Here is a 53,070-nt window from a genome sequence, read left to right on the forward strand (position 1 = left end):
ATCAACTTCATCACCACCATCTTCAACATGCGCGCGCCGGGCATGACCCTGCACAAGATGCCGCTGTTCGTGTGGTCGATGCTTGTCACCGCGTTCCTGCTGCTGCTCTCGCTGCCGGTTCTGGCCGCCGCGATCACGATGCTGCTCACCGACCGCAACTTCGGCACCACGTTCTTCAACCCGGCCGGCGGCGGTGACCCGATCCTCTATCAGCACCTGTTCTGGTTCTTCGGCCACCCCGAAGTGTACATCATGATCCTGCCGGGCTTCGGCATCATCAGCCAGATCATCTCGACCTTCTCGAAGAAGCCGGTGTTCGGTTATCTCGGCATGGCCTACGCCATGGTCGCGATCGGCGCGGTTGGTTTCATCGTGTGGGCGCACCACATGTACACCACCGGCCTCGACGTTAACACGAAGATGTACTTTACCGCCGCCACAATGGTCATCGCGGTGCCCACTGGCATCAAGATCTTCTCGTGGATCGCGACGATGTGGGGCGGCAGCCTCGAGTTCAAGTCGCCGCTCGTCTGGGCGATCGGCTTCATCTTCCTCTTTACCGTCGGTGGCGTGACCGGTGTCGTGCTGGCCAACGGCGGCATCGATGACAACCTCCAGGACACCTACTACGTCGTGGCGCACTTCCACTACGTTCTGTCGCTGGGCGCGGTCACCTCGCTCTTCGCCGGGTTCTACTACTGGTTCCCGAAGATGAGCGGCCGCATGCACAGCGAGTTCCTCAGCCACCTGCACTTCTGGGTGTTCTTCATCGGCGTGAACCTGATCTTCTTCCCGATGCACTTCCTCGGTGTTCAGGGCATGCCGCGCCGGTATCCGGATTACGCCCCGGCGTTCGAATACTGGAACACGATCGCGACCAATGGCTATATGGTCATGGCTGCCTCGATGGTGATCTTCTTCATCAACATCGCCTACTCGCTGGTCGCCGGCAAGAAGGCGGAAGGTAACTACTGGGGCGAAGGCGCGACCACGCTTGAATGGACGCTGTCGAGCCCGCCGCCGTTCCACCAGTTCGAGACGCTCCCGGTGATCGAGGAAGCGCACGCGCACTGATCGGACCACGGTCTGCACCAACAGAGGGGCTCCGGAGCGATCCGGGGCCCTTTTGTTTTGCGAGCCAGCGCAGCTCCTTTGTCCTCCAACGACACATCGGATAGCCCCAAAGCCCGTTGCCGTTTAGCTTTCCCTGCGCGTCAAGCGCGCCTATAGGCCGCCCATCATGTCCACCGCGAACCCCCAAGCCCTCATCATGCCCGCCGATTGGCGCGACTTCTTCGCGCTGACCAAGCCGGGCGTGATGCGGCTCGTCATCTTCACCGCGGTCTGCGGTATGCTGGCGGCGCCCGGCACGATCCATCCGGTGCTCGCCTTCACCGCGATCCTGTGTATTGCGGTGGGGGCCGGCGGGGCTGCGGCGCTTAACCAGTGGTGGGAAGCCGATCTCGACGCGGTGATGAAGCGCACCGCAAAGCGCCCGATTCCCGACGGCCGCATGGAACGCAGCTCGGCGCGCGACTTCGGTTTCGCGCTTTCGGGCCTTTCAGTGATGACAATGGGCCTTGCCATCAGTTGGTTGGCCGCCGGCATCCTCGCCTTCTCGATCTTCTATTATGCCTACCTCTACACCGTGTGGCTCAAGCCGCGCACGCCGCAGAATATCGTCATCGGTGGCGGCGCGGGCGCGTTTCCGCCGCTGATCGGGTGGATCGCGGTGACGGGCCACATCACGTGGATGCCCGTGCTCCTGTTCCTCATCATCTTCATGTGGACGCCGCCGCACTTCTGGGCACTCGCCCTGTTCGTGCAGATCGACTATTCGAAGGCAGGTATCCCGATGATGCCGGTTGTGGCGGGCGAACGCTCCACCCGGCGGCAGATCTTGGCTTATGCCGCTGTGCTCCTTCCGCTTTCGATGACGCCCTGGTTCATCGGCGGCACCGGCATGATCTATGGCCTGTCCGCGCTCCTGCTCAGCGGGTTGTTCCTGTGGCTGTCGATCAAGGTGGGTTTGCGTACGTCGGCCACCGGCGATGGCATGAAGCCGGAGAAGCGCCTGTTCGCCTATTCGATCTTCTACCTGTTCATCCTCTTCGCGATGCTGGTCGCTGACCGCTTCGCGACAGTCTACGGCATCCAAGCATGACCCAACCGTCCGACATCCGTCCGCTCACCACCGCCGAGACCGATGCGCTGCGCGCCCGCCAGCGCGAGCGCAACAAGGTCATGGGGTTGATCCTGGGGGCGCTCGCGGTTCTGTTTTTCGCGATTTCGATCGTGAAGATCGCGGAAAAGCCTAAGCATGAGGCAGGCGAGGGCGTGGCTACCGCTCCGGTGCACTCCTGATGGCCCTCGCGCTCGACGCGGCCTCCAGGCGAAACCGCAAGGTGGCGCTGATAGCCGCTATCGGTGCCCTCGCCATGCTCGGGCTCGGCTTTGCGTCGGTTCCACTCTATCGCATGTTCTGCCAGGCCACCGGCTTCAACGGCACCACCCAGCGCTCCACCGCTGCGCAGGCGGCAGCGGTGAAGGCTACCGGCCGTCCGATCACGATCCGCTTCGACGGCAATGTGGTGAGGGGTATGCCCTGGCAGTTCCGCCCCGAGCAGGTGACGCAGGACGGGCACATCGGCGAGCGCAAGATCGCGTTCTTCATCGCGAAGAACACCTCGAGCCGCCCCATCGTCGGCCGCGCCATCTTCAACGTGACGCCCGAGCAGACCGGCGCCTACTTCCACAAGATCCAGTGCTTCTGCTTTAACGAGCAGCGCCTTGAACCGGGCGAGGAAGTGCGCATGCCGGTGATTTACTATGTCGATCCGGAGATCCTGAACGATCCCAACGCGAAGGACGTGTCCGAGATCACCCTGTCCTACACCTTCATGGAGGCGGCGGACAGCGTGCAGGCGGCTCCCAAAAACTAGGTGGAAAGCCACTGGACCGCGCCGCAAGGCCTCGATAAAGGCGTTTGCAAACAAGCTGAATCGTGCCTCCAGCGGCACGCTTTATCAAGTCCCAAGCTGACGGGGGTGTAAAAGACGATCATGGCCGGCACCAAGAACCACGACTACCACATTCTGCCGCCTGATATCTGGCCGATCGTCGGCGCGTTTTCGGCGCTGACGATGACCACCGGCGGCGTGCTTTCGATGCACAAGATGGCCGGCGGCTTCCCGGTGCTGATGCTCGGAGTGTTCGGCGTCGCGCTCACCATGTTCTCGTGGTGGGGCAACGTGATCAAGGAAGCGCATGCGGGCGATCACACGCCGGTCGTGCAGCTCCACCAGCGCTACGGCATGATCCTGTTCATCGCCTCGGAAGTGATGTTCTTCGTCGGCTGGTTCTGGGCCTTCTTCGATTTCTCGCTGTTCCCCAACCAGCTGGTTGAGGTGATCGGTGGCAAGTGGCCGCCCAAGGGCATCGAAGCGGTGATGAACCCGTTCGACCTGCCGCTGCTCAACACCCTGATCCTGCTCTGCTCGGGTACGACGCTGACCTGGGCGCACCACGAACTGATCCACGGCAACCGTGAAGGCCTCAAGCAGGGCCTCTGGGCGACCATCGCGCTCGGCCTGCTGTTCAGCTCGATCCAGGCGTATGAGTACATGCACGCGCCGTTCCCCTTCGGCGAGAACACCTATGGCTCGGCGTTCTACATGGCGACCGGCTTCCACGGCTTCCACGTGATCGTCGGCACCATCTTCCTCGCCGTCTGCCAGGCGCGCGTCTACAAGGGCCACTTCACTCCGCGCCAGCACTTCGGCTTCGAAGCGGCTGCATGGTACTGGCACTTCGTCGACGTGGTCTGGTTGTTCCTCTTCGTCGCCATCTATGTGTGGGGCGGCTGGGGCGCGCCGATCGAGTGATCGGTCCCAGGTGACAGACAGCACCGAAACCGGGCAGAAAGGGCAGGGCGGGCTTACCCGCGCTGCCCTTTTCGGTTTGTGCCCCCGCTGCCGCGCGCGGTCGCTGTGGGATGCGCCTGCGGGGTTCGCGCCCGCTTGCCGGGGCTGCGGACTGGCCTTTGCCGATTATGAGCCGCGCGGGCGGGGGCTTTATTTCGTGCTGATCCCGCTGACCTTCCTGCTGATCGCCGGCGCTTCGAAGTTGGACGATCTGGTGCGACCGCCGCTCTGGCTCCTGCTGGGCGGGATCGTGCTGGTGGTTCCCGCCGTGATCATGGGCGCATTGCGGCTGGTGAAGGCGTGGTTGCTGATCGCGCGGCTGCGGGCAGCGGGAGTGGTGCCATGAAGCGTGTTCCGATTGTGCCGACGCTGATCGTGCTGCTGGCGGTGGCTTACATGATCCACCTCGGCTCGTGGCAGCTTGACCGGTTGAAGCAGAAGGAAGCAATGCTAGCGCGGTATCAGGCGGCGGGGTCTGCCACCGATGAAGTTGATTGGCCCCTGGAAGCGCGGAATGAAATCGACCCGCCACGACCAGAAGACTTGATGTATCGGCGTGCGAGACTTGATTGTCGCCGAGTGGTCGACATGACGACTGTGTCTGGGCAAAATAGTCGTGGGGAGCCGGGTATGGCGCACGTTGCGATATGTCGTCTCGCCGATGCTCATCCCGTGCGTGTGGTGCTGGGTTGGTCCCGCAATCCTGCCTCGCCGGTATGGAGCGGCGGAGTGGTGACTGGGCGGATTGCGCCAGGCCCGCGCCTTGTCGCCGATCCCCCGCTCGCTGGCCTCCAGCCCAACGCGAAGCCCGATCCGGCCGACATCCCCAACAACCACCTCGCCTATGCGGTGCAGTGGTTCCTCTTTGCCGGGGTGGCGCTGGTGATTTATGCGCTGGCGCTGCGCAAGCGGATGCGGGCGGATTGACACTACCGTTCGTCATCCCCGCGAAGGCGGGAATCCTGAGCGGACGCAGCGCTACGCGTCGCTGGACACCCGCCTTCGCGGGGATGACCTAGGTGAGGTGGCTCTGACGATGCCTAATTCGCAAGCGGACCGGCACAGGCCCCAAATCCTTGCGCGTCCGGCATCCGCCCGCTAACCGGCAGGCCCATGAAGTACGTCAGCACCCGGGGCCAGGCGCCCTCGCTCGATTTCGAGGGCGTGACCCTCGCCGGCCTCGCGTCCGATGGCGGACTCTATGTGCCCGAGCGCTGGCCGACCTTCTCGAAAGACGAAATCGCCGCGATGGCCGGCCTGCCTTACGCGGAGCTGGCGGCAAAGGTCATGCAGCCCTTCGTGGGCGACTGCATCGCGCCCGAGCGGCTGCTGGAGCTGACGGGCGAGGCCTATGGGCGCTTCGCCCACGCTGCCGTCACCCCGCTGGTGCAACTCGATGAGCGGCAGTGGCTGCTCGAACTGTTCCACGGCCCTACGCTGGCGTTCAAGGATGTCGCGCTGCAACTGCTCGGCCTGCTGTTCGAGGAATTCCTCGGCCGGCGCGACGATCATCTGACGATCTTCGGCGCAACCTCCGGCGATACCGGCTCTGCAGCGATTGACGCGGTGGCGGGCCGGGCCAAGGTCGATATCTTCATGCTCCACCCGCATGGCCGCGTCTCGGATGTGCAGCGCCGGCAGATGACCACGGTGCTCGCGCCCAACGTGCACAACATCGCGATCGACGGCAGCTTCGATGATGCGCAGGCCATGGTGAAGCGCATGTTCAATGACAAGGGCATGAACCAGCGCTTCGGCATCGCAGCGGTCAATTCGATCAACTGGGCGCGGCTCATGGCGCAAGTGGTCTATTACTTCGCCGCCGCGCTGCAGCTGGGCGCGCCCGAGCGCCGCGTGGCCTTTTCGGTGCCGACTGGCAATTTCGGCGATGTGTTTGCAGGCTATGTCGCCGCTCAGATGGGCCTCCCCATCGAGCGGCTGATCGTCGCGACCAACATCAACGACATCCTCCACCGCGCGCTGTCCACCGGCGATTATTCGGCCGGAACGGTGACGCCGACAGCCGCACCCTCGATGGATATCCAGGTTTCCTCGAACTTCGAGCGCCTGCTCTATGATGCGGGCGGGCGCGATGGCGCGGCGATGGCCGCCCAGATGCGCGAGTTCGAGAGCACCAAGGCGCTGCAGCTCACCAATGCACAGCGCGAGGCGGCGGCGAAGCTGTTTACCAGCACGCGCGCCGATGCCGCGGACATGGCCAAGGCCATGCGCTGGGCTTACGAGGCCTGCGGCGAAGTGCTCGATCCGCACACCGCGATCGGCCTCCATGCCGCGCGCGTCGCCGCGGGCCTGCCCGCCGACGTGCCGGTGGTGACGCTGGCCACCGCCCACCCCGCCAAGTTCGGCGATGCGGTTGAACGCGCGACCGGTGTGCGGCCGGCGCTGCCCGCGCGGGTGGGCGACCTGTTCGACCGCGAGGAAGCCTATACGCGCCTGCCGGGCGACTATGACACCGTCGCCGCGTGGATCGCCGAACGCGCCACGCCCAAGAGCGGTCCGAGCGCAGGCTAAGGTGGCCGCTCTCGATCTTCAGGCAAAGCTCATGATCGGGTCGGGCTGGGATCAGTTCGGCCTGATCGACAGCGGCGACGGGCGCAAGCTGGAGCGTTACGGGCCCTACCGCTTCATACGCCCCGAACCTCAGGCGATGTGGGCGCCGCGGGTGACCGTGTGGGACGCGCACGGTGAGTTTGTGCCCGGTTCGGACGAGGATGGCGGCGGGCGCTGGACCTATGCCAAGCCCGTCCCGCGCGAAGGCTGGCCGCTCGATTGGCGCGGGATCGGCTTTACCGCGCAGTGCACCCCCTTCCGCCACCTCGGCTTCTTTCCGGACATGGCGCCGGTGTGGGACTGGATGGGCGAGCAGCTGCAGGGGCGGCTGGATGCCTCCACGCTCAACATGTTCGGCTATACCGGCGTTGGCACCATGGCGCTCTCGCGCTTCGGGCCGGTGACGCACGTCGATGCCTCGAAGAAAGCGGTGGCGCAGGCGCGCGCCAATGCGGCGGTGGCGGGTCTGGAAGATCGGCCGGTGCGCTGGATCGTCGATGATGCGGCCAAGTTCGCCGCCCGCGAAGTGCGGCGGGGCAAGCGTTATGACGGGATCATCCTCGATCCGCCCAAGTTCGGGCGCGGGCCGGATGGCGAAGTCTGGCGGCTGGAAGAGAACCTCCCCGCCCTGATCGCCGATTGCGCGCGGCTGCTGGATGGCGAAAGCCGGTTCCTGTTCCTCACGGTCTATGCGGTGCGCATGTCCTCGCTCGCCATCGGCGGGCTGCTGGCCGAAGCGCTGGCGGGGCTGCCGGGCACGGTTGACCACGGCGATCTTGCGATCCGCGAGGACGGCGAGAATGGCCGCGTGCTCCCCACCGCAATCTTCGCGCGCTGGTCCAATACCGGATCATAAGAAAATCTGGGGCTGCACCACACTGGACATGGAGGCGGCGGAGTGCCAGAGGCGCGGCCCGTGAACGATAGCCTCCTCCTTGAAGTCGCCAACATCGAAACCGATGTGCTCACCGGGATCTATTCCGAGGAGACCGGCCGCCCGCAGCCATTGCGCATCTCGATCACGGCGGCTCTGAAGCCCCAGGATCAGTACACGCCCGATTGCCCGCTGACGGCGAGCAAGAACTACATGGACCTCAAGCACGCGGCGACCGAAGGCCTGCCCAAGGGTGTGCATTTCCAGCTGATCGAATCGGTGGCAGACCATATCTGCGAGACGCTGTTACTGCAGGACAGCCGGGTCACGGGGGTCACGGTGAAGATCGTCAAACTGGCGATCAGTGAGCGCGGCGAGGAAATCGGCATGACGCTTACCCGGTATCGGCGCGACTGAGCATGGCGGATGCGTTGCGCCCGCTTGCCCTGGTCACTGGCGGCTGGCGGCGCATCGGCGCGGCAATTGCCCGCACGCTCGCGCTGGCCGGTTACGACCTTGTGCTCCATGCGCACAGCGAATCGAAGTTCGCGCCTGAATTTGCGGTCGAACTGAACGGGTTCGGGGCCGCGGTTCATCCCCTTGCGGCGGACCTTGCCGACGCTCAAGCCGTCACGCGCCTGCCTGCCGAGGCAATGGCGCTCGCCGGCCGTGCGCCCACGCTACTGGTCAATTGCGCCGCGCTGTTCCGCGAGGATTCGGCGGCAACAGTGACCGCTGCGATGCTGGACGAACATCTGGCGGTGAACCTCACCGCGCCGGTCCTGCTCACCCGGGCGCTGGCTGAGCTCGCGGATGGCGATGCGGCGGTGATCCATATCCTTGACCAGCGCGTGCTCAATCCCGTGCCCGATCAGCTGAGCTACACGCTGTCCAAGCAAGCGCTCCATGCGGCGGTCCGCACGCTGGCGCGCAGCCTTTCGCCGCGCGTTCGGGTCAATGCCGTGGCGCCGGGGCTGACCCTGCCGACGCCGGACTATACCGAGGAGCAATGGCTGCGCCTCACTGCGCTGATGCCGCTCGAACGGCTGGCGAGCCCGGCAGACGTCGCCGAGGCCGTGCTGTTCCTCGCGCAGGCGCGCGCGATTACCGGCCAGACTATTTTTGTTGATGGGGGCGCGCACCTTGAATCTTTTGCGCGAGACTTCGTATACCTTGAGACATGAACAGCCCCGTCGCACCCCTGGTTGACCGCTTCGCGCGCCGCATCACCTATCTGCGGCTCTCGCTGACTGACCGCTGCGACTTGCGCTGTTCCTACTGCATGCCCGAGCGCATGACTTTCCTGCCGCGCGCCGAAGTGCTGACGCTGGAAGAGCTCTACGATGTGGCGCTCGCGTTCATCGCGCGAGGCGTGCGCAAGATCCGGCTGACCGGCGGCGAGCCGCTGGTGCGGCGCGACATGATGCAACTGGTGCGCGCGCTGGGCCGCAAGCTCGACGATGGCAGCCTCGACGAACTTACGCTCACCACCAACGGTACGCAGTTGGCCGAATATGCCGACGATCTGGCGGCGGCCGGCGTGAAGCGCATCAACGTCTCGCTCGACACGCGCGACCGGGCAAAGTTTGCCGAGCTCACCCGGCGCGACAGCTTGCCGCAAGTGCTGGAAGGGCTTGCCGCAGCCAAGGCGGCGGGCATCCGGATCAAGCTCAACACTGTGGCGCTCAAGGGCATCAACGAGAGCGAGTTGCCCGATCTCATCGCCTGGGCCCACAGCGAAGGCCATTCGGTCACGTTGATCGAGGTCATGCCGCTGGGCGAGGTTGAGGGTGACCGCTTCGATCACTATTTGCCGCTCGATGCCGTCCGCCGCGATCTGGAAGCACGCTGGACGCTGACCGCCAGCGATGCGCGCACCGGGGGGCCGGCGCGCTATGTCGATATTGCCGAAACCGGCGGACGGCTGGGTTTCATCACCCCGCTGACGGGTAACTTCTGCGAGGGCTGCAATCGCGTCCGCGTCACTGCCACCGGGCAGCTCTTCATGTGCCTCGGCTGCGAGGGCAAGGTGGATCTGCGCGCGGCGCTGCGCTCGGAAAATCCCGAAGCGGCGCTCGCCGATGCCTTCGCCCGCGCGATGGGAGAAAAGCCGGAGCGCCACGGTTTCGTGATCGATCGGCCCGGCGCAGCGCCTGCCCTCGCGCGCCACATGTCGATGACAGGCGGCTGAGATGACCGCGAGACTGGTGTTTCTGGGCCGGCTGGAAGACATCGCCGGCGCGGCCGAGCTTGCCGTCGCCCCCGGGCCGCTCGAGAAGGTGCTCGCTGCGCTCGATCCCGCGCTGGCGGTGGAGCTGCTGGGCGAACGGGTCCGCATGGCCCTGAACGGGGCGCTGCTGGGCGGCAACGAGGCGGTCGTTCTGGCACCAGGGGACGAGCTGGCTTTCCTGCCCCCGGTCAGCGGCGGCTGACATGGCTCCCATCACCAGTGATGTGCGGCTGCTGGGTGAAGGGTTCTCCCCCACCGACCAACTCGCCACCTTCAATGCAGCCCATCCGGAAGCGGGGGGGATTGTCAGCTTTTTGGGGCAAGTGCGCAGCGAGGGCGGCGCGCAGGCCGTCGAGGCGCTGGAACTCAGGCACTACGCGGCGATGACCCTGCCGGGGATGGAGGCGCTTGCAGCGGCCACCAAGGCGCGCTGGGTGCTTGATGGCCTGCTCATCATCCACCGCTACGGTGTGATGCATCCGGGCGATCCCATCGTGCTGGTCGCTGCAGCCGCGCGCCACCGCCGCGATGCTTTCGCCGCCGCCGATTTCGCGATGGATCATTTGAAGAGCCAGAGCTGGTTCTGGAAGCGCGAGAAGACGGCCGCAGGCTGGCGCTGGATCGAACCCCGGGCTGACGACCACCGCGATCTGGCGCGCTGGTAGGGGACTAGCCGCCCAGCCGGTCGCCGAGGTCGGCGATCGTGCGGTCTTCCTCGGCAAGCAGAGCGGCGATGGCGCTGTGCGCCGGGGCGACGACTTGAAGGTCGGTGTCGGAACCCACGGCGGCTGCTTCAGTCGCGGCAATCAGCAGCCGGTCGAGGTCAGACAGTGCGACCATCCCCTCGCCGCGCGCCGCGCTGAGGCCTGCAAGGGCAATCGCGGCGCGGCTCCAGGCTTCCGTCCCCGGGGCAGTGCTTCGTGCAGCATTGATCAAGGCGGTAGCGGCGGCCTTCTGCGCCACGAAGCGCGCATGGGCTGCGGTTGCCTTCTCGTTCAGGGTGGCAACGCGCGCCGGGAGATCGGCGGTTGCGGCCGCGCCGGATGGTGGCGCGGGCATGGCCCGCTGGCCGGTCTGGTAGGCCCGTTCAGCCGGGCGAATCGCAAGCGAAGGGAAGCGCGAGCGGTCCGCACTGCAGGCCGAGAGCGCAAGAAACGCGGCGAGCGGCGCGACGAGGCGGATGGACAGGCTGGCCATGCCCGGGCCATAGAGTCTTTTGCGGGAGCGGGGAAGCCGCGTCGGGCTGCATTTCGCCAGCCTGCGGCGTTGACACGGACGCCCCGTTCGATTAACCGCGCCACTCTTTCCGGGCCTCCGCATCCCAGCGGAGATTCGGCCATGCTGTTCGATGGTATCCGATTCGCGGGTCCACCGGGCGGCCAGACACTTGAAACGGATAGCAGAAACCATGTTCGCAATCGTGCGCACGGGCGGCAAGCAGTATCGGGTTGCCGCCGGAGACAAGATCGCGGTCGAGAAGCTGGCGGGTGAAGCCGGCGAAACGATCACGCTGACCGACGTCCTCCTCGCGGGGAACGAAGGCGTGCTCGCGGATGCCAAGGGCGTGACCGTTTCCGCCGAGATCATCGCGCAGGCGAAGTCCGAGAAGGTCGTCGTGTTCAAGAAGCGCCGTCGGCACAACTATCGCCGCAAGAACGGCCACCGTCAGCAGATGACCCTGCTGCGCATCCTCAGCGTCGCCTGATCGCGGCACCTGGCAAGATTCCGGAGTAATCTGACATGGCACACAAGAAAGCAGGCGGCTCCTCGCGCAATGGTCGCGATTCGGCTGGCCGCCGCCTCGGCGTCAAGAAGTTCGGCGATCAGCACGTGATCGGCGGCAACATCATCATTCGCCAGCGCGGCACGAAGGTCTACCCGGGCGCCAATGTCGGCATGGGCAAGGACCATACGCTGTTCGCGCTCGCCGAAGGCCGCGTGCGTTTCCACTCGGGCAAACTTGGTCGCAAGTACGTCTCGGTGGACATGATGGCCGAGGCTGCAGAGTAATCGGATGGTTTTGACGGGCCATCCCACGGGATGGCCCCGCCGACTCGATCAGTCGGCTTGACGAGGGAGAGGGGCCAGCCCGTCTCCCTTTTTTCGTGTCTCCCTCACCTTTGCCGCGGTCTGGCGCCTTATCCGCGCTTGACCCTACGGAACGCAATATGCCTGTCATTTCCTTTGGTTAGCAGCCAGGGGCAAATTGAGGGGCGGATGAGGAGACAAGGCATGTTCATTCGCAGCGAAAGGCTGTTCCTGCGCCCGGCCTGGCCCGAGGATTGGGCCGAACTGCATGGCGCGATCGATGATGCGGCTGTCGTGCGCAATCTGGCCCGTTCGCCTTGGCCCTATCGCGCCGACGATGCCCGCTGGTTCGTCAGCCGCGCGCAGGACGCGCGCCATCCCGACTTTCTGGTTACGCTGCCGGCCGCCGATGGCGCACGCATTATCGGCTGCGCGGGGATCGCCCCGGGTGAGCACGGAGCGGTGGAACTGGGCTACTGGATCGCGCGCGAGCAGTGGGGGCGCGGCTATGCCACCGAAGCGGCGAACGCGGTGCTGTCCATCGCGCGGGCGCTGGGCCATGACCGCATCGAGGCGAGCCACTTCCTCGACAATCCCGCCTCGGGCCGGGTCCTGCGCAAGCTCGGTTTCAAGCCGACCGGCGAACACCGGCCTCGCCATAGCGAAGGACGTGGAACCGTCGTGACCAGCGTGGTCTACGAGACCCGCCTCCGCGAGGCCGACAACGGTGATGGCGGCGGCGACGGACAGGAGCCGATGCGACACGCGGCCTGACCGTCCGGATCGGTTCCGCTTGCTCCCAACGCGCCGGAGTTCTAGGCGGGGGTGGGCCCGGCGCGGGGAAATGGGCGCGCCGCAAGGGGGAAAACCACCGGGAAATGACCGTTCGCAAGCGTCTCAGTCCAGAAGAAAGCCGCATTGCTGCCCTCGAAGCTGCACGGGGACTGCTGATCGAAGCAGGCCCGCAGGCCGTGACCTTGAAGGCCGTTGCGGGCCGCATCGGGCGCACCCATGCCAACCTGCTCCATCACTTCGGCTCGGCTTCGGGCCTGCAGAAGGAACTCGCGCGGCATCTGGCCGAGACGATCTGCGTCGGTATCCGCGAGGCCGTCATTGCCAGCCGGTCCGGCATCGGCAGCCCCCGCGACGTCGTCGATCTCACCTTCGATGCGTTCGACCGCGAAGGTGCCGGTGCGCTTGCCTCGTGGATGCTGCTGACGGGCAACGAGGATGCGCTCGATCCGATCGTCGACGTGATTCACGATCTGGTGATCGAGGTTGGCGATTTCCATTCCGACGCGATGCGGGGGACGACCCTCACGCTGGTGCTGATGGCGCTGGGCGACGCGCAGATGGGCGGGCCGCTCAGCCAGGCGCTCGAATTGCCGCGCCATGCCGCGCGCGATTACGCGGCGCGTATGCTGGAGGCCGCCATTCCCGAAGCCAGCGGGATCACGCAGGCGGGCTGAGGTCCATCCAGGCCGGCGCGAGGCTCGCCGGAATATCCTCGACGCGGCGATGATCGACGGCAAGGCCAAGCTCGGGATAGGCCACGCGCTGGCGGGCCGGGTCCGACTGGTCCAGTGGCACCACCACCAGCCGCCGGTTCACCTTCTGCCGCCAGTTCATCCGCGCGGTGTTTTCCTGCCCGACATAGCAACCCTTGGTAAAGCTGACGCCGCTCAGTTCTGCCGCGTTGGTTTCCAGCCACAGCGTCTGTTCGCTGCCCAGTTCGGCAAGGCCCTCGGGCACGCCATGGACGAGCCGATGGGCAAGCCAGGCAGCGTCGGCGGAGGTGTCATCGGGGCTGACCGGGGCAATCCAGCGATGGCCGAGCGCCGGGAGACGCGGGTCGGTAGGCGCCCCGTCCGCCTGCCAGTAGACACCGATCGCCGGGTCCTGCGCAATCGCGATGCGGCGGCGCAGGCGATAGAGCGAGAGGCGCTTGGCCAGCGCGGCGGCGGCGGTGCTTTCACAATCGAGCAGCAGGTCGCCCCCGGAGCTTTCGGGATCTGGCCAGACGATGAAGTCGAACAGCGCCTTGCCTTGCGGGCTGAGCAATCCGGCCCAGACGGGGAGGGCGCCCTTCATGTCACTGGTCACGAGGCCCTGCAGGAAGGCGGCAACGTCCTCGCTCTCGTCGAGAGGGGACAGGCGCACCACGGTGCGGGTCGTCAATCGGGGTGCGCTCATGCGTGACAGATAGGCACGCTCCGGCCTAAGGGGAAGGGCATGACTGAACCGCACTCGATCACCATCCGCCGCCCTGACGACTGGCATGTCCACTTGCGCGATGGCGCGCTGCTGGCAGGCGTCGCTCCGCACACCGCGCGCCAGTTCGCCCGGGCCATCGTCATGCCCAACCTTTCGCCGCCGATGACCGACGTGGCGGGGGTTTCGGCCTATCGGGACCGGATCATGGCCGCGCTTCCGGCTGGCACCGATTTCACCCCGCTGATGACGCTCTACCTCACCGATCACACCGATCCCGACGAAGTCGAGCACGGTCATGCGGCGGGCGTGTTCGTGGCGGCCAAGCTCTACCCTGCCCATGCGACGACGGGTTCGGCGCATGGCGTGACCGATGTGGCCAACATCATGCCCGTCCTCGCGCGGATGGAGAAGATCGGCATGCCGCTGCTGATCCACGGCGAAGTGACCGACCACCATGTCGACATCTTCGACCGCGAGGCGGTGTTCATCGAGCGCACGCTGGCACCGCTGGTGAAGGCGCTGCCTGCTTTGCGTGTCGTTTTCGAGCATGTGACCACGGCGGAGGCGGTGCAGTTCGTCGAAAGCGCAGGGGCAAACCTCGCCGCTACGATCACGCCGCAGCACCTCCATATCAACCGCAACGCCATGCTGGTCGGCGGCATTCGCCCGCATGCCTATTGCCTGCCGGTGGCAAAGCGCGAGCATCACCGGCTGGCGTTGCGGAGGGCGGCGACGTCGGGCAGCCCGCAGTTCTTTCTCGGCACCGACAGCGCCCCGCATGCCAAGCATCTCAAGGAAGCGGCCTGCGGCTGCGCGGGCATTTTCAACGCGCCGTTCGCGCTTGAAAGCTATATCCGCGTGTTCGAAGAGGAAGGCGCGCTCGACAAGTTCGAAGGCTTTGCCAGCGAGCACGGCCCGCGCTTCTACCGCCTGCCACTCAACGAAGGCACCGTGACGCTGGAACGCGTTCCTGTCACCGTGCCGGACGAGATCGATGTGGGCGAGACCATGGTGGTGCCCTTCCACGCCGGGGAAACGCTGGGCTGGCGCTTTCGCCCCTAGGCCGGCGCTTTCGTGTGCGCGTTGAGGCGCGCCTGGCGAAACATGTCCCAGCTGAACAGGGCAAGGGCCGTCCAGATCAGCACGAAGCAGCCGGTGCGTGAGGCATCGAGCGGCTCGCCCCACAGGAAATGGCCGAGCAGGAAGCCGATGCTGGGCGTGATGAATTGAGCAAAGCCCATCGCAGACAAGGTCAACCGGCGCGCGGCATAGCCGAACAGCAGGAGCGGGATTGCGGTGAACAGCCCGCCGATCATCAGCAGCACCGCAAGCTGCCAGCTGGCGGTCATGCTCGAGCCGCCGCCGACCCCATTGCCGGTCCATGCATACCAGCCCACGACGGCGAGCGCGGGAAACACGCTCACCCCGGTTTCGATGGTCACTGCTTCCAGCGCGCCGGCGGGGGTGATCTTGCGGACGAAACCGTAGAGCGCGTAGCTCACCCCCAGCGTGATGGCGACGAACAGCATGTCGAGCTCGCCGAACGCAAGGAAGCCGATGCCGGTGGCGGCGATCACCACCGCGGCCCATTGCACCCGGCTGAGCCGCTCGTGCAGGAACACCGTGCCGATCAGCACGTTGATCAGCGGCATGATATAGTAGCCGAGGCTGGTGGCCAGGACGTGGCCGGTGACGACGGCGATGAAGAAGATCAGCGAATTGGTGGCCGTGAGCAGCGCGCTGGTGGCAAGGCGCAGCACGACCGTGCGGTTACCGAACGAGGCCCTGAGCGATGCACCCTGCCGCTGCAGGGCGATGATCGCGAGGCAGATCGGCATGCTGCACACGATTCGCCATGCGAGCAGTTCAGGCGCGGGCACAGCGCCCAGCAGCTTGAAGTAGATCGGCATCACGCCCCAGAAGGTGTAGGTCGCGATGGCGGCGACGGCACCGTTGTGGCGGGAGGCGGCAGAGCTCATGGCGCGCGCCATGGCAGCATGGGCGCTGCGGTCCAAGCATCAAATTGGCATGGGGGCGATGCCCAGCCGTGCCCTCTGGTGACGCGGGGTTAACCACAGGCAGTGCATGGGGGAGCCTGATGCGGTCCCGTTATGCCTTGATTGCGGCTCTTTTCGCCCTGCTCGCCGCCTGTTCGGCCGAGACGCCGCGCACGCGCGGAGCGGAGGAAGGCCCGGCGCATGATCCGGTGATGACCGCGGCGCTTGAAGGGCAGCTGATGGTCGATCCCGACCTCAGCCAGGCCAACAACCGCAATCTGGCAGTGGTACCTGCCGGGCCTGCCGATCCTGCGCTGCCGCTGCCCGATCCGAAGAACTAGGCGTCAGGTATCCCTGAGGCCCACACCGATGGTGGCGCGGGGCTGTTCCATTTCCGCCGAGGACACCGGATAGGCGCAGGAATCGGCCATGTAATAGCCACCCGGGCGGTTGTTGCCGGAAAGGCCGCTGCCGCCGAAGGGCGCGGCGGGCGATTCGCCGATGGTCGGGCGGTTCCAGTTGACCACGCCGGCGCGGACATTGGCCCAGAAGCGGTTGTATTCCTGCGGCGAGCCGCCGATCAGCGCGGCGGTGAGGCCGAAGCGGGTGTTGTTCGCCTCGGCAATCGCGGCATCGAGATCGTCGACCGCGACGACCTGGAGCAGCGGGCCGAACAGTTCGACATCCGGACGGTCCTCGATCCGCGTCACGTCGATGATCGCCGGGCTGACGAAGGGCAGGTCGTCGCGCAGGCGGGTCATGTGCTTGATCGCGCGGCCGCCATTGGAAAGAAGGTAGACGAAACTTTCGGTGAGGCCGTCGGCAGCCGCATTGTCGATGACCGGGCCCATAAAGGGCGAAGGCGTATCGAACGGCGCGCCGACGATCAGCCGTTCGGTCAGGCGGCGCACTTCGGTGATGACGGCGTCGTACATCGTCGATTTCACGATCAGCCGCCGCGCCGACGAGCAGCGCTGGCCGCCGCCGGTGAACGCCGATTGCACAACGAGCGCTGCGGCATCGACGATCTTGGGCGTGTCCCACACCACCACCGGGTTGTTGCCGCCAAGTTCGAGCGCGACGAGCTTGCCCGGGTTGGAGGCGAGCTTGCGGTTTATCGAAACGCCGGCGTGGGCCGATCCGGTGAACAGCACGCCGTCCACGCCATCGTGCACGGCCAGCGCCTGGCCTTGTTCCGGTCCGCCGAACAGGATCTGCACCACTGCCGCCGAAATGCCGGCACGGTGGAAGCAGCGCGTGAGCAGATCGCCGGTGGCGGGGGTCTTTTCGGAAGGCTTGAACACCACGACATTGCCCGCAATCAGTGCCGGCACGATCTGCGCAGCGGGCAGCAGCGCGGGCATGTTGTAGGGACTGATCACCGCGACCACGCCATGCGGCTTGTGGCGCACGGCTGCGGTGCCGTTGAGCGCGCTGTCGAGCTTGCGCTGCGATGTGCGCTCGGCATAGGCGCGCACCGAAACCTCGACCTTGTCGACCACGCTGTCGACCTCGGTGCGGGCTTCCCATAGCGGCTTGCCGGTTTCGCGGGCGATCAGGTCGGCGAGCTTCTCGGCTTCCTTGCGCACTTCGTTGGCAAAGCGGCGCATGAGTTCGATGCGGGTGGAGAGCGGCTGGGCGGCCCAGAGCGGCCAGGCGCGGCGCGCACGGGCGATCACATCCTCCGCGTCGCCGATCCGGCCACGCCACAGTTCCGATCCCGTAGCGGGTTCGAATGAGACGAGTTCGCCGGTGGACACGGGTGAGCGGGGCCTTCCTCTGCCTTGCCTTTCAAGCAGCCGGAAGCCGCTGGAGTGTGCGGGCTATGGCATGGCAGTGGTAACCAAACAAGAAACCCTGCCGCGCAAATCTATGCCTTTCCGACATGCCCTGCCGGCGGCGGCGGCGCGCCATGCGCCTCGCCCATGCGGCGCAGTGCTGCGATTTTCGCCTCGAGCAAGGACCAGTCGTCATTTTCGGCAATGGGGGCCCAGATCGCCTCGACCTCGTCGATCAGCAGCGACTGCGGGGCGCTATCGTCCCAGTAGGCATGCGTGTCGGGGAGCGGCTCATACGCTGCGAGCGCCTCGCCCAGCGTGCCGCCGGCCTGGTCCCGTCCGCCGCGGTGGCGGAAGAAAAAGGCATCCGGCGCTTCGCCACTGTCCGTCATGGCCTTTTCGCTCAAGCCGATCAGCGCGGTGTCTTCCTCCAGCCCGCGCGGCTGCACGCCAAGCCGCCAGCACCAGCGGCGGGCCATGGCGGCGCGGTAATGATCCTCGAAGCGGTTGAGGGCGGCGATCAGTGGCGGCGCTTCCTCCAGCGTGCGCAGCGCGACCGCGAGTTGGCCGCAGTTCCAATGGATCGCCTGGACCTGCCGGCCAAAGGCATAGAGCCCGCTGCTGTCGAAATAGGCGGCGGTAAAGGCTGGGTCCCAGCGCGGCAGCCAGCGCCACGGGCCATAGTCGAAGCTCTCGCCGGACACGTTCATGTTGTCGGTGTTGAGCACCCCGTGGACGAAGCCCGCCACGATGTAGCCTGCCGCCATGTCGGCCATGCGCTCCACGACTTGGTCGAGCAGGCGGGTGGCGGGACTGGCGCATTCATCCTGCACGGGGCCGGGAAAGTTGCCGAGGCAGTAGCCGACCAGCGCTGCCATGTTCTCGGCCTCGCCCAGCGCGGCAAGGCGCTGGAAGGTGCCTATGCGGATATGCCCGTGGCTGAGCCGCACCATGACCGCCGAGCGGGTGGGGGAGGGCTCGTCGCCGCGCCACAGCGCCTCGCCGGTCTCGATTACCGACAAGGTGCGGCTGGTGTTGACGCCGAGCGCGCCCAGCATCTCGGTCGCGAGAATCTCGCGCACCGCACCTTTCAGGGTGAGGCGGCCATCGCCCTGTCGGCTCCACGGGGTCTGGCCCGAACCTTTGGTGCCAAGGTCCATGAGCCGGCTCTGGCCATCGAGCATCTGCGCGTAAAGAAAGCCGCGCCCGTCGCCGAGGTCCGGGTTGTAGACCTGAAACTGGTGGCCGTGATAGCGCAGCGCCAGCGGCTGGGGGAGGTTGTCCGGGAGCGGGGCGAAGCGCCCCATGTGGCTCACCCATTCCGCGTCGGAGAGGCCGGCGAGCCCGACTTCGGCCGCGGCGCGCTGGTTGCGAAAGCGCAGCTGTGTCTCGGGGAAGTCGGCCGGGGCGACCGGATCGCCGATCCAGCTCGCCAAATCGAGAATACGGGGAGCGGGGCGGTAGATCGCGTCTTGCGGGGCAGGCTGCATCGCGCGATAGTGGGGACGAAGCGGGCGGCGTGCAAGCGCGCCCCTTTTGTTTTTGCGCGGGATTCAGGCAGTGCAACCGATGGCAGAGGCGCTGAAAAGCGGCGAGAAGCGCTGGCAGGATCGCAGCTGGACCAGCAGCGACGGCCTGAAACTGCATTTTCGCGATTATGCGCAGGCCGGGACGGGAAGCCGTGGCAGGCCGCCAATCCTTTGCCTGCACGGGCTCACCCGCAATGCCCGCGATTTCGAGGCCGTGGCCGAGCGTCTCGCTGGTGACTGGCGCGTGCTTTGCCCCGACATGCGCGGGCGCGGCGACAGCGATTATGCCCGTGATCCGATGACCTACACCCCGGCGCACTACGTCGCCGATGTCGAGGCGCTGCTTGCGGCCGAGGGGATAGAACGCTTCGTGGTGATCGGCACTTCGCTCGGCGGGCTGATGACGATGATGCTCGCCGCCGTGAACCCGGAGCGCATCACCGCGGCGGTGATCAACGATGTCGGTCCCGTTATCGAGCCGGCCGGCCTTGCACGCATTCGCGAATATGTCGGGCAGGGTCGCAGCTATGAAACCTGGGTCCACGCGGCGCGCGCGCTGCAGGAGGCGAACCGCGAGATATACCCGGCCTGGCAACTGCCGGACTGGCTGCGCATGGCCAAGCGCTGCATGGTGATCGGCACCGGCGGTCGCATCGTGTTCGACTACGACATGAAGATCGCCGAACCGTTCGAGACCGAGCATGGCCCGGCGCCCGAGCCTGCCATCATGTGGGGGATGTACGAGGCAGTGGCACGCCGCCCGCTGCTGGTGCTGCGCGGCGCCCATTCGGACATTCTCTCGGCCGAGGTCGCCGCCCGCATGAACGTGCGCGGTTCGGCAACCGAACTCGTGACGGTGCCCGGTGTGGGGCACGCGCCCACGCTCGACGAGGACGAGGCCGTCGCCGCGATCGACCGGCTGCTGGCGCGCGCGGTGTGATCGGCAATCCATGAGCAAGACGGCACCCGGCACGCGGCTGCATCTGCTTCACCTGCATTCGACGTTCGATGCGGGCGGCAAGGAGCGGCGTTCGACCAGCCTGATCAATCGCTTCGGCAAGGCGGTGGACCACAGCATCGTCTCCGCGCAGCCCGGCGCACTGGGCGCGCGGGCGCAGATCGATCCGGGGCTGTCGGTGCATTTCCCGTTCGGCTTCCCGCCGCTCGCGGGCCGGTTCGGCGTGCGGCGGCTCCAGACCCTGGCGCGGGCGATGCAGGGCTTCGACCTCATCCTCACCTACAACTGGGGTGCGATGGATGCGGCGATGGCCCATGCGATGTTCGCCCCGACGCTGGGGCTCGCGCCGCTGATCCACCACGAGGACGGTTTCAACGCCGACGAGGCGCACAAGCTCAAGACTTCGCGCAACTGGTATCGCCGGGTCGCGCTGGCGCGGGCGAGCGCGCTGATCGTGCCCTCGCGCCAACTCGAAAGGGTGGCGCTCGATGTGTGGCACCAGCCGGCGGCGCGCGTCCAACGCATCGGCAATGGCATTCCGGTGAAGGACTACGACCCGGCCAAGGCGCGCAAGGTGCGCCCCGATGCGCTGCCGCGCGTGGTCAAGCGGCCGGGCGAGAAGTGGGTGGGCACGCTTGCCGGCCTGCGCCCGGTGAAAGCGTTGCCGCGGCTTGTGCGGGCGTTCCGTGGGCTGCCGGAGGAGTGGCAACTGGTCATCGTGGGCGAGGGACCGGAGCGCGAGGCGATCCTTGCCGAGGCGCTGCGGCTGGAGATCGGGCACCGCGTCCACTTGCCCGGCCATGTCGCGAAACCCGCGGAAGCGACCGCCCTGTTCGATCTTTTCGCGCTCTCGTCCGAAAGCGAGCAGTTCCCGCTCTCGGTGGTCGAGGCGATGGCGTCGGGCCTTGCTGTGGCAAGCCCGGCGGTGGGCGATGTGGCCGACATTGTCGCATCCGAGAACGCGCCGTTTATCACGCCCCAGGGCGACGAGGCGGCGCTGGGCGCGGCGCTGCTGCGGCTCGCGGAGGATGAAGGCCTGCGCCGGCAGGTGGGCGCGGCCAATCAGTTGCGCGCGCTTCAGGAGTACGACGAAGCGGCTATGGCTCGGCGCCATGCGGCGGTCTATGCCGCTGCGTTGGGGCTCCCCGCATTTCCGTAAAGCTGCCCGACAGACTTCCTCTGGCAAAGCGGTCGGTGTCAAAGCGGTTGAATTGGCAGGGCCCCCTGCTAAACAGCCGCATTCGTTAACACAGCGACCTGAAAGCGTACCTTGGCTCTCACTCCCAAAAGCCCGTCTGGCACCCCTCCTGCCAACAGCAAGGATGCCGCCGTGCAGGAAACCTTCCTGCGCGAGGTGGACGATGCGCTGCGCGAGGACCAGTTGCGTTCCTTGTTGCTCACGCGCGGTCGTCCGATCCTGGCACTGGTAATCGGCGGACTGGTCGGCCTCGGCGGCTGGCTGTGGTATACCGAGCATCAGGGCAGCGTGCGCGACAAGCAGAGCGAGACCTTCGTTACCGCGCTCGATGCGTTGCAGGCTGGGCGCAACCAGACCGCCAAACAGGCGATGGACCCGCTGGCCAAGGATGGGACGCCGGGTTACCGCGCCGCCGTGCAGCTTACCCAAGCCGGTATCGCCCAGCAGGCCGGCAAGGACGCTGATGCCGCAAAGATGTTTGCAGCCGTCGCTGCCGACAGCGCGCTGCCCGGGCCCTATCGTGATCTTGCCACCGTGCGCGAGGTTTCGGCCAATTTCGACAAGCTGCCGCCGCAGACCGTGATTGACCGGCTCAAGCCGCTGGCGGTGTCCGGCAAGCCATGGTTTGGCAGCGCTGGCGAACTCGTGGCGCTGGCCCATCTCAAACAGAACAAGATCGAGGCGGCGGGCGCGCTGCTCGCCACGATCGCCAAGGACAAGGCCGTGCCCGATACGCTGCGCCGGCGCACCCGGCAGCTTGCCGGGCAACTCGGGGTGGATGCGGTCGATGATCCGGCCGCCGCCGTGCGCGGCGCTGAAGGCCAATAATGCATTTTCGGAATGGGATTTGAGGATATGACCGGAGCCAGTTCGATCCGGCGCGTTGCCGTTTCCGCCCTTGTCGTGGTGGCGCTTGCGCTCGGCGGCTGCGGCATCACCAAGGCCAAGACCAAGTCGACCCCCACGGTCGGCGTGCGCATCCCGATCCTCTCGAAGATCGAATCGGGCACCAAGGTTGACGAGGGCATGGCGGCGCTCGATGTCGTGCTGCCGGTGGCCGAGGCCAATGCCGATTGGGAACAGGCTGGCGGCACCGCGTCCAAGTCCTATGGCCACCTTGCCCTGGGCGAGAACCCGCGCAAGGTGTGGACCACCCGCATTGCCGGGTCGAGCCCGAAGCAGCGCCTCGCCGCGGCCCCGGTCGTCGGCGGCGGCAAGCTGTTCGTCATGGACACCGAAGGATATGTCCGGGCGTTCGATGCCGGCACCGGGCGTGAGCAGTGGAAGGTGGCTTTCCGCCTTCCCGCAGCGACCGCGTCGGTGTTCGGTGGCGGCGCGGCCTATAGCGACGGCAAGGTCTTCATCACCACCGGCCTTGGCGAAGTCGCCGCGGTCGATGCGGCGGACGGCAAGGTGCTCTGGCGCGTGAAGCCGGCAGGCCCCCTGCGCGGCAGCCCGACGATCTTTATCGGCGGCGTTTACGTGATGACGCAGGACAACCAGATCGTCGCGCTGAATGCCGCCGATGGCACCCAGCTGTGGAGCGAATCCGGTTCGGTCGCTCAGACCGGCGTGTTCGGCGTGGCCGCCGCCGCCGCCGGGCAGGGCACAATTGTCGCCGGCTACAGTTCGGGCGAACTTGTCGCCTATCGCTACGAGAACGGCCGCCAGCTGTGGTCGGATGCCCTCGCACGCACCAGCATCGCGACCTCTGTCTCGACCCTGACCGACATCGACGCCGATCCGATCATCGAGCGCGGCCGCGTCTATGCCCTCGGCCAAGGCGGGCGTATGGCCGCCTACGAACTGGTCACCGGCCAGCGCGTGTGGGAACTCAACCTCGCAGGGATTTCCACCCCGGCGGTAGCGGGCGACTGGATCTTCACCTTGACCGACGAGGGCAAGCTGCTGTGCATCGCCAAGGCCACCGGCAAAGTGCGCTGGATCGCGCAGATGAAGGCCTGGCGCAGCGTCAAGAAGAAGAAGGGCCCGATCTTCTGGACCGGCCCAGTGCTGGCGGGCGATCATCTCTGGATGGCCAATTCCGAGGGCGATCTTATGGCGGCATCGGTCACTGATGGCGCGGTTAAGCGCCATGCGAAGCTCGGCGCGCCGGTGACGCTGGCACCGGTCGTGGCAGGCGGCGTGCTCTATGTCCTCGACGACAGCGGGCACATCACCGCGTTTCGCTGAGGGCGCAGCACCGGGTCTTGCCGGCGCATAAACGATTTTCTCATAGGTCCCCGTTAACAACGGGGTCATGAGCGCACCTGCATCCAGGCCGTCCAGCGACGTTTCTGCCGGCGTTGGCCTGTCCGGCCTCGTCGGCCTCGCGCTGTGGGTCATCCTGTGCCGCAACTGGGCGGGGATCGCCGATGCGCTGGCGCTGCCGGGGCCGCACGAGCCGCTTGCCGGGCCCAACGCGGCTTTGGCGGCGATGCTGTTCTCCGGCCTGCCGATGGTCGCGTGGTCGCTCCTCGTCGACAAGGTGCACCTGCGCGCCTCAACCGGCATTGATTGGGCCAATCCGCGTCCGTTGCGCGATGTCGTCGATATCTCGATCACCAAGATCGCCGGGCTCTGGGCGACCTGGTCGTTGGTCGGCTTCGTCTATTGCCTGTGCCGCTGGTACTGGCGCGGGCAGTACCTTTTCGCGATGGACGTGATTTCGGGCCTCGCCCCGGTGTTGTTCCTCGGCGCGGTGCCCTATGTGCTGTGGCTCGATCGCGTGCTGGTCAATCCGCGCGACGCATCGTGGCATTTCGGCGCGATGCTGGTGGGGCGCGAGACCTATGACCGCGCCGAGGTCGCCAACCACTTGCGCGCCTGGGCGGTGAAGGGCTTCTTCTGCGCCTTCATGTTCTCGATCATCCCCGGCGGCTTCGGCAACGTGGTGCAGATGAACTACGCGGCCGTGCTGGGCGATCCGCTCGCGCTCGGCAATGCGCTGATCGAGACGATGTTTCTGGTCGACGTGCAGATTGCGATGGTCGGCTACCTCCTCACGATGAAGCCGCTCGATGCGCAGATCCGCAGTGCCAATCCCTATCTCGCCGGCTGGGTCGCGGCGCTGATCTGCTATCCGCCCTTTATCCTGATGGGTGGCGGCGGGGTGCTCGATTACCGCACGAACGGCGCGGAATGGACCTTCTGGCTGCAGGGCATGCCCGTGCTCGAATGGATCTGGGTCGCAGCGATGGTGCTGCTCACGGGGATCTATGCCTGGGCAACGGTGGCCTTCGGCCTGCGCTTCTCGAATCTCACCTACCGCGGCGTGCTGACGAATGGGCCCTATGCCTTCACGCGGCACCCGGCCTATCTTTCCAAGAACACCTTCTGGTGGCTTTCGACGCTGCCCTGGCTCACCACCACGCATTCGCTGGTCGATGCGATCCGCAACACGGTGATCCTCGGCCTTGTCAGCGCGGTCTACTTCTGGCGCGCCAAGACAGAAGAAGCGCATCTCCTCGCGGAAGACGCCAAGTACCGCGAATACCATGCCTGGATGGCCGAGCACGGTCTTGTCACCGGCACGCTCAACCGCATCGGGCGGATGCTGACACGCGGCCGCCCGCGCATGGAACCGCCGGCGATGGGCACGGCGCACCCGGCGGAATAGACCTCGCCCGCCGTCCACTCTTCATGGTGAAGATCGGGCTATAGCGGGGACGCTGTTCAGATCGCCTCGCCGTCGTCCGCTGCGTAGAGCCAGATCACGCGATCGTGGAAACCGAGCCCGGCGCGTGCTTTTACCCATTCGGCCATATGTGCCGATCTGGCGTGAGCCGCGAGCGCAGCGCGGTCCGTCCAGCGCTCGCTCACATGGAACAGCGCCGGATCATCGATGTCCTGAGCATAGCTGTACTGGATGCAGCCCTGCTCGGCGCGGGTTTCCACAGCAACCTTGCGGGCCAGCGGCAGCAGGGCATCGATATGCTCCGGCGCGACCCGGAAGGATCCCATCACAAGGATCACCGGCTTACAGGTCCTCGCCTTCGTCGGTGTCGTAGAGCTTGATGTGGCGCTCCTTCATTGTCATGCCCGAAAGGATGGCAATCCATTCGGCCACGTGCGGCGTCTTGAGGTGTGCGGCCAGTGCCTCGCGGCTCGTCCAGCGCTCGACGATATGGAAGATCTCGGGATCGCTGATGTCCCGCGCATAGTCGTACTGGAGGCAGCCCTCTTCCGCTTGCGTCGCGGCCACAACCTTGCGCGCTGCCGGCATGGCGGCCTCGATGGCTTCGGCGTCGATCCGCAGCCTGCCCATCACGATGATCATTGGTCTCTCTCCCCTTGATGGCCTTTGCGGCGCTTAAAAGCTCTTCGCTGCGTAGATCGGTTCGAGCGACTGCCCCCACACGCCATGGTAGAGATCGAGCAGCCGTTCAGCGGGTGTCTTGCCGGTGCTGACGATCTCGTCGAGCGGCTGGAGATAGCCGGTCTCGTTGTCGCCGGCCTCGTTCAGCTTGCCGCGCGCAGCAAGGCCGGCGCGGGCGATCGAGAGCACCTCGGCCGCGATGTCGCGCAAGGTTCCGCCGCCCGGCAGTGGTGCATTGAGGCCCAGCTTCGGCACATTCGCACGCAGCTTCTCGCGCCCGTCCATGTCCCAGTCCTTGACCAGGTCCCACGCCGCATCGAGCGCGGTCTGGTCATAGAGCAGGCCGACCCACAGCGCAGGCAGCGCGCAGATGCGGTTCCACGGCCCGCCATCGGCACCGCGCATCTCGAGGAAGCTCTTGAGGCGCACTTCGGGGAAAGCGGTCGAAAGATGGTCGATCCAGTCAGACCGCGTCGGCTTTTCGCCGGGCAGCGCGGGCAGCTTGCCTTCGAGGAAATCGCGGAACGACTGGCCCGCCGCATCAATGTAGCGCCCGTCCCGGAACACGAAATACATCGGCACATCGAGCATGTAGTCGACATAGCGCTCATAGCCGAAGCCTTCGTCGAACACGAACGAGAGCATGCCGGTGCGCGCCGGATCGGTGTCGGTCCAGATGTGGCTGCGATACGACAGGAAGCCGTTGGGCTTGCCTTCGAGGAACGGCGAATTGGCAAAGAGCGCGGTGGCGAGCGGCTGCAGCGCCAGCGAAACGCGGAACTTCTGCACCAAGTCCGCCTCGCTTGAATAGTCGAGGTTGGTTTGGATCGTGCAGGTGCGCAGCATCATGTCGAGGCCCATCGTGCCCACGCGCGGCATGTGCCGCAGCATGATGTCATAGCGGCCCTTGGGCATGATCGGCAGCTCTTCGCGGGTCTTGTCCGGCCACAGCCCGAGCCCGAGATAGCCAAGGCCCAGCTTGTCGCCGATGGTCTTTACCTGCGCGAGATGGCGGCCGGTTTCGGCACAGGTCTGGTGCAGGTTCTCGAGCGGCGCACCCGAAAGCTCGAGCTGGCCGGCAGGTTCAAGGCTTACCGCGCCGTCGGCTCCGCTCATTGCGATCACGTTGGGGCCGGTATCGCTGTCCTCCAGGATCGGCGTCCAGCCGTAGTCCTCCAGCGCGAGCAATAGATCGCGGATGCCGCCGGGTTCGCTGTAGGAAGGCGCGGCGTGGTCCGCGGTGCGATAGACGAATTTCTCGTGCTCGGTACCGATCCGCCAGGCCTCGCGTGGCTTTTCGCCCTTGGCCATCGGCTCGATGAGCTGGCTGCGGCTCTCGATGACGGGATCGTTGCGATTCGAAACTTGTCTCGTGCTCATGGTACGTGCGTTAGTGCCCCCCGCGCGCGCGCGCCAGCCGAAATGAGCGTGCCGGTTTCACTCCTCAAGCGCCAAAGCGCCCCAATCGCCCCGGGTTCCCATCCACAGTCCGGTTCCGGCAATGGCGGCGGTTTCGGCGCGCAGCACGCGCGGGCCGAGCGTGATGGCGACGGCAGCGGGGTGCGCGCGGATCATGGCGCGCTCGGCGCTGTCGAAGCCGCCTTCGGGCCCGATCAGCAGTGCTGCGGGGCCGCCGTCCATGGCAAAGGCGGTCGCCGCTGGCACACCGCCTTCCTCGTCCGCAAAGTAGAGCCGGCGGCCTGCGGGCCAGCCCTCCAGGAGATCGTCAAGCCGCGTCACGTCCGCCAGTGCCGGCAGCGCGGTTCGCGCGCATTGCTCGGCCGCTTCGGTCATGATCGCGCCCGCGCGCTCGGGATTGAGTTTGTCCGCCACGCAGCGCCGGGTGAGCACCGGATGCAGTTCGGCAACACCCAGTTCGGTCGCCTTCTCGATCACGAGATCGAAAGCCGCCTTCTTGGTGAGTGCGGCGCAGAGCCAGAAATCGGGCACCCCCTCGCGCGGACGGAGCCGGCTTTCGATCGTCAGCATCACATCGCGCTTGCCGGCCTCGGCCACGCGGGCGAGCCACTCGCCGGTCTCGTCGTCACACAGGATCACGGCATCGCCCGGCGTGACGCGCATGACCTTGCCGAGGTAATGCGCTTGCCCGCCTTCGAGCTGTACCGACGAGCCCTCGCTCAGCGGACCAGGAACAAACAGGCGAGGGGCCGACTTCGGCGGCCAGGCGGGGGTAGCGGGCATGGGAGGGCTCTAGCCGATCGCAGCCGCCGGGGCTATGCCGAGCGTATGTCCGCATCCCCCGAAATCGTGCCCGACACCGAGTATCGCGGCCTGCTCGCCGCCTTGCCTCCCACCTTGCGCGATCTGGCGCTGCTTGCGCGGTTCGACCGGCCGATCGGCTGGTGGCTGCTGTTCTGGCCTTGCGCCTGGGGGGTGTTCCTTGCTGGCGGCGCAGCGCACTGGGGCATCGTGCTGTGGATGCTGCTGGGATCCATCGCGATGCGCGGGGCGGGCTGCGTTTACAATGATATCGTCGATGCCGATCTCGATGCCCGCGTGGCGCGGACGGCATCGCGGCCGATTGCGAGCGGGGCGGTTTCCAAGCAGGCGGCGTGGGTCTGGCTGCTGGCGCTGTGCGGGGTGGGGCTGATCGTCCTCCTCCAACTGCGCTGGCAGGCGCAACTCGTGGCGCTTGGCAGTCTCGGCCTCGTCGCGGCCTATCCCTTCATGAAGCGGATTACCGGCTGGCCGCAGGCGTGGCTGGGGCTGGTCTTCACCTGGGGCGCACCGGTTGGCTGGATCGAGGTGACCGGGTTTGACCGGCTGGCGCCGCTTGGCCTGCTCTATGCCGGGTGCTGGGCATGGTGCATGGCCTATGACACGATCTATGCGCTGCAGGACCGCGAAGACGATGCGATGGTCGGCATCGGCTCTTCCGCCTTGTCGTTCGGGCGCCATGTCCGCGCCGGGGTGATCGGGCTCTATGCCCTGGCGACGGCGTGCTGGGCGGGGGCGGTCTGGCTGGTGCGGCCCGATCCCGTGGCGCTCTTCGCGCTGCTCCCCGTCACGCTCCACTTTGCCTGGCAGGCGCTCACGCTCGATACGGCCGATAGCCTCAGTGCTCTCGCGCGGTTCCGCTCGAACCGGTTCGCCGGCGCGCTGATGGCGGCGGCTTGCTTCGTCGTGGGAGCTGCCACTCAGCTATAGCTGACCAGTTCCCACTCGATGCCGTCCCAATCGAAGACATAGAACCGACGCCCCGGTTCATAGTCCCCGTGGTTGAAGGGCTCCAATCCGGCCTCGATCACCACACGCTCGGCCGCGTCGAGATCATCGACCAGCAGACCGATGTGATTGAGCGGCTGGCCCTTGGAGAAGGGGCCCGAAAGCGGAGTATCACGCTGATAAAGCGCAATATAGTCGATGTCGGCGCCAAGGTGAATGGTCCAGCCGCCCTGCGCCGAGGGCCCGCGCCAGCGTTCGTGCCACCCGCAGAGACGGGTGAGGAAGCGGGCCGTGCGATCGGGGTCGCTGACCGTGATTTTGATGTGTTCGAGGCGCGCGGTGACGGGATTTTCGGTCATCCGGAACGGTCCTTGATTTTCTGGCACAACTACGCGCTAGCCCTTATGCAACCTCAAGCAGGCTTTAGATCAAGCCAAAAGTTCGGGGATTCGCGATGCTTGCGAGAACGTCCAAGGGACGCAATGATCTAGTGCCGATCGGCGTGGTCGCGCAGCGTACCGGGCTCGCTGTCTCCGCCATCCGTTACTACGAGGAGCGCGGGCTTGTCGCCTCGGTGCGCACAGAGGGCAACCAGCGCCGCTTCTTGCGTTCCGATATCCGCCGCCTCAGCTTCATCCTCATCGCGCAGCGCCTTGGGCTGGGGCTGGCCGAGATCGAGCGCGAGCTTGCGTCGCTGCCGCGCGGCCGCACGCCGACGGTGCTTGATTGGCAACGCATCAGCCGTTCACTGCGCAGCGAGATCGACAGCCGCATCCAGCTGCTCACCCGCACGCGCAACAAGCTCGATGAATGCATCGGCTGCGGCTGCCTCAGCCTCGACCGCTGCGCGCTCTACAACAAGGAAGATCGCGCCGCGGCCGCCGGGCCAGGCCCACGCTTCGTGCTGGATTAGACCGGCCCGCTCGCCAGCAGGCTCTCCGCCCCGCCAAGATCCACGCTGACAAGGCGCGAAACGCCGCGTTCCACCATCGTTACACCGAACAGACGATGCATCCGGCTCATCGTGACGGCATTGTGGGTCACGATCAGGTACCGCGTGGTGGTTTCGGCGGCCATGGCATCGAGCAGATCGCAAAAGCGTTCGATATTCGCGTCGTCGAGCGGCGCGTCGACCTCGTCGAGCACGCAGATCGGCGCGGGGTTGGTGAGGAACAGCGCGAAGATCAGCGCGACGGCCGTGAGCGCCTGTTCGCCGCCTGAGAGCAGCGTCAAAGACTGGAGGCGCTTGCCCGGGGGCTGGGCAAAGATCTCGAGGCCCGCTTCCAGCGGATCGTCGCTGTCGACCAGCGCAAGGTGCGCCTCGCCCCCGCCGAACAGCCTTGCGAAGAGGCGGCGGAAGTGGGCATCGACCGCCTCGAACGCGGCGCGCAGGCGCTCTCGTCCCTCGCGGTTGAGCGCGCCGATCGAGCCACGCAGGCGGTTGACCGCTTCAATCAGTTCGGCCTGCTCGGTGACAACGGCGGTGTGCTGGGCCTCTGCCTCGGTCAATTCGGTCGCCGCGACGAGGTTGACCGGCCCGAGCCGTTCGCGTTCGGCAAGGAGGCGGTCGTGCGCGGCGGATTCCTCGGGCGCGGCGGAAACGTCGCTGCCGGGAAAGCCGATGCGTTCGGGCAGCAGCGGCGGCGGGCACTGGAACCGTTCGCCGGCGATGCCCGCCATTTCCTGCCGGCGCTGGTCTTCGTTCTCGGCCTTGGCGCCAAGCGCCGCCCGGGCTTCACGGGCCGAGGCCAGCGTTTCATTCGCGGCGGCGAGCGCGGTATCGGCGCTGCGGGCTGCGGCCTCGGTGCGGGCCAGCGTCGTCTCGGCCTCGGTGAGAGCGGTTGCATAGCGAGCGCGCAGGGCTTCGGCTTCTTCCAGATCGCGCGCCAGGGCAGGGGGTTTTGCCGCCACGACGCCGCGTTCCTCGGCAAGGTCCTCTGCCTGTGCGGCCATCGCCGCTAGCCGCCGGGCCGCGTCGCCGGCGCGGGCCTGCCAGCCGCGGATATCGCCGCGCAGCGCGCCGAGGCGCTCCTTGCCCACGGCAAGCGCCTGTCCGTGCGCGGCGACGGCGGCCATGCCAGACTGGTAGGCGGTGCGGGCGCGGTCGTTCTTCTGGCGCTCGGCATCCACGGCGGTGCGTCCGGCGGCGGGATCGGGCAGCGCGGCGCGGCGGGCTTCAGCGTCTGCCAGATCGGCCTCGGCGGCGCTGCGCTGGCTGGCCAGATCGGCAGCCGCGCGGTCGATCTCCTCGCGCCGAGCCGCAATCCGGGCGCGGGCGGCCTCCGCCTGATCCAGCGCGCGAAGGGCGCTGCGTTCGGCGTCCGCTGCCGCCGCCAGCGCACGTTCGTTTGCGCCAAGTTCTGTCTGGATGCGGGCAAGTTCGGCCTGCGCACCCGCAAGCTCGGCCTGCGCCGTATTGCTGGCGGCTTCGGCAGCTTCGACAGCAGCGCGGCGTTCGGGAAGCGCGGCTTCCAGTTCGGCGAGGCGGTTTTCTGCGGCGAGTATGGCCGCTTCCGCGCCGCCTTCGCCTCGCGCGACGAAGCCGTCCCAGCGGCGGAGATGGCCATCGCGGGTCACCAGCCATTCGCCGGGGGCAAGAGTTTCGCCCCGGTCCTCATCGGCGACGCGCACAAGCGCAAGGCGGGCGGCAAGTTCGGGCGGGCACTGGGTCACGCGGTGGATCAGCGCATCGGCGCGCGGGGCGGGTGCCTCGGAACCGGTCCAGAAGCGGCCATCGCCAGCCGGTGCAGCGCCGAGCGGGGCAGCAGCGTCGCGGCCGAGTACAGCCGCCAGCGCGCGTTCATATCCCGGGGCAGCGCGGGTAGCGGCCAGCGCGCTGGGGCCCTTGCCGGTGCGCGCCGCAGCGGCCTCGCGCGCGGCCTTGTCGCGGGCCAGCGCCGAGCATTCGCGTTCGATCCCGACGAGATCGGCGCGCGCCGCTGCAAGATCTGACGATGCTGCCTCGCGCGCAGCGGCAAGGCCTTCGCGCTCCGCTGTCAGGCGATCGCGCGTTGCGGTCAGGCGTTCGCGCGCCGTGCCGGCCTCGGCCAGCGCGGCGGCGGCATCGGTGCGGCGTGCTTCGGCGGCGGCCATGGCGGCAGCCGGATCGGGCTCGGCCTCCAGCGCGCGGCGGGTGGCGGCCAGGCGTGCCTCCTCGCCATCGAGGCGCGTCAGGCCGTGGCGTGCCGCGGTCAGCGCGGCTTCGGCAACGCGCCATTCGGCCTCGACCCCGGCCTGCTCCGCCACCATCGCGGCCAGTGCGAGTTCGGCGGCGCGCGCGGCCTGTTCGGCGGCGGCTTCGGCAGCCTTGAGCACAGGTCCTTCCGCCGTCTGGGCGGCGAGCGCGGCTTCGGCGGCGGCAAGGTCCGCCTCGAGCCGGGTGAGCGCTTCGGCCGCGTCGCGCGTCAGGCGATCGGCCTCGCCGCGTTCGGCCTCGATGCGGTGGATCTGGCGGTCGATATCGGCAAGCCGCTGGGCTGCGGCTTCGGCCTGTGCGGTGAGTGCGGCGATGCGCTGGCCTTGTGCTGCAGCGTCCTGGCGGCGGTCGAACAGCGCGTCGCGCGCAGCGCTCTGGGCGGCGGTGGCGGCGTGCTGGGTCTCCTGCGCGGTTCGGGCGGCGGTCTGCGCGGCGGCCACGGCGTCCTCGGCGCGGGCGGCAGCCGCGCGCGCAGCCTCGGCGGCGGCGGCGGCGTCACGCCAGCGTGCGAAGATCAGGCGGGCCTCGGCGACGCGGATGCGTTCGGAGAGCTGCTTGTAGCGCTCCGCGGCGCGCGCCTGCCGCCGAAGCGTGCCCACTTGCGCTTCCAGCGTCACGATCAGGTCGTCGAGCCGGGCAAGGTTCGTCTCGGTGGCGCGCAGCTTGGCCTCGGCGTCCTTGCGCCGCACGTGGAGCCCGGCGATCCCGGCCGCTTCTTCCAGCATCGCGCGGCGCTCGGCGGGGCGCGCGGCGATCACGGCCGCAATCCGCCCCTGGCTGACGAGTGCGGGGCTGTGTGCGCCCGTCGCCGCATCGGCGAAGACCAGCGCTACGTCCTTGGCGCGCACGTCACGGCCATTGACGCGGTAGGCACTGCCCGCGCCGCGCTCGATCCGGCGGACGACTTCCAGTTCGCCGCCGAATGGCCCGGAGGGGTCCGTCTCGGCCGAGAGCATCACTTCGGCAAAGTCGCGCGCAGGGCGGCTGGCGGTGCCAGCGAAGATCACGTCTTCCATGCCGCCGCCGCGCAAGCTGCGCGCCGAGCCTTCGCCCATGACCCAGCGGATCGCTTCGAGAAGGTTCGATTTGCCGCAGCCGTTGGGGCCGACGACACCGGTCAGGCCGGGCTCGATTCGCAGTTCGGCGGGTTCGACAAAGCTCTTGAAGCCCGAGAGCTTCAGGCGCGTGAACTGCATGGGAACGCGGCTCGCCGCGTTGCCACTCTCAGTCATGCGCTGCGCCCCCGCCCCGCATGGATGGGTTCAGCTCCTGCCGATCAACGCGCGCCGGCCTGCTTCAGGATCGGCTCGAGCGCGTCCCAGGTGGCGACTTCGACATTCCGGCCATTGACGATGAACGTCGGCGTGCCGGTGACGTTATAAGTATCGCCAGCCTTCGAGGTGTCGGCCACCAGCTTGCTGGCAACTTCGGGCTTGGCCAGGCACTGTGCCGATTGATCCTTGGCGATGCCGCGCGCCGCGAAGAAATCGCTGAGCCCGCCGCGCTCCCCGATCACCGTGAACATCTGTGCGGGCGGTGTGCTGTTCGCCTGAATGAATTCGCCGGCGGGCTTGAGCTGGTCGAAAAGCTGCTTCTGGTTGGCATAGACCTGCTCGGTCAGCGCGAAGAAGCTGTCCGGCGATCCGCAGCGGATGAGCATGGCCATCGTTGTATCGTAGGGATCGCGAACGAAGTTGCGGAATTCGAGGCTGACCGTGCCTTTTGCGACATACTCGTCACGCAGATGCGGAAAGCCCTTTTCCTCGAACTCGGCACAGTGCGGGCAGGTCAGCGATGCAAACTCGATGATCTTGATCGGCGCGTTGGGATTGCCCATCACATAGCCGCCCTCCGCCGTCACCGATACGACATCGGCCCAGGCCTTGCCTGCTGGCGGCGGCACGGCGTTGAGCGGCGCACCGACGGGGGCGGCCCCTGCCTCGTCCTTCTTGCCGCAGGCGGCAAGGCCGAGCGCCAGAGGCAGCGCGATCAGGGCAAGAAGAAGATGGCCGGGCGAGAAGAGCTTGGTCTGCATAAGGTCGGGTTTCGCTTCGCTGATAGGGACAACAGACGTTGGCAGGTACAACAGGCGTTGGCAGGTACAACAGACTGGGCTGTGCTAGCGGATTGGATGGCGGGTTAGAAGAGCGCGTTGCAGCGTTTGGGGGATTACCCGCCCGCGCGGCGGGGCCCGAAGCGCCTGAAACGCTCGCTCAGCGCAGCCGTGCCTCGAGCTGGGGCTTGAGAGTCGCCCACGAATAGGTCCCGCTCAGCGGCACGCCGTTGAGCAGGAAACTCGGCGTGCCGTTGACGAAATCCTTCTGGCCGGCTTCCTTGGTGTTCTTGGCGAGGCGATCGGCGAGCCCCTTGTCGGCAAGGCAGCGGTCCAGCTCGACGCGGCCGTAGCCGCGCGCTTCCATCAGCGAATAGAGCCCGAGATCGCTGGCGATGGCGCGGGTCCGCGCGCCGAAATCGGTGTTCGACCAGCGGGCCTTCTGCGCTTCGGTCAGGCTGGCCAGCGGGGCCATCCACGTCGTCTGGTGGCGCAGGAACGCGCTGTGATTGCCGAAGAACTTCGAGGCCGGGCCGCAATGCGTGAGCAGCGCGACAGTGAGGTCGATCGGATCGCGCAGGAAGCTCCTCACCTCGATCGAGCCCTTGCCCGTGGCAATGAAGCCGATGCGCAGCTGGGCATCGGATTCTTCTTCGAAATGCGCGCAGTGCGGGCACGTGTAGCTGATGTACTCGACCAGCTTGACCGGCGCATCGGGATTGCCGAGCAAGTGGCTGTCGAGCGGTGTGCGGACAACGACGTTGTTCCAGTTGACCTTTGGCGCGGGGGCTGCCGGCTTGGTCGCGGCCGTAAGCAGCGCAACGCCCAGCAGCGCGGCGAGGAATAGGCCCATCGTCTTCAACAGTGTGCGCATTGTCAGTCCTGCTTTCCGCCTAATCCGTCCCGTTTGCCTCGCCGAGGCTGCGCGCCAGTGACTCCAGCACCGTGCGCAGCTCCGGATCGCCGATATCGCGCAGGCTGTCGCCAAGTTCCATAGGAATCGGCTTGAGCGAGGGCGGCGCGGCGCGCAGCGGGCGTTGCGTGTCGGTAGCGGCGGGCGGCTGAACCTCGCCTTGCCGGAGCTTGACCCGCGCGACAGCGCGATAGCCGAAGAAGCGGTTCACGCGCTCGATGATGTCCGGGATCACGTGCTGGATCAGCGGAGCGTGGGCGGGTGTCACCACCAGCTGGAGAATGCCTTCCGATTTCTCTCCGGGGGGAAAGCGGATCGATTCGGGTGCGCAGTGGCGGGCATGTGCAGGCCCCACGATCTCGCCCCAGCGTGAGACGACCGAGCTCTGCACAAAACCGAAGCGGCGAAAGGCGGTACGCCCGATCGCGGGCATGAGATCGGCGATGGCGCGCGCCTCACCGCCGCGCGGGCGCTCGTAGGTGCGGGCACCGGCGGGCTTCCTTGCGCTTTTGGGAGGGGCCCCCTTCGGAGATGCTGGATCGCGTTCCATATCGCGAGCCGCCATGCCATAGCCGCGTCATGCAGACCAGTGGCGAGACGGTTCGGATCGGGGATGGCGGGGATCGCGGCGCCGTCGCAGCGGCTCTGCTCGCCTGGTACGATGTCAACGCGCGCCGCCTGCCGTGGCGGGCGCTTCCGGGCGAGTCTGCGCCCGATCCCTATCGCGTCTGGCTTTCCGAAGTCATGCTCCAGCAGACCACCGTGGCGGCGGTCCGGGCCTACTATGCCAAGTTCCTCGCGCTCTGGCCCACGGTCGAGGCCCTGGCCGCCGCCGATGACGCCGATGTGATGGCTGCGTGGGCGGGCCTCGGATACTATGCCCGCGCGCGCAATCTCCTCGCCTGCGCGCGTGAGGTGGCCCGGCTGGGCGGCTTTCCGCCGACGGAGGAGGGGCTCCGGGCGCTGCCGGGGCTCGGGGCCTATACCGCTGCCGCCGTTGCCGCGATTGCCTTCGGGCAGCGTGCCGTGGTGGTCGATGCCAATGTCGAGCGCGTGGTCTCGCGCCTCTTCGCGATTGCCGAGCCGCTGCCGGGCGGGCGGACGGCGATCCGCGCCGCCACCGATCGCATCACGCCGGACGGGCGCGCGGGCGATTTCGCGCAAGGCCTGATGGACCTGGGCTCCTCGATCTGCACGGTGCGCAGCCCCCGCTGCCTGCTTTGCCCGCTGGCCGATGCCTGCGCAGCGCGGGCTGCGGGGACCGCCGAAGCCTATCCGGTCAAGGCGGCGAAGAAGGCCAAGCCCACCCGCACCGGCACGGCGTTCTGGATCGAACAGGACGGGGCCGTGCTGCTCGTCCGGCGCGAAGGCAAGGGCATGCTCGGCGGCATGCGCGCGCTGCCCGATGATGGCTGGTCGGCCAGGGGGGATGGCCATGCCGTGCCGCCCGTCGCCGGGGATTGGCACAAGGCCGGGGTTGTCCGCCACGGTTTCACGCATTTCGATCTCGAACTGCAATTGATGCTTTGCGCGCGCGCCGATTGCGCTAGTCTGCCGGCGGGGGAGTTCTGGCCGGTCGAGGGGATCGAGGCTGCTGGGCTGCCCACGGTGTTTGCCAAGGCCGCACGCCTGGCGCTTGCTCACAGGTAGTCCATGGAAGATCGATCGTTTCTGCTGTCCCGGCGCTCCCTGCTGCGGTCTGCGGGTTGGTTCGGAGCGGGCCTTGCCGGCTCGGCTTTCCTGCCCTCGCGTCTCCTCGCCGATCCTGCCGTCGAGGCAGTGTACCCGACGGTCACCAACCTCGTGTACGACTATGTCGCCTCGGGCCGGCTGCCCGGCGCAGTCGTCGCGCTGGGCTGGGGCAGCGGTGCGCCGATGCAGATCGCGCGCGGCACGATGGCCTTCGACTCCCTCGTCCCTGTCGATCTCGACAGCCTCTACCGCATCTATTCGATGACCAAGCCGATCACCGGCATGGCGGCCATGCTGCTGGTGGACGAGGGCAAGATCGGGCTCGATCAGCCGATCAGCGATTTCCTGCCCAGGTTCGCGAAGATGCAGGTGCAGATGACGCCGGACGGTTCGATCACCAGTCTCAAGCCCGCGCAGTCCGCCATCACCCTGCGCCACCTCCTCACCCACACCGCCGGCCTTGGTTATTCGATCATCCAGAAGGGGCCGCTCAAGCAGGCTTACGAGGCGGCCGGACTGGTGCCGGGGCAGGCCTCCCGCCTCTCTATTCCCCCGTTCAGCGGGGTGAAGACGGTGCCCAGCCTCGCCGAGTTCGCCGACAAGCTCGCCGATATGCCGCTGGTCTACGAGCCGGGGACGCGGTGGAGCTATTCGGTCGGGCTCGATCTGGTCGGGCGGATCATCGAGGTGGTCTCGGGGCAGAGCTTCGATGCCTTCCTCGCCGCGAGGATCTTCGGGCCTTGCGGCATGGCGAGCACCGGCTTCCAGGTCGCCGCCGCGCAGGCCCCGCGCCTCACTACCAACTACGTGATCCACGACGGCAAGACCGATCCGATCGATCCGGGGGCCAGCTCGGTCTATCTCGATCCGCCCGCGTTCCCCTTCGGCGGTGCCGGCCTTGTCAGCAGCCCGCGTGATTACGACCGCTTCCTGATGATGCTCGCGGGCGGGGGCAGCATCGGCGGCACCCGGGTGATGAGCGAGGCGGCCGTGCGCCTCGGCACGAGCAACCTCCTGCCTGCCAGCGCCGATCTTGCGGGGACCTGGGTCGCGGGCGCCGGTTTCGGCGCGGGCGGACGGGTCGGCCTCGGCGCGGATGCCGGCACGTTCGGCTGGTCGGGCGCTGCGGGCACGGTCGGCTTCGTCAACACGCGGGTCGGTCTGCGGGCGGGCCTCTTCGTGCAGTTCATGCCCTCGTCCGCGCTGCCGTTTCCCGAAGAATTCCCCAAGTCCGTGCTCACCGACATTTCGGCCATGAAGAAGGCGGCCTGAACCCCATGCTCTATCGTCCCAATCCTCCGATCTCCTTCACCGGTGCCGTGCTCGACCGCGCCGATCATATCCGCGCCGATGCAGACAAGCTGGCTGACCTCATGAACTGGCGCGCCCGGCTGCTGCGCCTCGACGGGCTCGATCCGGTGATCGGCGATGATGGAACGCTCGTCTGGGGCACGCTGGCCGATGCCGGGGAGCATGACGAACTGGTCTTCCTCGGCCTCGACGAATCCGGACGCGCCTGCTTCGCCCCCGTCTCCCCCGCCAACAAGGGCAATCCCGGCCCCGCCAACCCGCGCCTGTGGGGCGCGATGGCCTCGCTTCCCGCCGGCGATCTCGCAACCTACGGCGGCGCCCGCGCGCTCGTCGATTGGCACGCCCGCCACCGTTTCTGCGCCCGCTGCGGCTATGCCACCAAGCTCGGCAAGGGCGGCTGGCAGCGCAAGTGCGTCAACATGGATTGCAAGGCGGAGCATTTCCCCCGCGTCGATCCCGTCACGATCATGTCGGTGGAATGGGAGGGCCAGCTCCTCCTCGGCCGCCAGCCGCGCTTCCCGCCCCGCCGCTATTCCGCGCTCGCAGGCTTCGTCGAGCCCGGCGAATCGATCGAGGAAGCCGTCGCCCGCGAAGTCTACGAGGAAGCCGGCGTGCGCGTGCGCGATGTGCAGTATGTCGCCTGCCAGCCCTGGCCGTTCCCCTCCTCGCTGATGATCGGCTGCCACGCCCATGCCGATGATCCCGCCATCACCATCGATGCCACCGAGCTCGACGACGCGCGCTGGTTCACGCGCGACGAGGTGGTCTACGCGATGGAAGCCCTCAAGACCGGCGCCGAAGACGGCGCCTTCATCGCCCCGCCGCCTTTCGCGGTGGCCCATCACCTCCTCAAATGGTGGATCGAGCAATGAGCGAAGCAGCATCCCGGCCAGTCCCCGTCACCGTCGATATCTGGTCCGATGTCATGTGCCCGTGGTGCGTGATCGGCCATAACCAGCTCGAAACCGCGCTGAAGGGCATGGAAGGCGAAGTCAGCGCCACCATCCGCTTCCACCCCTTCGAACTGAACCCTGACATGCCCGAACAGGGCGAGGAAAGCGCCGCCCACATCCAGCGCAAATACGGCCGCACCCCCGATCAGGCCGCCGAAGCACGCGGCCGCATGGCGCAGGCCGCCGAAGCAGCCGGGTACTCCTTCCACTACACCGGAGAAGGCGATCCGCCCCCCGCGATGATGTGGAACACCCGCCTCGCGCACCGCCTCCTCGTCCACACCCTGCGCGAACATGGCGCGGATATGCAGGTGCGGCTCAAGCGCGCCCTGTTCGACGCCCACTTCCAGCAGCGCCGCCGTATGAACGACCCCGCCGTCCTGACCGATATCGCCGCCTCCATTGGCCTCGACCGCGCCGAAGCCGCCGCTGCCCTGAACGATCCCGAAATCGACGCCATCGTCGAAGCCGGCGAACAGCAGGCGTGGGACTGGAACGTAAGCGGCGTGCCTGCGATGGTGATCAACGGCAAATACATGGTCCCCAGCGCGCAGGACCCGGCGACCTATGCGAACATGCTGCGACGGGTGATCGCCCGCGAAGCGCAATTGGCGGCAGGGTAACCGTTACAGGTCCATCGCTCAAACCCCCGTCGGCCCGTGCTTGACACGGGCCTTCGCTTTCTTTGGCGGCACAGGCTAGCCAAGCCCCGTGTCAAGCACGGGCCGACGAGGCAATGCGGGGAAGGCGCTCCAGAGACACTCCCGGCAATCCCCCATCCCGAATAAATAACAGACGCGTCTGTCATATATAATCTGCTGTCCTACAGCCGCTGCCTTTCGGCATAAGCTGCGAATGGCATTCGCAACCCTGCAAATCCACCATTTCCGGCCCTCGCCGGGTGCCTCGCAAGGGGGCAGTCCGGGCCTTGGAGTTTTCACTCAGGACTGTGTCAACCGTGTCAACTTGGGGCCCGTCAGGCCAGCCCCAGCTTCGCCAGTTCGCCCGCAAGGCTGGGCGGCAGCATGTCGGCGCTTTCGCCGTCCGCCAGATCGGCGGGGGCGTCGGCTGCTTCCAGATAGCGCCAGCCCTGGTGGGCCCGCTTGGGCTTGGGATGAACGTCGATCAGCTTCGTCGAGATCACGATGTTCGTCCGCCCGCCTTCGGCTTCCTCGAAGCCGAGGATCTCGCTGCGGGCGACGAGCTGGTGCTTGAGGATCCAGTAGAGCGAGCCGCCGATCATTTCCTCGTGGCGCTTGGGCAGGTAGCGCGTGGTCAGCCGCGCGGTCTCGCCCCGGGTCCTGAACCAGCTGTGGAGGTCTTCGAACGATGTCGCCCCGTAGGCGACCTTGGTCATGTGGAGCGGCATCGGTTTGTCAGGCCAGTCCGCTGAGCACGGCAAGGCCGAGGAAGGAGAAGAAGCCCATCACGTCCGTCGCAGTGGTCACGAAGACTGCGGAAGACACCGCCGGATCGACATTGAGCCGGTCCAGCGTAACCGGCACAAGGATGCCGGCAAGGCCCGCGACCAAGTTGTTGATCACCATCGCCGCGCCGATCACCGTGCCGAGCAAGGGGTTCTGGAACAGCAGCGCGGTGCCGCCCCCGATCATCAGGCCAAGCGTTGTCCCGTTGGCCAGCGCGATGCGAAATTCGCGCAGGATCATGCGGATGGTGTTCGAACTGGTCAGCTGGTTGGTGGCAAGCGCGCGCACCACAACCGCGAGCGTCTGCGTGCCGGCGTTGCCGCCCATGCCCGAGACGATGGGCATCAGCACGGCGAGCAGCGCCAGCTTGGCAATCGCGCCCTGGAACATACCGACCACCGAGGATGCCAGAATGGCCGTGCCGAGGTTGACCACCAGCCACGAAAGCCGCGTGCGCACGGTGAGATGGATCGGCTCGTTGATGTCGCCGTCGCCCGCACCGGACAGGCGCAGGATGTCCTCGCTCGCCTCTTCCTGGATGATGTGGACCACGTCGTCGACGGTGATCTGGCCAACGAGGCGCCCGCTTTCATCCACCACGGCGGCGGAAATCAGCGCGTATTTCTGGAAGCGCAGCGCGACTTCTTCCTGATCCATCGTCACCGGGATCAAGGTCTGGTCGCGCTTCATCACATCGGCCAGCGCAATGCTGCGGGGCGTGCGCAGGATCCACGAGAGCGCGCAGGTGCCGACCGGGTGATGCTTGTGATCGACGATGAACACTTCCCAGAACTCGGTCGCGAGATCCTGATCCTCGCGCAGGAAGTCGATGAGATCGCCGACGCTGAGGTGTTCGGGCACCGCGATGACGTCGCGGCTCATCATGCGGCCGGCGGAATCTTCCGGATAGGCCAGCGCGCTCTCGATCGCGGCGCGGTCTTCCGGCTCCATCTCGGCGAGGACGGCCTGCTGGTCCTCCTCGTCAAGATCCTGGATCAGCGCGACCGCGTCGTCCGTTTCCATGTCGCCGGCCAGTTCGGCGACTTCATCTGGATCGAGGTCCTCGACGAGATCGTCGCGGACGTAGTCGTTAAGCTCCGCGATGACCTCGGAGCCAAGCAGGTCGTTGATCGCGCGGGCCAGATCGACGCGGTAGTCTGGGCCGATCAGCTCGAACAGGTCGGCGACGTCGGCCGGGTGGAGCGGCTCGACGAGGTTGTAGACGGTCTCCTGATCATCCGCATCGAGTGCTTCGGTAACGCGCCGGATGAACGAAGGGCGCAGCGTGTTGTCCTCGTCGTCGAGGCTTTCCGAATTGCGCGCCACTTCAACCTGCGGGGGCTCGGGATGCGCGTGAACGAGCGCCGTCTCCGTCAACACGGAGCCGCCATCCGCCAGAGCGGAATCGTGCAGATCTTCATCGCGCGCCATGGCCGGGTGGATACGCCCGAGCGCGCCAAAAGCAACCTCGATGGCGCCAAGAGGTATACTTTGGTGGATGAGCGTTTATATGCCGGGACAAGACAGAAGGGATTTGGTGACCATGGCAGACGAAAAACTGGTTTTCACGCTCGATGGCGGCGATGTGGTGATCAAGCTGCGGCCCGACCTGGCCCCCGGCCATGTGGAGCGGATCACGGAACTGGTGAGCGAGGGTTTCTACGACGGCGTGAAGTTCCACCGCGTGATTCCCGGCTTCATGGCGCAGGGCGGCTGCCCGCAAGGCACCGGCATGGGCGGTTCCTCGAAGCCCGATCTCAAGGCCGAATTCAACGATGAGCCACACGTGCGCGGCGTGTGCTCGATGGCGCGCACGAGCTATCCGCACTCGGCGAACAGCCAGTTCTTCATCTGCTTCGATGATGCGCGCTTCCTCGACAAGCAGTACACCGTGTGGGGCGTGGTCGAGAGCGGCATGGAACACGTCGACGCGCTGCCCAAGGGCGAGCCGCCGGCAAAGCCCGGCGTGATCCACAAGGCCGTCATCGTCGCCGCCTGAAGACCCTCGCAGGGTGGACCTTGTTCTCAGGCCTCCCATGCCCGCGGATCGCGCGGCGTGGGACCGCCTTTGGGCCGGCTACCAGCGCTTCTACAAGGTGGCGATTGCCGAGGCGGTCAGCGATCTGACGTGGTCGCGGCTGCATGATCCGGCCGAGCCCATGCATGCCGCGCTGGCGTGGCAGGGCGCGCGGGCAGTCGGCATGGTTCACTGGGTCTTCCACCGCTCGACCTGGACCGACGGGCCTTACTGCTATCTGCAGGACCTCTATGTCGACGAGGATCTGCGCGGTGGCGGCACCGGCCGCGCGCTCATCGCACATGTGTGCGCCGAGGCCGAAGCGGCTGGCGCCTCGCGGCTCTACTGGCTGACGCACGAGACGAACACCGATGCCATGAAGCTCTACGACAAGGTCGCAGAGAAGTCCGGCTTCGTGCAGTATCGGATAGTGCTCCCGGCAGCACGGTGAGAAGCCCCATGACCGTCCATACCCGCCTTCGCACGCTTGCTGACCCCGACCATCTTCCGGCGCTGAACCGCGCCTATGTCCATGAACGGCCCGCGCTGGGCCTTGGTGACCAGACCAGCCCCCCGCGCATACAGCTGCTCTATGGCAGCTTGCGCGAGCGTTCGTTTTCGCGCCATGCGGTGGAGGAGGCGGCGCGGCTCCTGCAGTTCTTTGGCTGCGAGACGCGGATCTTCGATCCTTCCGATCTTCCGCTGCCCGATCAGGTTGCGGGTGACGATCATCCGGCGGTGCACGAACTGCGCGAACATGCGCTGTGGTCGGAAGGCCAGGTCTGGTGCAGTCCCGAGCGACATGGCCAGATCACCGGAATCATGAAGACGCAGATCGATCATCTGCCGCTCGCCTATCAGGGGTTGAGGCCGACGCAGGGGCGTACGCTGGCTGTCATGCAAGTCAGCGCAGGCTCGCAGTCGTTCAACAGCGTCAACACCTTGCGTATCCTTGGTCGCTGGATGCGCATGTTCGTAATCCCAAATCAGTCTAGCGTGGCCAAGGCCTATATGGAGTTCGATGCGGACGGGCGCATGAAACCCTCGAGCTACTACGAGCGCATCGTCGACGTGATGGAAGAGCTGGTGCGCTTTACCGTGTTGCTGCGCCCGCATGCCGGGCAACTGGTTGATCGCTATTCCGAGCGGATCGAGGCGGGCCAGCGCACCGATCGCTAGCCCCGCACCAGCAGACGCGTTTCCGTCACTTCGATCACTGGCACTTCCCACGGGTGCGCGTCCATCAGTGCGGCGAGCGCGCCGTCGATGGCTTCGGCGGGGGCTTCGGCCGGGATCCAGCTCACAAGCGTGACAGTGGGCGAATGCTCGATCTGGCCGGCCGAGCCGAGGGTCGGGTTCGCATCGGGGCTGGGCGCGAAGGTCTCCCAGCCGAGGCCGATTTCGGCAACGCCGTGGTACACGCCGAAGTCACCGAGTGCCCCCGGTGCGCGCAGGATGGCCAGCATGCGCGCCATGACCGGATCGTCCTCCAGCGCGCCGCGATGGCCGCCAAGCAGCGCGGCGAGCGTCGCCGGGGCGACCGGCACATGGACAGCAACGCGCAGGGCCCGCTTGTTCGAGGTGTTCATCGGTCAGAGCCCTGCCTTGATCATCCAGTCGTGGAACAGTCGCACCGGGCGCGACTGCAGAGCGCGGGGGCGGCAGACGAACCAGTATGAATAGGGGCTGTCGACTTCGATATCATAAAGGCGCGCAACACGCGGATCGTGGCTGCGCTTGTAGTGATCATCGTGCATGATCGCGATGCCGAGACCTTGTGCCGCCGCCTCGAGGATCAGCTGCCCTGAATCGAAATGATCGATGGCCGCGGGCTGCAGGGCTTCGAGATGGAGCGTCCGCTTCCACGCCTCGAAGCTCATGGGCAAGTCGTTGTGGACGAGGAAGGTCTGCCGGTTCAGCTTGGCGAGGTCCGGTCGCGGGCCCAGTTCGGCCACGAGTTCGGGCGTCGCAATGGCATAGACGCGGTTGTGATCGAGCCGCACCGAATGCAGCGAGCCATCCGGCCCTTCGGAGAGGATGATCGCCGCGTCGATGGTATCGCCCAGCTTGGTTTCGGCTGCGGCCGAGCTGTCGATATCGATATGAAGCTGCGGGTGGAGCTTGCGGAGTTCGCCAAGCCGCGGAAACAGGCGCTGGCTGCCGAACAGTGGCAGCACGCCAAGCCGCAGGCGCAGGACCTGCCCAGTATCGATCAGGCGGTCGATACGGTCCGCCATCTCGTCGATCAGCGGCGCAACGGCATCATAAAGCTGCTGGCCTTCGTCGGTCAGCTTGAGCAGCTGGTGCTTGCGCTCGAACACCGGCTTGCCGATGAACTCCTCCAGCGCACCAAGCCGCCGCGACAGGGCCGAGGGGCTCAGCGCCAGTTCCGCCGCTGCCGTCTTGGCCGAGCCGGCGCGCACGACGCGGATGAACGCTTCGAGCGAACGCAGCGGAGGCAGGCGGCGTATCATTGAAGGCTCAATCTTCCTCAGGCAATTGCGATGCCGGCGCATGGAGCCGCAGCCGGGTGAGCCGCCGCTCGTCCCCCGCTGTCACCTCGATCCGCCACCCGCTGTCATGTTCGAGCACGCGGCCGACCGGGGGCACTTCTCCCGCCAGCACGACCGCGAGGCCGCCCAGAGTATCCACGTCCTCGTCCACCAGCGCAAGCCGGGGATCGATCCGCTCGCCCACATCGTCAAGCTCGGCGCGCGCGTCCGCCTCCCAGGTCAGCTCGTCGATCTGGCGCATGAGGTCCTGCGGCGCGTCGTCGTGCTCGTCCTCGATCTCGCCGACGATTTCCTCGACGAGGTCCTCGATGGTGATGATCCCGTCGGTACCCGAATACTCGTCGATCACGATGGCAAGGTGGGTGCGGCTGGAGCGCATGTCGGCCAGCACATCGAGCGCACCGCGCGCCTGGGGCACGAACAGCGGCTGGCGCATCAGCCCGGTCCAGTCCTTCGGCGCGGGTTTTCCGTTGATCGCCATGCCCGCCACGATCGGGAACAGGTCCTTCACGTGGAGCATGCCGACGACCTCGTCGAGCGAATCGCGATAGACCGGCAGGCGGCTGTGGCCGTGGTCGGCAAAGGCGTCGATCACCTCCTCGAAGGTGGCGGAATCCGGGATTGCCACGATCTCGCCGCGCGGGATGGCAACATCGTCCGCGTCGTTCTCGCTGAAATGGAGCAGGTTCTTGAGCATCTGCCGCTCAAGAGGGAGAAGATCGCCCGTCGCGCTGCCCGCGCCGCCGCCTTCACCTTCATGCTCCTCGATCGCTTCCTCGATCTGGGCGCGCAGCGACTGATCCTGGTCTGGCCCCCGGAAGAATGCCTTCAGCGCGCGCCACAACGCGCCGCTACTGTCCCCTTCGCCCGATCGGCTTTCGCCGCCGGACCCATTGCCCTCAGGCACTTTGCGATACTCCCGTGCTGCTAGTGCGCCGCATATGGGTCGGCGAGGCCCATAAGTGCAAGCGCCTTTGTCTCCAGCGCCTCCATTTCCGTAGCGTCTGCCTCGCTCGTCTCATGGTCGTAGCCGGCAAGGTGCAGCAGACCGTGCACGAGGAGATGTGCGGCATGGGCCTCCACCGGGATGCCCTTTTCCGCCGCCTCGCGCGTGCAGACGCCGTGCGCGAGGATCAGATCGCCGAGCATCCCCGGCGCATCGGGCTGTGCGGCGGCGGCGAGCACCTCTTCGCGGGCCAGCATGGGGAAGGACAGCACGTTGGTGGGCTTGTCCTTCGCCCGCCATTGCTTGTTGAGCGCGTGGACTTCCGCGTCATCGGCCATGACAAGGCTGACCAGCAGGTGCTCGTGCGCCAGTTCGGGTGCGACACTGCCGGCCGCTTCGGCGGCGCGCGCGGCAAGGTCTTCCCAATCCGTGGCAGCGGGCCAGACGGGATCGATATCGAGTTCGAGAGTGGGGGCGGTCATCGGCGCGGGGGCAGGCCGGTCACGAGGCCGGGCAGATCTTGGGTTCGAACGGGCGGCCGGCGCGCTTTGCCTTCTTCGCATCGCCCGCTTCCATTTGCCGGACGACAAACTCGAGCAGCGCCACCGTGTTTTCCGCCGGCATCGGATCGAGGATCGCCAGCACCTTGTCCACCTTGCGGCAGGTTTCGGGCGTGAGGTCCTTGCCCATTTCCTTGGCGAGGCCGACTTTCAGGAAGACCCGCAGCTCGTCCGGCGTCATGCCGTCAAGCTCACCCTTGTCGTCGAAGCGCTTGACCAGCCTGGTCGCCACGCTGTCATCGCCGGGAAGTGCTTCGTAGCGCTTCGCGAGATCGGGGGCCTTCGTGGCAAGGTAGGAATCGGCAGGGAGCGAAGGGCCGCACTTGGTGCTGACGCCGGTGATCAGGATCGGCATCATCAGATGCGCCGCAGCCCGCATGTCTGCCGAGGAGATGCAGGCCGCCGGTTCCGCCAGCACCGGCTGAACGGTCATCGCCGCAAGGGCCGCACATGCCGCAATCTTCTTCATCATCCCGGAAAGACCCTCGCCTCGGCGCGGCTCAATCGCCGCCGTCCTTGCCCTCGTAAGCCTCGACAATCCGCCCGACAATCGGATGACGGACCACATCGGCGACATTGAAGCGCACCATGCCTATGCCATCCACCCCGTCGAGCCGCTTGACCGCATCGTTGAGCCCGCTGGCGGCGCTGCCGCCGGGCAGGTCAGTCTGCTTGGGATCGCCGCAGATCACCATGCGGCTGTTCTGGCCGAAGCGGGTGAGGAACATCTTCATCTGCATCGGCGTGGTGTTCTGCGCTTCGTCGAGGATAACGAAAGCATCGGCCAAGGTGCGTCCGCGCATGAAGGCGATCGGCGCGATCTCGATCTCTCCGGAAGCCAGACGGCGCTCGACCTGTTCGGGCGGCATGCAATCGTAGAGCGCATCGTAGAGCGGGCGGAGATAGGGATCGACCTTCTCCTTCATGTCGCCGGGCAGGAAGCCCAGCCGTTCTCCGGCTTCGACCGCCGGGCGCGAGAGGATCAGGCGCTGCACGCTGCCGCTGATGAGTTGTGCCACCGCCTGCGCGACGGCGAGATAGGTCTTGCCAGTGCCTGCCGGCCCGAGTGCAAAGATCACGTCGTCACGCACCAGCGCGCGCATGTATTCGATCTGCGTGGCCGAGCGCGGGACGATGGTTTTCTTGCGGGTGCGGATCATGATCGGCGGCGCACCGTCCGGGGCACCGGAGATGATCCCTTCCAGCGTCGGCTCGTTCGACATCATGATCAGCGATTCGACCGCGCCGGCATCGACTTCGTGCCCTGAAAGCAGCCGCTGGTGCATGCCCTTCAGCACATCGCGCGCGCGGGCCACGGCATCATCCGGCCCTTCGATCACCGCCTTGTTGCCGCGCGCCGAGATGTAGACGCCGAGCCGGTTCTCGATCTGTACGAGGTTCTGATCGAACTGGCCGAAGAGCGCGCCGAGAACGGTCTGCTCGTCGAACGCGATTTCGATCCGTGCGCGCCGCTGCGGTTCGGAACGGCCCTCCCCCCGAGGCGCCTCACCCCACGGGGGATCGTTCCGGCGCTTGTCGGAACGGTCGCTGCCGAAGCCGCGGGCTGCCTCATCGTGCGGGCGGGAGAACTTGCGGGCCATGCGCTCCTTTCATGCTCGGTGCCCTGTCAGATTAGGCACCGATGCGACAGGCGCAAGACAACCGGGCCCGAAATCGGCTTCCGAGCGGAGATATGCACCGCCTTTGTGTCGAAGCGTGCCAAGCCGGGCACTGCCTGCGACAGACCGCGACCAGGATGACGCCCGGCTGACAGGGCTGTTCCCGGCATGTTCAGGCGGCGCGGGGCAGGGAAGGCTGCAGGTTCGCGGGCACCGCGATCCCACGTGAAAGGACACTACCATGCGAACGTATCTGCTGACTGCCGCCATCCTCGCGCTCAGCCCGGCTCTCGCCCAGGCCCACGCGGGCGAGACGCCTGCGCAAGGCCGCGCGATGTCGCTGCATCGCGATGGGATGCACGATCGCCACGAGGTGCGCGAGGAGCGCCGCGAGGTGCGCCACGCACGGCGCGAACTCAGGCACGACCGCCGCGAACTGCACCGCGCGCGGATGGCGCGTGCCCATGCGCGCGCGTGGCATCATCGCCGTCACAACCACCGCTGACCGATGCGTCCGCATCGCCGCCCGCGGGCTGCGGCGCGGTCCATCCTGTCCAATATTTAAGGCTGCGGGATGGTTTTCGTCCATGCGGCAACGCCTAGCACACGATGGCCGCCACCGCTTGATCGGCGGCTTCGACAGGAGAACTTTCCATGCGCAAGACCATTCTCGCCGGTTTCGCCGTTGGCGCCCTCGCGCTCTCGGCCTCGGCCGTGCAGGCACAGACCGGCGCGCCCTCCGCCCCGAGCCACACCGAGCACGCCGCGAAGGAAAAGAGCGAGGAGCATGCCGACCGCGTCGCCGCGATGAAGGAGCGCGACAAGCTGCATGCGGACAAGGTTGCCGAGATGAAGCGGCGCGACAAGGAGCACGCCGACCGCGTCGCGGCCATGCGGACTAGCGACAAGGAACACGCCGACCATCGTGCCGAATTGCGGACGCACGAAAAGCAGGCTGCCGACAAGCGCGCGGCCGACAGGAAGGCCAAGGCGCCGCAGCACAAGGTCTGATTGCCAGACCCCTTGCGGTGACCGCTGGTGGGACGGTGCGGCCCGCGGCTCAGCCCGCGGCGCGTCCCACCAGCTGGCCGCCCAATGAATTGGGGCCTGCCTCGACAAGATCGACTTCCACCAGATCCCCCAGCGCGACATCGCCGGTGAAGTGGACCGATTGCAGCCAGGGCGACTTGCCCAGCCATTGCCCGGGATGGCGGCCCTTGCGCTCGACCAGCACCTCGCAGCGCTTGCCGACACTCCCCCGGTTGAACGCCAGGCTGTCGCGCTGGAGCGCGGCGATCAGGCGCTGAAGGCGCTCGTCCATCACTTCCGCTGCGATCTGGCCGTCCATCGTGGCGGCGGGCGTGCCCGGGCGCGCGGAGAACTTGAAGCTGAAGGCCTGTGCGTAGCGGGCCTCGGCGATGATCTGCAGCGTTGCCTCGAACTCGGCCTCGGTCTCGCCGGGGAAACCGACAATGAAATCGCCCGAGAGCGCGATATCGGGCCGTGCGGCGCGGACGCGCTCCAGAATGCGCAGGTAGCCTTCGGCGGTATGGCTGCGGTTCATCGCCTTGAGCACGCGGTCGCTGCCCGATTGCACCGGCAGATGGAGGAACGGCATGAGCTTTGGGTTGAGGCCGTGGGCCTCGATCAGCGCGTCGTCCATATCCGCAGGGTGGCTGGTCGTGTAGCGAATGCGGGCCAGCTGCTCGATCTTCGCAAGTTCCTCCGCAAGCCCGGCAAGCCCGACGCGGCGGCCTTTCCCGTCCTCGCCGCTCCAGGCATTGACGTTCTGCCCGAGCAGCGTGATCTCGCGCGCGCCGCCTTCGACCAGCGCGCGGGCCTCGCTGACGAGATCGGCATGAGGGCGTGAGAGTTCTGCGCCGCGGGTATAGGGCACGACGCAGTAGGTGCAGAACTTGTCGCAGCCTTCCTGCACGGTGAGGAAGGCGCTCGCGCCCACTTTGCGGCGCTTGGGCAGCGCGGCGAACTTGGCCTCGGCGGGCATGTCGGTTTCGGTTGCGCGGCCACCGGCGGCGGCTTCGGCAACCATCACGGGCAGGCGGTGATAGGCTTGCGGGCCGACGACGACGCGCACCGACGGCGCGCGGGCCATGATTTCCTCGCCCTCCGCCTGCGCGACGCAGCCCGCCACCGCGATCAGCGGCACCGCGCCGGCCTCGCGGCCATCCTTCACGATCCGGCCGATATCGGAATAGACCTTCTCGGTAGCCTTCTCGCGGATATGGCAGGTGTTGAGCACGACGAGATCGGCCGCTTCGCTCTCGTCCGCCGCGCGCATGCCTTCGGCGGTGAGCAATTCGGCCATGCGCTCGCCGTCATAGACGTTCATCTGGCAGCCGAAGCTCTTGACGTTGAACGTCTTGGGGAAAGTGCGGGGGGGCGGGGTCGCAGGCATAGCGGCGGCGCTTACGCGATTCTTCCGCGCGTTAGAAGGGGGCGTGGGCCGAGGTGCCTGTTCCGCCCCCCTCCGAGGCTATCGCCCGAGTGTTCAGGCGATCGGCGCAGGCGATCAGGGCAACGTGAAGGCCGCTGATGCGCCGATAGCCGTGGCCGCGATCACCAGGCCGAGGCCGCTGCCAATGCTCGCATTGCCAATGCCGCCTCCGACGAACACCGCCCCGGAATTGCTGGAACCATACGTGATCGTGCCCAGCGTGCCGGACACCGAAATGCCGTCGCCAGTATACGAGATGTAGCGCGCGGAATTGCTGACCGAGGTGCCGACGGCACCGACGCTGATGCTGTTCTTGCCCTCAAGAGTCAGGTCAGTGATTGAGACGTTCGAACTGATCGAGCCCGAGTTTTCTACGTCAAAAGTGACGTCGCCGAACGCGACGCTCGGCTCGGCGCTGCCGGCATAGACCACGGCGGTGCTGCTGACCGAGCCACTGGCGCCGATGGCCATCATGGAGATGCTGCCATCTACGCTGTCCGCGCCGAGTGTGGCGCCGGTCAGGGTGGCGGGCTGGGTGGGGTCGTCGGTCGAGCCGATGGTCACGTCGCCGCTGTTGATCGCGGTTACGTTGATCTGGCTACCCTCGGCGATCGAGATCTGCGACGAATAAGTACCGTCATCGACAATCGCGAAGACCGACACGCCGGCCGATGCGCCGATCGCCGATCCGCTGAACGCATTGCGCGTGCCGCCATTGATCTGCGGTCCGCCGCCATTGGCGCCGACATCGGTCTGTATCGTGACCGCGCTGTTGTTTTCCGCGCGGAGCGTGACGTCGCCGCTCACGGTAAGGGAGTGGCTCACCGTGACGCCGCCGAGCACGTCGTCCGTTACGCCGAACTGGGCCGATGCGCCGACGGCGTTGAGCGAGATGGAATTGTCGTGACCGAGGTCGATCACCGCGCCGTCGACTGTTCCGATGACGCTGACCGGGCTGTCAAGGTTGGTCGCCGTAGCGGTGATGTTGCCACCAACCGAATCATCGATAGCGAGATCCTGGTATGTCGCCGTGTTGTGCGTGACGGATGCGGACGCACCGACCGCGCTGGCGCTGATCGTATTGCGCGAACCATCGGCAATGACAGCGCCGCTGATCACCGCACCGCTCTCCGGGGCCAATGTAATCGAGGCGCCAGTATTGCTAGCCTCGACAGTCGTATCGCCGGCAATAGACCAGCTATCGGCAATTTGACCAAAGGCGGCTTGAGGAAGTGCGGATATAGTCAGTATTGAGGTACTGGCTATTGCATAAAGATGTGGTGTCTTCATGGCTATGATCACCGTCGGAAAATATTGCAGAAAAAAGTAAATTTTATGTACTAGTTTGTATTGATTATCTCGGCACGGGACCGAATATGTACTTGGTGAATAGGCAAGAAGGCTGGTTGGCTCACCGTGCAAAGGTGCCGTTCTTGCAGTGACGCGGCGCTGACGCGGGAAATTGGCGTCAAAATTGCACTGTCGGGGCGTTTGGCCGGGCGTAGCGCGCGCAGCAGGGATCAGGCCTGCGCTGAGGCAGACCTATCCGGATCGGATCAAACTGGAGGAGCCTAGGGCTGCGGCGGTTATTGCGGCAGTGACTGGTGCGGTGCCGGTGTCAGGCCGAAGCGGTACCCGGCACGGCACGCCGGGTTATCCGGTAAACGTGGGCCGGCGGCATGTTGCGCCACACCCGCGCCGTACGCACGGCCGCTAGATCAAGCTGCGCCATGATGTCCTCGCGCACCGGGCACCGCGGACCGTAGGTGAACTGGTGAATCGCCGCGTCCTCGGTGCAGAGCGCAAAGGTAGCTGCAACGATGCGCTCGACTTCGTGGCCTGGGAAGTTGAGCAGGGGAAGGCCGCTGACGACGGCGGCCGGGCGCTGGCCGCCGAGCTCGGCGGCCGTGACACGCGCGGCCTTGCAGGCCAGCACGCGGGCCCGCGGGAACGCCTGCTGCAGCCGCGCGGCCAGCAAAGGGTCTGCCTCGACCAGGATGAGATCAGCCTCGGCTACGCCGCGCGACAGCAGGGCCCGGGTGAACACGCCGGTCCCCGGCCCCAGTTCCAGCACCGGTCCCGCCGCAGGATCGATTTCCCGGGTGATTGCTTCGGCCAGTGCGGGACCGCTGACGAAGCCGCCGAACCGACGCGGGTTGGCAACAAAGCGGCCAAGGCCGAGCAGCGCCTCCGGCGGACCCTTGCGCAACCGTGCCGGAACCCCGCCCCGGCTGTGCTTTACGCGGCGGATCTTGCGCCGCACGGCATTGGTCAACTTGCAAACAACATCGCGCGGACGGCGCGCCATGTCTGCCTTGAGCCTGATCCTCACGCCGCGCTCTTCGCGGCCTCATATCGCACGGGCGCCACGTCGAAGGCAAAGGGCCGCAACGGCTCGCCCAGCGCGGCTTCGAGCGCGGGTTCGATCCGGCGGCGTGCTTCGGCGGCAATCGCTTTGCGGCCGGCGAGCCCCTGCGGGTCGAACGGTTCGAGGAAGTGGACCTCGAGGCGGAACGAACCCCGGCGCGACAGGATGCGCTTGCCATTGGACACACCGTCTTCGGTGCCGATCCAGCCGATCCATTCGGCAACCCGGCCATAATCGAGCACC

62 protein-coding genes (2 of these 62 running past the window's edge) are annotated in these 53,070 nt (G+C 66.7%); 36 read left to right on the top strand and 26 right to left on the bottom strand.

What is annotated here, in order from left to right; all coding sequences use genetic code 11:
* The 14 genes from ctaD to AQZ52_RS06840 all read left to right on the top strand — a co-directional run.
* A protein-coding gene (ctaD, locus tag AQZ52_RS06775) for a cytochrome c oxidase subunit I (RefSeq protein WP_067907620.1) crosses the window boundary here: on the top strand, window positions 1-1,074 show its 3' portion. It extends 612 nt beyond the left edge of the window; only the last 1,074 of its 1,686 coding nucleotides appear in the window; its start codon lies off the left edge, out of view; it ends in the stop codon at window positions 1,072-1,074.
* 166 nt (window positions 1,075-1,240) lie between these two features.
* Entirely contained in the window at window positions 1,241-2,164 is a 924-nt protein-coding gene (locus tag AQZ52_RS06780; RefSeq protein WP_067907622.1) for a heme o synthase, read from the top strand.
* On the top strand, window positions 2,161-2,364 hold the full coding sequence (locus AQZ52_RS06785) for a hypothetical protein (RefSeq protein WP_067907625.1): 204 nt from the start codon (window positions 2,161-2,163) through the stop codon (window positions 2,362-2,364). Before AQZ52_RS06780 ends, AQZ52_RS06785 begins: the two co-directional genes overlap by 4 nt.
* Window positions 2,364-2,942, top strand: coding sequence for a cytochrome c oxidase assembly protein (locus AQZ52_RS06790; protein ID WP_067907628.1), 579 nt, complete (start codon window positions 2,364-2,366; stop codon window positions 2,940-2,942). The genes AQZ52_RS06785 and AQZ52_RS06790 overlap by 1 nt, the downstream gene beginning before the upstream one ends.
* A gap of 120 nt (window positions 2,943-3,062) precedes the next feature.
* On the top strand, window positions 3,063-3,884 hold the full coding sequence (locus AQZ52_RS06795) for a cytochrome c oxidase subunit 3 (RefSeq protein WP_067907630.1): 822 nt from the start codon (window positions 3,063-3,065) through the stop codon (window positions 3,882-3,884).
* A gap of 10 nt (window positions 3,885-3,894) precedes the next feature.
* A complete protein-coding gene (locus AQZ52_RS06800) occupies window positions 3,895-4,269 on the top strand; it encodes a DUF983 domain-containing protein (protein WP_067907633.1) in 375 nt (124 codons plus the stop codon).
* Window positions 4,266-4,850 (top strand): SURF1 family protein, encoded by a 585-nt coding sequence (locus AQZ52_RS06805; protein WP_067907635.1) that lies wholly within the window; start codon window positions 4,266-4,268, stop codon window positions 4,848-4,850. Before AQZ52_RS06800 ends, AQZ52_RS06805 begins: the two co-directional genes overlap by 4 nt.
* 186 nt (window positions 4,851-5,036) lie before the next feature.
* Window positions 5,037-6,455, top strand: a complete 1,419-nt coding sequence (gene thrC / locus AQZ52_RS06810) for a threonine synthase (RefSeq protein WP_067907638.1) — start codon at window positions 5,037-5,039, stop codon at window positions 6,453-6,455.
* 31 nt (window positions 6,456-6,486) lie between these two features.
* On the top strand, window positions 6,487-7,350 hold the full coding sequence (locus tag AQZ52_RS06815) for an RsmD family RNA methyltransferase (RefSeq protein WP_156424803.1): 864 nt from the start codon (window positions 6,487-6,489) through the stop codon (window positions 7,348-7,350).
* A 60-nt stretch (window positions 7,351-7,410) separates the two neighbouring features.
* Window positions 7,411-7,785 (top strand): dihydroneopterin aldolase, encoded by a 375-nt coding sequence (locus AQZ52_RS06820; protein WP_067907643.1) that lies wholly within the window; start codon window positions 7,411-7,413, stop codon window positions 7,783-7,785.
* A 2-nt stretch (window positions 7,786-7,787) separates the two neighbouring features.
* Window positions 7,788-8,552: an SDR family oxidoreductase gene (locus AQZ52_RS06825; RefSeq protein WP_067907645.1), complete on the top strand. Its 765-nt coding sequence runs from the start codon at window positions 7,788-7,790 to the stop codon at window positions 8,550-8,552.
* Window positions 8,549-9,559 carry a GTP 3',8-cyclase MoaA gene (gene moaA / locus AQZ52_RS06830; protein WP_067907648.1) on the top strand — a complete coding sequence of 337 codons (1,011 nt, stop codon included), beginning with the start codon at window positions 8,549-8,551 and terminating at the stop codon, window positions 9,557-9,559. The genes AQZ52_RS06825 and moaA overlap by 4 nt, the downstream gene beginning before the upstream one ends.
* A gap of 1 nt (window position 9,560) precedes the next feature.
* The gene (locus AQZ52_RS06835) at window positions 9,561-9,800 is read left to right on the top strand and encodes a MoaD/ThiS family protein (RefSeq protein WP_067907651.1); all 240 of its coding nucleotides are present in this window, start codon (window positions 9,561-9,563) and stop codon (window positions 9,798-9,800) included.
* Between the two features lies 1 nt (window position 9,801).
* Window positions 9,802-10,263, top strand: coding sequence for a molybdenum cofactor biosynthesis protein MoaE (locus tag AQZ52_RS06840; RefSeq protein WP_067907654.1), 462 nt, complete (start codon window positions 9,802-9,804; stop codon window positions 10,261-10,263).
* Between the two features lie 4 nt (window positions 10,264-10,267).
* On the opposite strand, the gene AQZ52_RS06845 is transcribed toward AQZ52_RS06840, so the two are convergent.
* The gene (locus AQZ52_RS06845) at window positions 10,268-10,795 is read right to left on the bottom strand and encodes a hypothetical protein (RefSeq protein WP_067907657.1); all 528 of its coding nucleotides are present in this window, start codon (window positions 10,793-10,795) and stop codon (window positions 10,268-10,270) included.
* A 211-nt stretch (window positions 10,796-11,006) separates the two neighbouring features.
* Between AQZ52_RS06845 and rplU the strand changes: the two genes are divergently transcribed.
* From rplU to AQZ52_RS06865, 4 genes are all read left to right on the top strand, one after another.
* Entirely contained in the window at window positions 11,007-11,303 is a 297-nt protein-coding gene (gene rplU, locus AQZ52_RS06850) for a 50S ribosomal protein L21 (RefSeq protein WP_067907660.1), read from the top strand.
* Between the two features lie 35 nt (window positions 11,304-11,338).
* Window positions 11,339-11,608 carry a 50S ribosomal protein L27 gene (rpmA, locus tag AQZ52_RS06855; protein WP_067907663.1) on the top strand — a complete coding sequence of 90 codons (270 nt, stop codon included), beginning with the start codon at window positions 11,339-11,341 and terminating at the stop codon, window positions 11,606-11,608.
* A gap of 222 nt (window positions 11,609-11,830) precedes the next feature.
* A complete protein-coding gene (locus AQZ52_RS06860; RefSeq protein ID WP_067907666.1) occupies window positions 11,831-12,400 on the top strand; it encodes a GNAT family N-acetyltransferase in 570 nt (189 codons plus the stop codon).
* Window positions 12,401-12,504: 104 nt separating this feature from the next.
* Window positions 12,505-13,095, top strand: coding sequence for a TetR/AcrR family transcriptional regulator (locus AQZ52_RS06865; RefSeq protein ID WP_067907669.1), 591 nt, complete (start codon window positions 12,505-12,507; stop codon window positions 13,093-13,095).
* Here AQZ52_RS06865 and ygfZ read toward each other — a convergent pair.
* Window positions 13,079-13,819, bottom strand: coding sequence for a CAF17-like 4Fe-4S cluster assembly/insertion protein YgfZ (ygfZ, locus tag AQZ52_RS06870; RefSeq protein ID WP_067907672.1), 741 nt, complete (start codon window positions 13,817-13,819; stop codon window positions 13,079-13,081). The two genes, AQZ52_RS06865 and ygfZ, sit on opposite strands and share 17 nt — an antisense overlap.
* A 39-nt stretch (window positions 13,820-13,858) precedes the next feature.
* Here ygfZ and pyrC point away from each other — a divergent pair, with 39 nt between their 5' ends.
* Window positions 13,859-14,902, top strand: coding sequence for a dihydroorotase (pyrC, locus tag AQZ52_RS06875; protein WP_067907675.1), 1,044 nt, complete (start codon window positions 13,859-13,861; stop codon window positions 14,900-14,902).
* Here pyrC and rarD read toward each other — a convergent pair.
* Window positions 14,899-15,819: an EamA family transporter RarD gene (gene rarD / locus AQZ52_RS06880; protein ID WP_082697712.1), complete on the bottom strand. Its 921-nt coding sequence runs from the start codon at window positions 15,817-15,819 to the stop codon at window positions 14,899-14,901. The genes pyrC and rarD overlap by 4 nt on opposite strands.
* 119 nt (window positions 15,820-15,938) lie before the next feature.
* Between rarD and AQZ52_RS06885 the strand changes: the two genes are divergently transcribed.
* The gene (locus tag AQZ52_RS06885) at window positions 15,939-16,178 is read left to right on the top strand and encodes a hypothetical protein (protein WP_067907681.1); all 240 of its coding nucleotides are present in this window, start codon (window positions 15,939-15,941) and stop codon (window positions 16,176-16,178) included.
* 3 nt (window positions 16,179-16,181) lie between these two features.
* Here the strand turns inward: AQZ52_RS06885 and AQZ52_RS06890 are convergent, their stop codons facing one another.
* Window positions 16,182-17,597, bottom strand: coding sequence for a succinylglutamate-semialdehyde dehydrogenase (locus AQZ52_RS06890; RefSeq protein ID WP_067907684.1), 1,416 nt, complete (start codon window positions 17,595-17,597; stop codon window positions 16,182-16,184).
* A gap of 110 nt (window positions 17,598-17,707) precedes the next feature.
* Entirely contained in the window at window positions 17,708-19,105 is a 1,398-nt protein-coding gene (locus tag AQZ52_RS06895; RefSeq protein ID WP_067907687.1) for a protein adenylyltransferase SelO family protein, read from the bottom strand.
* A 79-nt stretch (window positions 19,106-19,184) separates the two neighbouring features.
* Between AQZ52_RS06895 and AQZ52_RS06900 the strand changes: the two genes are divergently transcribed.
* The 5 genes from AQZ52_RS06900 to AQZ52_RS06920 all read left to right on the top strand — a co-directional run bounded on the left by AQZ52_RS06900 (window position 19,185) and on the right by AQZ52_RS06920 (window position 24,919).
* Window positions 19,185-20,084: an alpha/beta fold hydrolase gene (locus tag AQZ52_RS06900; RefSeq protein ID WP_067907689.1), complete on the top strand. Its 900-nt coding sequence runs from the start codon at window positions 19,185-19,187 to the stop codon at window positions 20,082-20,084.
* A gap of 10 nt (window positions 20,085-20,094) precedes the next feature.
* The gene (locus AQZ52_RS06905; protein ID WP_067907693.1) at window positions 20,095-21,261 is read left to right on the top strand and encodes a glycosyltransferase family 4 protein; all 1,167 of its coding nucleotides are present in this window, start codon (window positions 20,095-20,097) and stop codon (window positions 21,259-21,261) included.
* A gap of 171 nt (window positions 21,262-21,432) precedes the next feature.
* Window positions 21,433-22,128, top strand: a complete 696-nt coding sequence (locus tag AQZ52_RS06910) for a tetratricopeptide repeat protein (RefSeq protein ID WP_240481475.1) — start codon at window positions 21,433-21,435, stop codon at window positions 22,126-22,128.
* Window positions 22,129-22,155: 27 nt separating this feature from the next.
* On the top strand, window positions 22,156-23,493 hold the full coding sequence (locus tag AQZ52_RS06915) for an outer membrane protein assembly factor BamB family protein (RefSeq protein WP_067907699.1): 1,338 nt from the start codon (window positions 22,156-22,158) through the stop codon (window positions 23,491-23,493).
* A gap of 67 nt (window positions 23,494-23,560) precedes the next feature.
* Window positions 23,561-24,919 (top strand): methyltransferase family protein, encoded by a 1,359-nt coding sequence (locus tag AQZ52_RS06920; RefSeq protein ID WP_067907702.1) that lies wholly within the window; start codon window positions 23,561-23,563, stop codon window positions 24,917-24,919.
* Between the two features lie 56 nt (window positions 24,920-24,975).
* On the opposite strand, the gene AQZ52_RS06925 is transcribed toward AQZ52_RS06920, so the two are convergent.
* The 4 genes from AQZ52_RS06925 to AQZ52_RS06940 are packed head-to-tail and all read right to left on the bottom strand — an operon-like array spanning window position 24,976 to window position 27,820.
* Complete coding sequence (locus AQZ52_RS06925) at window positions 24,976-25,275, bottom strand: putative quinol monooxygenase (protein WP_067907705.1); 300 nt, start codon at window positions 25,273-25,275, stop codon at window positions 24,976-24,978.
* Window positions 25,276-25,279: 4 nt separating this feature from the next.
* Window positions 25,280-25,579: a putative quinol monooxygenase gene (locus tag AQZ52_RS06930; protein ID WP_067907708.1), complete on the bottom strand. Its 300-nt coding sequence runs from the start codon at window positions 25,577-25,579 to the stop codon at window positions 25,280-25,282.
* A 33-nt stretch (window positions 25,580-25,612) separates the two neighbouring features.
* Window positions 25,613-26,998: a glutamate--cysteine ligase gene (locus tag AQZ52_RS06935; protein WP_067907711.1), complete on the bottom strand. Its 1,386-nt coding sequence runs from the start codon at window positions 26,996-26,998 to the stop codon at window positions 25,613-25,615.
* A gap of 57 nt (window positions 26,999-27,055) precedes the next feature.
* Entirely contained in the window at window positions 27,056-27,820 is a 765-nt protein-coding gene (locus AQZ52_RS06940) for a 16S rRNA (uracil(1498)-N(3))-methyltransferase (RefSeq protein ID WP_067907714.1), read from the bottom strand.
* A 45-nt stretch (window positions 27,821-27,865) separates the two neighbouring features.
* Between AQZ52_RS06940 and ubiA the strand changes: the two genes are divergently transcribed.
* Window positions 27,866-28,786: a 4-hydroxybenzoate octaprenyltransferase gene (gene ubiA, locus AQZ52_RS06945; RefSeq protein ID WP_067907717.1), complete on the top strand. Its 921-nt coding sequence runs from the start codon at window positions 27,866-27,868 to the stop codon at window positions 28,784-28,786.
* Here the strand turns inward: ubiA and AQZ52_RS06950 are convergent.
* Window positions 28,777-29,163: a VOC family protein gene (locus AQZ52_RS06950; protein ID WP_067907720.1), complete on the bottom strand. Its 387-nt coding sequence runs from the start codon at window positions 29,161-29,163 to the stop codon at window positions 28,777-28,779. The two genes, ubiA and AQZ52_RS06950, sit on opposite strands and share 10 nt — an antisense overlap.
* Before the next feature lie 95 nt (window positions 29,164-29,258).
* Here AQZ52_RS06950 and soxR point away from each other — a divergent pair, with 95 nt between their 5' ends.
* Window positions 29,259-29,717: a redox-sensitive transcriptional activator SoxR gene (soxR, locus tag AQZ52_RS06955; RefSeq protein ID WP_067907723.1), complete on the top strand. Its 459-nt coding sequence runs from the start codon at window positions 29,259-29,261 to the stop codon at window positions 29,715-29,717.
* Here the strand turns inward: soxR and AQZ52_RS06960 are convergent.
* The 4 genes from AQZ52_RS06960 to AQZ52_RS06975 all read right to left on the bottom strand — a co-directional run bounded on the left by AQZ52_RS06960 (window position 29,714) and on the right by AQZ52_RS06975 (window position 35,516).
* Window positions 29,714-33,196, bottom strand: coding sequence for a chromosome segregation SMC family protein (locus AQZ52_RS06960; RefSeq protein ID WP_067907726.1), 3,483 nt, complete (start codon window positions 33,194-33,196; stop codon window positions 29,714-29,716). The genes soxR and AQZ52_RS06960 overlap by 4 nt on opposite strands.
* 80 nt (window positions 33,197-33,276) lie before the next feature.
* Window positions 33,277-34,035, bottom strand: coding sequence for a thioredoxin domain-containing protein (locus AQZ52_RS06965; RefSeq protein WP_067907729.1), 759 nt, complete (start codon window positions 34,033-34,035; stop codon window positions 33,277-33,279).
* A 178-nt stretch (window positions 34,036-34,213) separates the two neighbouring features.
* Window positions 34,214-34,927: a thioredoxin domain-containing protein gene (locus AQZ52_RS06970; RefSeq protein WP_067907732.1), complete on the bottom strand. Its 714-nt coding sequence runs from the start codon at window positions 34,925-34,927 to the stop codon at window positions 34,214-34,216.
* A gap of 19 nt (window positions 34,928-34,946) precedes the next feature.
* Window positions 34,947-35,516 (bottom strand): DUF721 domain-containing protein, encoded by a 570-nt coding sequence (locus AQZ52_RS06975; protein ID WP_067907735.1) that lies wholly within the window; start codon window positions 35,514-35,516, stop codon window positions 34,947-34,949.
* 29 nt (window positions 35,517-35,545) lie between these two features.
* Here AQZ52_RS06975 and AQZ52_RS06980 point away from each other — a divergent pair, with 29 nt between their 5' ends.
* Genes AQZ52_RS06980 through AQZ52_RS06995 form a run of 4 tightly spaced genes read left to right on the top strand, consistent with a single transcriptional unit; the run spans window position 35,546 to window position 39,545 of the window.
* A complete protein-coding gene (locus tag AQZ52_RS06980) occupies window positions 35,546-36,616 on the top strand; it encodes an A/G-specific adenine glycosylase (RefSeq protein WP_067907738.1) in 1,071 nt (356 codons plus the stop codon).
* Between the two features lie 3 nt (window positions 36,617-36,619).
* Window positions 36,620-37,930 carry a serine hydrolase domain-containing protein gene (locus AQZ52_RS06985; RefSeq protein ID WP_067907740.1) on the top strand — a complete coding sequence of 437 codons (1,311 nt, stop codon included), beginning with the start codon at window positions 36,620-36,622 and terminating at the stop codon, window positions 37,928-37,930.
* 5 nt (window positions 37,931-37,935) lie between these two features.
* Window positions 37,936-38,841, top strand: coding sequence for an NAD(+) diphosphatase (gene nudC / locus AQZ52_RS06990; RefSeq protein WP_067907743.1), 906 nt, complete (start codon window positions 37,936-37,938; stop codon window positions 38,839-38,841).
* Window positions 38,838-39,545 (top strand): DsbA family oxidoreductase, encoded by a 708-nt coding sequence (locus tag AQZ52_RS06995; RefSeq protein WP_067907747.1) that lies wholly within the window; start codon window positions 38,838-38,840, stop codon window positions 39,543-39,545. The genes nudC and AQZ52_RS06995 overlap by 4 nt, the downstream gene beginning before the upstream one ends.
* A 353-nt stretch (window positions 39,546-39,898) precedes the next feature.
* On the opposite strand, the gene AQZ52_RS07000 is transcribed toward AQZ52_RS06995, so the two are convergent.
* Both AQZ52_RS07000 and mgtE read right to left on the bottom strand, forming a co-directional pair.
* Window positions 39,899-40,291, bottom strand: a complete 393-nt coding sequence (locus AQZ52_RS07000) for a DUF1489 domain-containing protein (RefSeq protein WP_067907750.1) — start codon at window positions 40,289-40,291, stop codon at window positions 39,899-39,901.
* Between the two features lie 7 nt (window positions 40,292-40,298).
* Complete coding sequence (mgtE, locus tag AQZ52_RS07005) at window positions 40,299-41,780, bottom strand: magnesium transporter (protein ID WP_082697606.1); 1,482 nt, start codon at window positions 41,778-41,780, stop codon at window positions 40,299-40,301.
* Window positions 41,781-41,892: 112 nt separating this feature from the next.
* On the opposite strand from mgtE, the gene AQZ52_RS07010 reads away from it, so the two are divergent.
* Genes AQZ52_RS07010 through arsH form a run of 3 tightly spaced genes read left to right on the top strand, consistent with a single transcriptional unit; the run spans window position 41,893 to window position 43,545 of the window.
* A complete protein-coding gene (locus AQZ52_RS07010; RefSeq protein ID WP_067907753.1) occupies window positions 41,893-42,348 on the top strand; it encodes a peptidylprolyl isomerase in 456 nt (151 codons plus the stop codon).
* Window positions 42,349-42,385: 37 nt separating this feature from the next.
* Window positions 42,386-42,817, top strand: coding sequence for a GNAT family N-acetyltransferase (locus AQZ52_RS07015; protein WP_067907756.1), 432 nt, complete (start codon window positions 42,386-42,388; stop codon window positions 42,815-42,817).
* A gap of 8 nt (window positions 42,818-42,825) precedes the next feature.
* On the top strand, window positions 42,826-43,545 hold the full coding sequence (gene arsH, locus AQZ52_RS07020) for an arsenical resistance protein ArsH (RefSeq protein WP_067907759.1): 720 nt from the start codon (window positions 42,826-42,828) through the stop codon (window positions 43,543-43,545).
* On the opposite strand, the gene AQZ52_RS07025 is transcribed toward arsH, so the two are convergent.
* From AQZ52_RS07025 to AQZ52_RS07050, 6 genes are read right to left on the bottom strand one after another with little or no spacing between them, the layout of a single operon-like run.
* On the bottom strand, window positions 43,542-43,955 hold the full coding sequence (locus tag AQZ52_RS07025; RefSeq protein WP_067907763.1) for a YqfO family protein: 414 nt from the start codon (window positions 43,953-43,955) through the stop codon (window positions 43,542-43,544). The two genes, arsH and AQZ52_RS07025, sit on opposite strands and share 4 nt — an antisense overlap.
* 3 nt (window positions 43,956-43,958) lie before the next feature.
* Window positions 43,959-44,840, bottom strand: a complete 882-nt coding sequence (locus AQZ52_RS07030; RefSeq protein WP_067907765.1) for a LysR substrate-binding domain-containing protein — start codon at window positions 44,838-44,840, stop codon at window positions 43,959-43,961.
* A 7-nt stretch (window positions 44,841-44,847) separates the two neighbouring features.
* Window positions 44,848-45,786, bottom strand: coding sequence for a hemolysin family protein (locus AQZ52_RS07035; protein ID WP_067907767.1), 939 nt, complete (start codon window positions 45,784-45,786; stop codon window positions 44,848-44,850).
* Between the two features lie 20 nt (window positions 45,787-45,806).
* On the bottom strand, window positions 45,807-46,307 hold the full coding sequence (ybeY, locus tag AQZ52_RS07040) for an rRNA maturation RNase YbeY (protein WP_067907769.1): 501 nt from the start codon (window positions 46,305-46,307) through the stop codon (window positions 45,807-45,809).
* A gap of 19 nt (window positions 46,308-46,326) precedes the next feature.
* On the bottom strand, window positions 46,327-46,857 hold the full coding sequence (locus AQZ52_RS07045) for a hypothetical protein (protein ID WP_067907772.1): 531 nt from the start codon (window positions 46,855-46,857) through the stop codon (window positions 46,327-46,329).
* 28 nt (window positions 46,858-46,885) lie between these two features.
* Window positions 46,886-47,986, bottom strand: a complete 1,101-nt coding sequence (locus AQZ52_RS07050) for a PhoH family protein (RefSeq protein ID WP_082697607.1) — start codon at window positions 47,984-47,986, stop codon at window positions 46,886-46,888.
* Between the two features lie 259 nt (window positions 47,987-48,245).
* Between AQZ52_RS07050 and AQZ52_RS07055 the strand changes: the two genes are divergently transcribed.
* Together AQZ52_RS07055 and AQZ52_RS07060 are read left to right on the top strand one after the other, a co-directional pair.
* A complete protein-coding gene (locus tag AQZ52_RS07055) occupies window positions 48,246-48,509 on the top strand; it encodes a hypothetical protein (RefSeq protein WP_067907775.1) in 264 nt (87 codons plus the stop codon).
* A gap of 149 nt (window positions 48,510-48,658) precedes the next feature.
* On the top strand, window positions 48,659-49,015 hold the full coding sequence (locus AQZ52_RS07060) for a hypothetical protein (RefSeq protein WP_067907778.1): 357 nt from the start codon (window positions 48,659-48,661) through the stop codon (window positions 49,013-49,015).
* A 49-nt stretch (window positions 49,016-49,064) separates the two neighbouring features.
* Here the strand turns inward: AQZ52_RS07060 and miaB are convergent, their stop codons facing one another.
* The 4 genes from miaB to AQZ52_RS07080 form a co-directional block, all read right to left on the bottom strand.
* The gene (miaB, locus tag AQZ52_RS07065; protein ID WP_067907781.1) at window positions 49,065-50,420 is read right to left on the bottom strand and encodes a tRNA (N6-isopentenyl adenosine(37)-C2)-methylthiotransferase MiaB; all 1,356 of its coding nucleotides are present in this window, start codon (window positions 50,418-50,420) and stop codon (window positions 49,065-49,067) included.
* Between the two features lie 114 nt (window positions 50,421-50,534).
* Window positions 50,535-51,578, bottom strand: coding sequence for a hypothetical protein (locus AQZ52_RS07070; RefSeq protein ID WP_067907784.1), 1,044 nt, complete (start codon window positions 51,576-51,578; stop codon window positions 50,535-50,537).
* Between the two features lie 499 nt (window positions 51,579-52,077).
* Window positions 52,078-52,791: a class I SAM-dependent methyltransferase gene (locus AQZ52_RS07075; RefSeq protein WP_156424804.1), complete on the bottom strand. Its 714-nt coding sequence runs from the start codon at window positions 52,789-52,791 to the stop codon at window positions 52,078-52,080.
* Window positions 52,788-53,070 carry the end of a lysophospholipid acyltransferase family protein gene (locus AQZ52_RS07080; protein WP_067907787.1) on the bottom strand. It continues 590 nt past the right edge of the window, so 283 of the gene's 873 nt are visible here — the last part of the coding sequence; the start codon falls outside the window, past its right edge; it ends in the stop codon at window positions 52,788-52,790. The genes AQZ52_RS07075 and AQZ52_RS07080 overlap by 4 nt, the downstream gene beginning before the upstream one ends.

The organism is Novosphingobium fuchskuhlense, from assembly GCF_001519075.1.
Classification (GTDB): domain Bacteria; phylum Pseudomonadota; class Alphaproteobacteria; order Sphingomonadales; family Sphingomonadaceae; genus Novosphingobium; species Novosphingobium fuchskuhlense.

Coding starts and splice junctions, on each gene's coding strand:
- moaA (WP_067907648.1), top strand. CDS start 8,549: ATGAACAGCCCCGTCGCACCCCTGGTTGACCGCTTCGCGCGCCGCATC.
- AQZ52_RS06975 (WP_067907735.1), bottom strand. CDS start 35,516: ATGGAACGCGATCCAGCATCTCCGAAGGGGGCCCCTCCCAAAAGCGCA.
- ubiA (WP_067907717.1), top strand. CDS start 27,866: ATGTCCGCATCCCCCGAAATCGTGCCCGACACCGAGTATCGCGGCCTG.
- AQZ52_RS07060 (WP_067907778.1), top strand. CDS start 48,659: ATGCGCAAGACCATTCTCGCCGGTTTCGCCGTTGGCGCCCTCGCGCTC.
- pyrC (WP_067907675.1), top strand. CDS start 13,859: ATGACTGAACCGCACTCGATCACCATCCGCCGCCCTGACGACTGGCAT.
- AQZ52_RS06900 (WP_067907689.1), top strand. CDS start 19,185: ATGGCAGAGGCGCTGAAAAGCGGCGAGAAGCGCTGGCAGGATCGCAGC.
- AQZ52_RS06960 (WP_067907726.1), bottom strand. CDS start 33,196: ATGCAGTTCACGCGCCTGAAGCTCTCGGGCTTCAAGAGCTTTGTCGAA.
- AQZ52_RS06845 (WP_067907657.1), bottom strand. CDS start 10,795: ATGGCCAGCCTGTCCATCCGCCTCGTCGCGCCGCTCGCCGCGTTTCTT.
- AQZ52_RS06965 (WP_067907729.1), bottom strand. CDS start 34,035: ATGCAGACCAAGCTCTTCTCGCCCGGCCATCTTCTTCTTGCCCTGATC.
- AQZ52_RS06950 (WP_067907720.1), bottom strand. CDS start 29,163: ATGACCGAAAATCCCGTCACCGCGCGCCTCGAACACATCAAAATCACG.
- AQZ52_RS06980 (WP_067907738.1), top strand. CDS start 35,546: ATGCAGACCAGTGGCGAGACGGTTCGGATCGGGGATGGCGGGGATCGC.
- AQZ52_RS06920 (WP_067907702.1), top strand. CDS start 23,561: ATGAGCGCACCTGCATCCAGGCCGTCCAGCGACGTTTCTGCCGGCGTT.
- arsH (WP_067907759.1), top strand. CDS start 42,826: ATGACCGTCCATACCCGCCTTCGCACGCTTGCTGACCCCGACCATCTT.
- AQZ52_RS06905 (WP_067907693.1), top strand. CDS start 20,095: ATGAGCAAGACGGCACCCGGCACGCGGCTGCATCTGCTTCACCTGCAT.
- AQZ52_RS06835 (WP_067907651.1), top strand. CDS start 9,561: ATGACCGCGAGACTGGTGTTTCTGGGCCGGCTGGAAGACATCGCCGGC.
- mgtE (WP_082697606.1), bottom strand. CDS start 41,780: ATGGCGCGCGATGAAGATCTGCACGATTCCGCTCTGGCGGATGGCGGC.
- AQZ52_RS07050 (WP_082697607.1), bottom strand. CDS start 47,986: ATGGCCCGCAAGTTCTCCCGCCCGCACGATGAGGCAGCCCGCGGCTTC.
- soxR (WP_067907723.1), top strand. CDS start 29,259: ATGCTTGCGAGAACGTCCAAGGGACGCAATGATCTAGTGCCGATCGGC.
- AQZ52_RS06785 (WP_067907625.1), top strand. CDS start 2,161: ATGACCCAACCGTCCGACATCCGTCCGCTCACCACCGCCGAGACCGAT.
- AQZ52_RS06930 (WP_067907708.1), bottom strand. CDS start 25,579: ATGATCATCGTGATGGGCAGGCTGCGGATCGACGCCGAAGCCATCGAG.
- AQZ52_RS06915 (WP_067907699.1), top strand. CDS start 22,156: ATGACCGGAGCCAGTTCGATCCGGCGCGTTGCCGTTTCCGCCCTTGTC.
- rplU (WP_067907660.1), top strand. CDS start 11,007: ATGTTCGCAATCGTGCGCACGGGCGGCAAGCAGTATCGGGTTGCCGCC.
- AQZ52_RS07000 (WP_067907750.1), bottom strand. CDS start 40,291: ATGCCGCTCCACATGACCAAGGTCGCCTACGGGGCGACATCGTTCGAA.
- AQZ52_RS06860 (WP_067907666.1), top strand. CDS start 11,831: ATGTTCATTCGCAGCGAAAGGCTGTTCCTGCGCCCGGCCTGGCCCGAG.
- rarD (WP_082697712.1), bottom strand. CDS start 15,819: ATGAGCTCTGCCGCCTCCCGCCACAACGGTGCCGTCGCCGCCATCGCG.
- thrC (WP_067907638.1), top strand. CDS start 5,037: ATGAAGTACGTCAGCACCCGGGGCCAGGCGCCCTCGCTCGATTTCGAG.
- AQZ52_RS06805 (WP_067907635.1), top strand. CDS start 4,266: ATGAAGCGTGTTCCGATTGTGCCGACGCTGATCGTGCTGCTGGCGGTG.
- AQZ52_RS06940 (WP_067907714.1), bottom strand. CDS start 27,820: ATGCCCGCTACCCCCGCCTGGCCGCCGAAGTCGGCCCCTCGCCTGTTT.
- AQZ52_RS07055 (WP_067907775.1), top strand. CDS start 48,246: ATGCGAACGTATCTGCTGACTGCCGCCATCCTCGCGCTCAGCCCGGCT.
- ybeY (WP_067907769.1), bottom strand. CDS start 46,307: ATGACCGCCCCCACTCTCGAACTCGATATCGATCCCGTCTGGCCCGCT.
- AQZ52_RS06895 (WP_067907687.1), bottom strand. CDS start 19,105: ATGCAGCCTGCCCCGCAAGACGCGATCTACCGCCCCGCTCCCCGTATT.
- miaB (WP_067907781.1), bottom strand. CDS start 50,420: ATGCCTGCGACCCCGCCCCCCCGCACTTTCCCCAAGACGTTCAACGTC.
- AQZ52_RS06935 (WP_067907711.1), bottom strand. CDS start 26,998: ATGAGCACGAGACAAGTTTCGAATCGCAACGATCCCGTCATCGAGAGC.
- nudC (WP_067907743.1), top strand. CDS start 37,936: ATGCTCTATCGTCCCAATCCTCCGATCTCCTTCACCGGTGCCGTGCTC.
- AQZ52_RS06865 (WP_067907669.1), top strand. CDS start 12,505: ATGACCGTTCGCAAGCGTCTCAGTCCAGAAGAAAGCCGCATTGCTGCC.
- AQZ52_RS06795 (WP_067907630.1), top strand. CDS start 3,063: ATGGCCGGCACCAAGAACCACGACTACCACATTCTGCCGCCTGATATC.
- AQZ52_RS06995 (WP_067907747.1), top strand. CDS start 38,838: ATGAGCGAAGCAGCATCCCGGCCAGTCCCCGTCACCGTCGATATCTGG.
- AQZ52_RS07045 (WP_067907772.1), bottom strand. CDS start 46,857: ATGATGAAGAAGATTGCGGCATGTGCGGCCCTTGCGGCGATGACCGTT.
- ygfZ (WP_067907672.1), bottom strand. CDS start 13,819: ATGAGCGCACCCCGATTGACGACCCGCACCGTGGTGCGCCTGTCCCCT.
- AQZ52_RS06815 (WP_156424803.1), top strand. CDS start 6,487: ATGATCGGGTCGGGCTGGGATCAGTTCGGCCTGATCGACAGCGGCGAC.
- rpmA (WP_067907663.1), top strand. CDS start 11,339: ATGGCACACAAGAAAGCAGGCGGCTCCTCGCGCAATGGTCGCGATTCG.
- AQZ52_RS06970 (WP_067907732.1), bottom strand. CDS start 34,927: ATGCGCACACTGTTGAAGACGATGGGCCTATTCCTCGCCGCGCTGCTG.
- AQZ52_RS06780 (WP_067907622.1), top strand. CDS start 1,241: ATGTCCACCGCGAACCCCCAAGCCCTCATCATGCCCGCCGATTGGCGC.
- AQZ52_RS07010 (WP_067907753.1), top strand. CDS start 41,893: ATGGCAGACGAAAAACTGGTTTTCACGCTCGATGGCGGCGATGTGGTG.
- AQZ52_RS06985 (WP_067907740.1), top strand. CDS start 36,620: ATGGAAGATCGATCGTTTCTGCTGTCCCGGCGCTCCCTGCTGCGGTCT.
- AQZ52_RS06885 (WP_067907681.1), top strand. CDS start 15,939: ATGCGGTCCCGTTATGCCTTGATTGCGGCTCTTTTCGCCCTGCTCGCC.
- AQZ52_RS07015 (WP_067907756.1), top strand. CDS start 42,386: ATGCCCGCGGATCGCGCGGCGTGGGACCGCCTTTGGGCCGGCTACCAG.
- AQZ52_RS06825 (WP_067907645.1), top strand. CDS start 7,788: ATGGCGGATGCGTTGCGCCCGCTTGCCCTGGTCACTGGCGGCTGGCGG.
- AQZ52_RS06840 (WP_067907654.1), top strand. CDS start 9,802: ATGGCTCCCATCACCAGTGATGTGCGGCTGCTGGGTGAAGGGTTCTCC.
- AQZ52_RS06790 (WP_067907628.1), top strand. CDS start 2,364: ATGGCCCTCGCGCTCGACGCGGCCTCCAGGCGAAACCGCAAGGTGGCG.
- AQZ52_RS07025 (WP_067907763.1), bottom strand. CDS start 43,955: ATGAACACCTCGAACAAGCGGGCCCTGCGCGTTGCTGTCCATGTGCCG.
- AQZ52_RS07030 (WP_067907765.1), bottom strand. CDS start 44,840: ATGATACGCCGCCTGCCTCCGCTGCGTTCGCTCGAAGCGTTCATCCGC.